The organism is Pseudomonas sp. TWP3-2 (assembly GCF_049897765.1).
GTDB lineage: Bacteria > Pseudomonadota > Gammaproteobacteria > Pseudomonadales > Pseudomonadaceae > Aquipseudomonas.
Genome location: NZ_JAFCWW010000012.1, coordinates 1 through 54,674, shown reverse-complemented (window position 1 = coordinate 54,674; position 54,674 = coordinate 1). Strand labels below are relative to the sequence as shown.

At 59.8% G+C, this 54,674-nt stretch carries 58 protein-coding genes and 2 tRNA genes (1 of these 60 running past the window's edge); 29 read left to right on the top strand and 31 right to left on the bottom strand.

Going from position 1 to position 54,674, the window contains the following annotated elements; translation table 11 throughout:
- From ACP7EE_RS18355 to recX, 14 genes are all read left to right on the top strand, one after another.
- Positions 1–6: the end of a hypothetical protein gene (locus tag ACP7EE_RS18355; protein WP_426206218.1), read on the top strand. 396 nt of this gene lie to the left of the window's left edge; the window shows 6 of its 402 coding nt (coding positions 397–402); the start codon falls outside the window, past its left edge; it ends in the stop codon at positions 4–6.
- Between the two features lie 164 nt (positions 7–170).
- Entirely contained in the window at positions 171–1,262 is a 1,092-nt protein-coding gene (locus tag ACP7EE_RS18350) for a phage tail protein (protein ID WP_426205472.1), read from the top strand.
- Between the two features lie 8 nt (positions 1,263–1,270).
- The gene (locus tag ACP7EE_RS18345; protein ID WP_426235724.1) at positions 1,271–1,837 is read left to right on the top strand and encodes a tail fiber assembly protein; all 567 of its coding nucleotides are present in this window, start codon (positions 1,271–1,273) and stop codon (positions 1,835–1,837) included.
- A gap of 20 nt (positions 1,838–1,857) precedes the next feature.
- Positions 1,858–2,781, top strand: coding sequence for a hypothetical protein (locus tag ACP7EE_RS18340; RefSeq protein WP_426235722.1), 924 nt, complete (start codon positions 1,858–1,860; stop codon positions 2,779–2,781).
- Positions 2,781–3,248 carry a phage tail assembly chaperone gene (locus ACP7EE_RS18335; RefSeq protein WP_426235720.1) on the top strand — a complete coding sequence of 156 codons (468 nt, stop codon included), beginning with the start codon at positions 2,781–2,783 and terminating at the stop codon, positions 3,246–3,248. Before ACP7EE_RS18340 ends, ACP7EE_RS18335 begins: the two co-directional genes overlap by 1 nt.
- 41 nt (positions 3,249–3,289) lie before the next feature.
- Positions 3,290–4,210, top strand: a complete 921-nt coding sequence (locus ACP7EE_RS18330) for a gp53-like domain-containing protein (RefSeq protein WP_426235718.1) — start codon at positions 3,290–3,292, stop codon at positions 4,208–4,210.
- A gap of 2 nt (positions 4,211–4,212) precedes the next feature.
- Complete coding sequence (locus ACP7EE_RS18325; protein ID WP_426205477.1) at positions 4,213–4,653, top strand: phage tail assembly chaperone; 441 nt, start codon at positions 4,213–4,215, stop codon at positions 4,651–4,653.
- Positions 4,654–4,662: 9 nt separating this feature from the next.
- Entirely contained in the window at positions 4,663–5,805 is a 1,143-nt protein-coding gene (locus tag ACP7EE_RS18320) for a hypothetical protein (RefSeq protein ID WP_426235716.1), read from the top strand.
- On the top strand, positions 5,805–6,059 hold the full coding sequence (locus tag ACP7EE_RS18315) for a hypothetical protein (RefSeq protein WP_426205479.1): 255 nt from the start codon (positions 5,805–5,807) through the stop codon (positions 6,057–6,059). The genes ACP7EE_RS18320 and ACP7EE_RS18315 overlap by 1 nt, the downstream gene beginning before the upstream one ends.
- 33 nt (positions 6,060–6,092) lie before the next feature.
- Positions 6,093–6,659 carry a glycoside hydrolase family 19 protein gene (locus ACP7EE_RS18310; protein WP_426235714.1) on the top strand — a complete coding sequence of 189 codons (567 nt, stop codon included), beginning with the start codon at positions 6,093–6,095 and terminating at the stop codon, positions 6,657–6,659.
- Positions 6,638–7,156, top strand: a complete 519-nt coding sequence (locus ACP7EE_RS18305; protein ID WP_426205481.1) for a lysis system i-spanin subunit Rz — start codon at positions 6,638–6,640, stop codon at positions 7,154–7,156. Before ACP7EE_RS18310 ends, ACP7EE_RS18305 begins: the two co-directional genes overlap by 22 nt.
- A gap of 68 nt (positions 7,157–7,224) precedes the next feature.
- Positions 7,225–7,725, top strand: coding sequence for a CinA family protein (locus ACP7EE_RS18300; protein WP_426235712.1), 501 nt, complete (start codon positions 7,225–7,227; stop codon positions 7,723–7,725).
- Between the two features lie 83 nt (positions 7,726–7,808).
- On the top strand, positions 7,809–8,867 hold the full coding sequence (gene recA / locus ACP7EE_RS18295; RefSeq protein ID WP_420648265.1) for a recombinase RecA: 1,059 nt from the start codon (positions 7,809–7,811) through the stop codon (positions 8,865–8,867).
- 8 nt (positions 8,868–8,875) lie between these two features.
- Positions 8,876–9,349 (top strand): recombination regulator RecX, encoded by a 474-nt coding sequence (gene recX, locus ACP7EE_RS18290; protein WP_420648264.1) that lies wholly within the window; start codon positions 8,876–8,878, stop codon positions 9,347–9,349.
- A 53-nt stretch (positions 9,350–9,402) separates the two neighbouring features.
- Here recX and ACP7EE_RS18285 read toward each other — a convergent pair whose 3' ends face one another.
- Positions 9,403–10,521, bottom strand: coding sequence for a TIGR00730 family Rossman fold protein (locus tag ACP7EE_RS18285; protein ID WP_426235710.1), 1,119 nt, complete (start codon positions 10,519–10,521; stop codon positions 9,403–9,405).
- Between the two features lie 352 nt (positions 10,522–10,873).
- On the opposite strand from ACP7EE_RS18285, the gene ACP7EE_RS18280 reads away from it, so the two are divergent.
- Positions 10,874–11,068: a hypothetical protein gene (locus ACP7EE_RS18280; RefSeq protein WP_420648262.1), complete on the top strand. Its 195-nt coding sequence runs from the start codon at positions 10,874–10,876 to the stop codon at positions 11,066–11,068.
- Here the strand turns inward: ACP7EE_RS18280 and ACP7EE_RS18275 are convergent, their stop codons facing one another.
- The gene (locus ACP7EE_RS18275) at positions 11,069–11,494 is read right to left on the bottom strand and encodes a PA3611 family quorum-sensing-regulated virulence factor (protein ID WP_420648261.1); all 426 of its coding nucleotides are present in this window, start codon (positions 11,492–11,494) and stop codon (positions 11,069–11,071) included.
- Between the two features lie 187 nt (positions 11,495–11,681).
- Here ACP7EE_RS18275 and ACP7EE_RS18270 point away from each other — a divergent pair, with 187 nt between their 5' ends.
- The 3 genes from ACP7EE_RS18270 to ACP7EE_RS18260 all read left to right on the top strand — a co-directional run bounded on the left by ACP7EE_RS18270 (position 11,682) and on the right by ACP7EE_RS18260 (position 13,736).
- Positions 11,682–12,422 carry a tRNA-uridine aminocarboxypropyltransferase gene (locus tag ACP7EE_RS18270; protein ID WP_426235708.1) on the top strand — a complete coding sequence of 247 codons (741 nt, stop codon included), beginning with the start codon at positions 11,682–11,684 and terminating at the stop codon, positions 12,420–12,422.
- Positions 12,423–12,647: 225 nt separating this feature from the next.
- Positions 12,648–13,298 carry a response regulator transcription factor ErdR gene (gene erdR, locus ACP7EE_RS18265; RefSeq protein WP_420648259.1) on the top strand — a complete coding sequence of 217 codons (651 nt, stop codon included), beginning with the start codon at positions 12,648–12,650 and terminating at the stop codon, positions 13,296–13,298.
- A 75-nt stretch (positions 13,299–13,373) separates the two neighbouring features.
- Positions 13,374–13,736, top strand: a complete 363-nt coding sequence (locus tag ACP7EE_RS18260; RefSeq protein ID WP_420648258.1) for a diacylglycerol kinase — start codon at positions 13,374–13,376, stop codon at positions 13,734–13,736.
- Here the strand turns inward: ACP7EE_RS18260 and ACP7EE_RS18255 are convergent.
- Positions 13,733–14,659: a LysR family transcriptional regulator gene (locus ACP7EE_RS18255; protein ID WP_426205486.1), complete on the bottom strand. Its 927-nt coding sequence runs from the start codon at positions 14,657–14,659 to the stop codon at positions 13,733–13,735. The genes ACP7EE_RS18260 and ACP7EE_RS18255 overlap by 4 nt on opposite strands.
- A gap of 139 nt (positions 14,660–14,798) precedes the next feature.
- On the opposite strand from ACP7EE_RS18255, the gene fpr reads away from it, so the two are divergent.
- On the top strand, positions 14,799–15,578 hold the full coding sequence (fpr, locus tag ACP7EE_RS18250; protein ID WP_003443014.1) for a ferredoxin-NADP reductase: 780 nt from the start codon (positions 14,799–14,801) through the stop codon (positions 15,576–15,578).
- A gap of 60 nt (positions 15,579–15,638) precedes the next feature.
- Here fpr and tsaA read toward each other — a convergent pair whose 3' ends face one another.
- The 5 genes from tsaA to rimO form a co-directional block, all read right to left on the bottom strand.
- The gene (tsaA, locus tag ACP7EE_RS18245) at positions 15,639–16,337 is read right to left on the bottom strand and encodes a tRNA (N6-threonylcarbamoyladenosine(37)-N6)-methyltransferase TrmO (protein WP_426235705.1); all 699 of its coding nucleotides are present in this window, start codon (positions 16,335–16,337) and stop codon (positions 15,639–15,641) included.
- A gap of 4 nt (positions 16,338–16,341) precedes the next feature.
- Entirely contained in the window at positions 16,342–16,812 is a 471-nt protein-coding gene (locus tag ACP7EE_RS18240) for a DUF1456 family protein (RefSeq protein ID WP_420648255.1), read from the bottom strand.
- A 76-nt stretch (positions 16,813–16,888) separates the two neighbouring features.
- A complete protein-coding gene (locus tag ACP7EE_RS18235) occupies positions 16,889–17,599 on the bottom strand; it encodes an rRNA pseudouridine synthase (protein WP_426235703.1) in 711 nt (236 codons plus the stop codon).
- Between the two features lie 106 nt (positions 17,600–17,705).
- Complete coding sequence (locus ACP7EE_RS18230; RefSeq protein WP_426235811.1) at positions 17,706–18,179, bottom strand: GNAT family N-acetyltransferase; 474 nt, start codon at positions 18,177–18,179, stop codon at positions 17,706–17,708.
- Between the two features lie 109 nt (positions 18,180–18,288).
- A complete protein-coding gene (rimO, locus tag ACP7EE_RS18225; RefSeq protein WP_426205489.1) occupies positions 18,289–19,626 on the bottom strand; it encodes a 30S ribosomal protein S12 methylthiotransferase RimO in 1,338 nt (445 codons plus the stop codon).
- A 347-nt stretch (positions 19,627–19,973) separates the two neighbouring features.
- Between rimO and ACP7EE_RS18220 the strand changes: the two genes are divergently transcribed.
- Positions 19,974–21,815 carry a potassium transporter Kup gene (locus tag ACP7EE_RS18220; protein WP_420648382.1) on the top strand — a complete coding sequence of 614 codons (1,842 nt, stop codon included), beginning with the start codon at positions 19,974–19,976 and terminating at the stop codon, positions 21,813–21,815.
- Positions 21,816–22,070: 255 nt separating this feature from the next.
- On the opposite strand, the gene ACP7EE_RS18215 is transcribed toward ACP7EE_RS18220, so the two are convergent.
- The 4 genes from ACP7EE_RS18215 to ACP7EE_RS18200 all read right to left on the bottom strand — a co-directional run bounded on the left by ACP7EE_RS18215 (position 22,071) and on the right by ACP7EE_RS18200 (position 26,659).
- Entirely contained in the window at positions 22,071–23,366 is a 1,296-nt protein-coding gene (locus ACP7EE_RS18215) for a virulence factor family protein (protein ID WP_426235701.1), read from the bottom strand.
- Complete coding sequence (mprF, locus tag ACP7EE_RS18210; protein ID WP_426235699.1) at positions 23,366–26,005, bottom strand: bifunctional lysylphosphatidylglycerol flippase/synthetase MprF; 2,640 nt, start codon at positions 26,003–26,005, stop codon at positions 23,366–23,368. The genes ACP7EE_RS18215 and mprF overlap by 1 nt, the downstream gene beginning before the upstream one ends.
- A gap of 279 nt (positions 26,006–26,284) precedes the next feature.
- Positions 26,285–26,361: transfer RNA gene (locus ACP7EE_RS18205), tRNA-Met, on the bottom strand.
- A 221-nt stretch (positions 26,362–26,582) separates the two neighbouring features.
- A tRNA-Met gene (locus ACP7EE_RS18200) sits at positions 26,583–26,659 on the bottom strand.
- A 280-nt stretch (positions 26,660–26,939) separates the two neighbouring features.
- Here ACP7EE_RS18200 and dinB point away from each other — a divergent pair.
- Positions 26,940–28,001 (top strand): DNA polymerase IV, encoded by a 1,062-nt coding sequence (gene dinB, locus ACP7EE_RS18195; RefSeq protein ID WP_426235697.1) that lies wholly within the window; start codon positions 26,940–26,942, stop codon positions 27,999–28,001.
- A gap of 124 nt (positions 28,002–28,125) precedes the next feature.
- Here the strand turns inward: dinB and ACP7EE_RS18190 are convergent, their stop codons facing one another.
- The 4 genes from ACP7EE_RS18190 to ACP7EE_RS18175 all read right to left on the bottom strand — a co-directional run bounded on the left by ACP7EE_RS18190 (position 28,126) and on the right by ACP7EE_RS18175 (position 32,898).
- Positions 28,126–29,079 (bottom strand): hypothetical protein, encoded by a 954-nt coding sequence (locus tag ACP7EE_RS18190; protein WP_426235695.1) that lies wholly within the window; start codon positions 29,077–29,079, stop codon positions 28,126–28,128.
- A 17-nt stretch (positions 29,080–29,096) separates the two neighbouring features.
- On the bottom strand, positions 29,097–30,812 hold the full coding sequence (locus ACP7EE_RS18185; protein ID WP_426235693.1) for a proline--tRNA ligase: 1,716 nt from the start codon (positions 30,810–30,812) through the stop codon (positions 29,097–29,099).
- A gap of 129 nt (positions 30,813–30,941) precedes the next feature.
- The gene (locus ACP7EE_RS18180) at positions 30,942–32,501 is read right to left on the bottom strand and encodes an AmpG family muropeptide MFS transporter (protein ID WP_426235691.1); all 1,560 of its coding nucleotides are present in this window, start codon (positions 32,499–32,501) and stop codon (positions 30,942–30,944) included.
- A 43-nt stretch (positions 32,502–32,544) separates the two neighbouring features.
- Entirely contained in the window at positions 32,545–32,898 is a 354-nt protein-coding gene (locus ACP7EE_RS18175; RefSeq protein ID WP_426235689.1) for an MGMT family protein, read from the bottom strand.
- Between the two features lie 165 nt (positions 32,899–33,063).
- Here ACP7EE_RS18175 and ACP7EE_RS18170 point away from each other — a divergent pair, with 165 nt between their 5' ends.
- A complete protein-coding gene (locus ACP7EE_RS18170; RefSeq protein ID WP_426235687.1) occupies positions 33,064–34,071 on the top strand; it encodes a DUF481 domain-containing protein in 1,008 nt (335 codons plus the stop codon).
- A gap of 118 nt (positions 34,072–34,189) precedes the next feature.
- On the opposite strand, the gene ACP7EE_RS18165 is transcribed toward ACP7EE_RS18170, so the two are convergent.
- Positions 34,190–34,399, bottom strand: coding sequence for a cold-shock protein (locus tag ACP7EE_RS18165; RefSeq protein ID WP_002554837.1), 210 nt, complete (start codon positions 34,397–34,399; stop codon positions 34,190–34,192).
- A 355-nt stretch (positions 34,400–34,754) separates the two neighbouring features.
- Here ACP7EE_RS18165 and dcd point away from each other — a divergent pair, with 355 nt between their 5' ends.
- Together dcd and ACP7EE_RS18155 are read left to right on the top strand one after the other, a co-directional pair.
- Complete coding sequence (dcd, locus tag ACP7EE_RS18160) at positions 34,755–35,321, top strand: dCTP deaminase (RefSeq protein ID WP_129390062.1); 567 nt, start codon at positions 34,755–34,757, stop codon at positions 35,319–35,321.
- Between the two features lie 107 nt (positions 35,322–35,428).
- On the top strand, positions 35,429–35,638 hold the full coding sequence (locus ACP7EE_RS18155) for a hypothetical protein (protein WP_212549564.1): 210 nt from the start codon (positions 35,429–35,431) through the stop codon (positions 35,636–35,638).
- A 46-nt stretch (positions 35,639–35,684) separates the two neighbouring features.
- Here the strand turns inward: ACP7EE_RS18155 and pdeM are convergent, their stop codons facing one another.
- The 10 genes from pdeM to ACP7EE_RS18105 all read right to left on the bottom strand — a co-directional run bounded on the left by pdeM (position 35,685) and on the right by ACP7EE_RS18105 (position 48,924).
- The gene (pdeM, locus tag ACP7EE_RS18150; RefSeq protein ID WP_426235685.1) at positions 35,685–36,341 is read right to left on the bottom strand and encodes a ligase-associated DNA damage response endonuclease PdeM; all 657 of its coding nucleotides are present in this window, start codon (positions 36,339–36,341) and stop codon (positions 35,685–35,687) included.
- Complete coding sequence (locus ACP7EE_RS18145) at positions 36,341–38,827, bottom strand: ligase-associated DNA damage response DEXH box helicase (protein ID WP_426235683.1); 2,487 nt, start codon at positions 38,825–38,827, stop codon at positions 36,341–36,343. Before ACP7EE_RS18145 ends, pdeM begins: the two co-directional genes overlap by 1 nt.
- A gap of 59 nt (positions 38,828–38,886) precedes the next feature.
- On the bottom strand, positions 38,887–39,651 hold the full coding sequence (locus ACP7EE_RS18140) for an ABC transporter ATP-binding protein (protein WP_420648237.1): 765 nt from the start codon (positions 39,649–39,651) through the stop codon (positions 38,887–38,889).
- A gap of 13 nt (positions 39,652–39,664) precedes the next feature.
- Positions 39,665–40,783 carry a succinylglutamate desuccinylase/aspartoacylase family protein gene (locus tag ACP7EE_RS18135; protein WP_426235680.1) on the bottom strand — a complete coding sequence of 373 codons (1,119 nt, stop codon included), beginning with the start codon at positions 40,781–40,783 and terminating at the stop codon, positions 39,665–39,667.
- Between the two features lie 26 nt (positions 40,784–40,809).
- Positions 40,810–41,520, bottom strand: coding sequence for an ABC transporter permease (locus tag ACP7EE_RS18130; protein ID WP_426235678.1), 711 nt, complete (start codon positions 41,518–41,520; stop codon positions 40,810–40,812).
- Positions 41,517–42,245 (bottom strand): ABC transporter permease, encoded by a 729-nt coding sequence (locus ACP7EE_RS18125; protein ID WP_426205504.1) that lies wholly within the window; start codon positions 42,243–42,245, stop codon positions 41,517–41,519. Before ACP7EE_RS18125 ends, ACP7EE_RS18130 begins: the two co-directional genes overlap by 4 nt.
- Before the next feature lie 56 nt (positions 42,246–42,301).
- Positions 42,302–43,084: a transporter substrate-binding domain-containing protein gene (locus ACP7EE_RS18120; protein ID WP_426205505.1), complete on the bottom strand. Its 783-nt coding sequence runs from the start codon at positions 43,082–43,084 to the stop codon at positions 42,302–42,304.
- 369 nt (positions 43,085–43,453) lie between these two features.
- Positions 43,454–45,142 (bottom strand): ATP-dependent DNA ligase, encoded by a 1,689-nt coding sequence (locus tag ACP7EE_RS18115; protein WP_426235676.1) that lies wholly within the window; start codon positions 45,140–45,142, stop codon positions 43,454–43,456.
- Positions 45,139–46,173: a ligase-associated DNA damage response exonuclease gene (locus tag ACP7EE_RS18110; protein ID WP_426205507.1), complete on the bottom strand. Its 1,035-nt coding sequence runs from the start codon at positions 46,171–46,173 to the stop codon at positions 45,139–45,141. The genes ACP7EE_RS18115 and ACP7EE_RS18110 overlap by 4 nt, the downstream gene beginning before the upstream one ends.
- A 300-nt stretch (positions 46,174–46,473) precedes the next feature.
- Positions 46,474–48,924 carry a penicillin acylase family protein gene (locus ACP7EE_RS18105; protein WP_426235674.1) on the bottom strand — a complete coding sequence of 817 codons (2,451 nt, stop codon included), beginning with the start codon at positions 48,922–48,924 and terminating at the stop codon, positions 46,474–46,476.
- A 223-nt stretch (positions 48,925–49,147) separates the two neighbouring features.
- On the opposite strand from ACP7EE_RS18105, the gene ACP7EE_RS18100 reads away from it, so the two are divergent.
- Positions 49,148–49,705, top strand: a complete 558-nt coding sequence (locus ACP7EE_RS18100) for a cysteine hydrolase family protein (protein WP_426235808.1) — start codon at positions 49,148–49,150, stop codon at positions 49,703–49,705.
- 194 nt (positions 49,706–49,899) lie between these two features.
- On the opposite strand, the gene ACP7EE_RS18095 is transcribed toward ACP7EE_RS18100, so the two are convergent.
- Genes ACP7EE_RS18095 through ACP7EE_RS18080 form a run of 4 tightly spaced genes read right to left on the bottom strand, consistent with a single transcriptional unit; the run spans position 49,900 to position 51,641 of the window.
- On the bottom strand, positions 49,900–50,124 hold the full coding sequence (locus ACP7EE_RS18095) for an SEC-C metal-binding domain-containing protein (RefSeq protein WP_420648229.1): 225 nt from the start codon (positions 50,122–50,124) through the stop codon (positions 49,900–49,902).
- Complete coding sequence (locus ACP7EE_RS18090) at positions 50,121–50,621, bottom strand: LEA type 2 family protein (protein ID WP_426235672.1); 501 nt, start codon at positions 50,619–50,621, stop codon at positions 50,121–50,123. The genes ACP7EE_RS18095 and ACP7EE_RS18090 overlap by 4 nt, the downstream gene beginning before the upstream one ends.
- Positions 50,622–50,662: 41 nt before the next feature.
- A complete protein-coding gene (locus tag ACP7EE_RS18085; protein WP_420648227.1) occupies positions 50,663–51,139 on the bottom strand; it encodes a YchJ family protein in 477 nt (158 codons plus the stop codon).
- Positions 51,140–51,143: 4 nt separating this feature from the next.
- On the bottom strand, positions 51,144–51,641 hold the full coding sequence (locus tag ACP7EE_RS18080) for a DUF6231 family protein (protein WP_426235670.1): 498 nt from the start codon (positions 51,639–51,641) through the stop codon (positions 51,144–51,146).
- A 199-nt stretch (positions 51,642–51,840) separates the two neighbouring features.
- Between ACP7EE_RS18080 and ACP7EE_RS18075 the strand changes: the two genes are divergently transcribed.
- The 4 genes from ACP7EE_RS18075 (at position 51,841) to ACP7EE_RS18060 (ending at position 54,542) form a co-directional block, all read left to right on the top strand.
- Positions 51,841–52,536, top strand: a complete 696-nt coding sequence (locus tag ACP7EE_RS18075) for an OmpA family protein (RefSeq protein WP_426235668.1) — start codon at positions 51,841–51,843, stop codon at positions 52,534–52,536.
- A 92-nt stretch (positions 52,537–52,628) separates the two neighbouring features.
- Positions 52,629–53,351 carry an OmpA family protein gene (locus tag ACP7EE_RS18070; RefSeq protein WP_420648224.1) on the top strand — a complete coding sequence of 241 codons (723 nt, stop codon included), beginning with the start codon at positions 52,629–52,631 and terminating at the stop codon, positions 53,349–53,351.
- 161 nt (positions 53,352–53,512) lie between these two features.
- On the top strand, positions 53,513–53,791 hold the full coding sequence (locus tag ACP7EE_RS18065) for a DUF1145 domain-containing protein (RefSeq protein WP_426205512.1): 279 nt from the start codon (positions 53,513–53,515) through the stop codon (positions 53,789–53,791).
- Entirely contained in the window at positions 53,784–54,542 is a 759-nt protein-coding gene (locus ACP7EE_RS18060; protein ID WP_426235666.1) for a collagen-like protein, read from the top strand. Before ACP7EE_RS18065 ends, ACP7EE_RS18060 begins: the two co-directional genes overlap by 8 nt.
- The last annotated feature ends 132 nt before the right edge of the window (positions 54,543–54,674 follow it).

Genomic DNA, 54,674 nt, shown 5'->3' with positions numbered 1-54,674 from the left:
CCGTGAGGCGGTCTTTGGCCTGATCAACGCCTTGTACCCCAATCGCTCTCCCTTTACCCAAGCCCACTCTCGAGTGGGCTTTTTATTTTCAGAAGACGAAGCGTGACCAGGGTCGCAGTGACCTCCGTTCGCGCACGCTTCATTTGTCATTACAGAGGAATGAGAAACTTATGGACTATCCAAAAAGCATTCCCAGCGTCGGGCTGGTGGATGGCCGGTTTGTCGATGAAAACCCCGTCGCCGGCACCCCGGGTTCGCTGATCCCGGCCGTCTGGGGCAACAGCGTCAGCCAGGAAATTTTGAATGTGATTGCCGGTGGCGGGCTGATGCCTTCCGAGGCGGATACCGGACAGTTGCTCAAGGCGATTCAGGCGATTGTCGGGGCGGCGAGTCCGATGCGTTCGGTGGTGACGCGGCTCGCGGCATCGAAGACGCTAAGTGATCAGGAACTTGGGCTGGTATTGATCGACGGAAGTCCCGGATCCACAACATTGACGTTGCCTGCGGCCAACATCGGACTGGGTGTACGCGACGTAATTTTGCGGCGCGTCGACAACAGCGGCAATCGACTGGTGGTGCAGGCGTCCGGCACTGACCGGATCCGTTTTCACACGCACCTGTCCCCAAGCGGCTACCCGTTTCTAGTGCTGATGGGCGGTGGTGACTGGTGGCATTTGCGCAGTGACGGTGCTGGTAGCTGGTGGCCGATCGGTCGCTTCGACAATACCGCGTTGGGCCGACCCTTTTTCGAGACCACCACGTTGCTCAGCCCGGGTGGTTACGGCGCGCTTAACGGTACGCTGATGAACCGTGCCGAGTGGCCGTGGTTGTGGGATCACGCACAGCGCTCGGGGATGCTCAATACCGAAGCCACCCGGGCCGGTAATGAAGGCAACTGGACGCCGGGCGACGGCGCGCTGACCTTCCGTGGGCCAGAACTGCGCGGCGACTTTCTGCGAGTGCTCGATGAAGGGCGCAACGCCGATCCGGCGCGTGTAATGGGTTCCAATCAGGCGGGTACGGTGCACTCCTACGTAATGGGTGCCCAAGGCGCCGGCGCCGTAGGCTCGCGCTGGTCCGACAGTCTTTCGGCTGTAGGCGCCCAGACCCACGAAACAAAAGTGTTCACCACTCCCTCCAACGGTGGCCCGATTTTCCCCGCTGGCACCAGTTACCAGATGGATCCCGCCAATACGCTTTTGTATTCCTTCTCTTCCCGCCCGCGCAACGTTGCCTACCCCGGCCGCATGAAAGTCATTTGAGGTGCTCCATGTTTAATTATCTAGTGGACGACGTCGGCGCTCTGGTCGGGCCGGTCGAGTTTTTCGTTACGCCCGGGATCGGTATTCAGTTGCCCGCCAATGCGGTGCAACTGGCTTACGAGCTGCCGACACCTGAGACCGGCCGTAGCTGGGCGCTGGTCAATGGCATCCCACGCGAGCTGATCGATCAGCGCGGCACTGTGTATCGCAAAGACAACGGTGCCCTGCAAACCTGGAGCGAGTTGGGGGCACTACCGCAAGAGTTCACGGCTGAGCCTTGTCCCGACCAATTCCATGTCTGGCAGGACAACACGTGGGCCGTGGATGAACCCCAGCGTCAGGCGCAGATCAGCGCCGAAGTTCTTACCCGGCGCGACGCACTGCTGCGCGACGCCGTCCTGCGCATCGCCCCCTTGCAATATGCCGAAGACATCGGCGATGCGAGCCACGAAGAACAACTGCAATTGCTTGAGTGGAAGCTCTACAGCGTGGAGTTGAACCGGGTCGAAAAACAGCCAGGTTTTCCCGGTGAACTGAACTGGCCTGTCGTGCCAGGCGCCAGCGTCAGCAACTGAACTACACAGGGAACAGTGCAGTGGACTATCCAAAAAGCATTCCCGGTGTGGGCTTGGTCAACGGTGGGTTTATCGATGAAAACCCGATTGCCGGCACGCCTGGCTCGTTGATCCCCGCTGTCTGGGGCAACAGTGTGACGCAAGAAATCCTCAACGCTATCAAAGCTGCCGGGCTGACTCCGGACGAGGCGAAAACCGACCAGTTGGCTACCGCGATTGGTGCTTTGGTCGATTTCAACAAACTGAAGAACACACCGACCACTTTGAGTGGATACGGCATCACTGATGCCGGTGGCCGGTTGTTGGCGATCAGACAGATCGACGCGGTCGGGATCACGGTTTACAAGCCCAACCCGAAAGCCAAACGCATCCGGGTGCGCTTGGTCGGGGCTGGTGGCTCTGGTGGCGGGTGCATACCAGTGCCGGCGGACCATCAAATCCTGGGTGGCGGTGGTGGGTCCGGCGCCTATGCCGAAAGCTTGTTTGATGTGACACCGCAAATGCTTGGCGGTGTACCTGTTTCTTTGGGCGCCGGTGGCGCTGTCAGTAACACCACGGGTTTGTCCGGCGGCGGTGCATCTTTCGGCGCTTACATGAGCGTTTCAGGAGGTGGCGGCGGGCAGAAACTGGCGATCGTGGCCACGGGTACTTGGTCCGGGTTTATCCAGGGCGGCGCTGGCGGAGCGGTGACCGGCGGCAATCTGTGCAGCGCTCGGGGTATCTGTGGCGGGTTTGGAATGAGCAATTCCAATTGGGGAGTGCTTTCCGGTTGCGGAGCTGCGAGTCCGTTCGATGGCGGAGGCCCATTCACCGGATCGAACTCAGTTGGCAACGCCGGCATTCGCGGTTCGGGTGGCAGCGGCTCGTGCTCGGTCAACCCTTCTGCCTCTGTCGTCAGCGGCGCTGGCGGCAACGCCTTTTGTGAAATCTGGGAGTACGAGTAATGGCGCTATACGCACGGATCGAGAACGGTGTCGCGGTCGAGCTGATCGACAGTGGTGACTACGCGATCACTGAACTGTATGCACCTTCTTTTGTAGCCTCCATCGTGCGGGTGCCGGACGGGGTGAATGTCGAAATCGGCGCGCCATTGGCCGCAGCCGCGCTGGCCGTTGAGCCAGCGATTGCAGAGCCACCTGCGGTTGTTATTCAGACAGCGGTTGCCGAGGACAAGGAACCCGCTGATGCAGGGCGCACCTGGCGCCAGTCTGCGTTTGCAGCTACTGAATGGCTGATCACGCGCCATCGCGATGAGCAGGACCTGGGGCGCGGCACAACGCTCAAGGCCCAGCAATACCTGCAACTGCTGGAGTATCGCCAGGCACTGCGTGACTGGCCTGATTCCAGCGGATATCCGACCGCTGTATCTCGGCCCTCAGCGCCGCAATGGTTGCCCGGCACGCTCGGCTGATGCCATCGCGCCGCTTACGTTTTCAGATAAGGAGATGAACCTTGGACTATCCCAAGAGTGTGCCTGGCGTCGGCCTGGTGAATGGACAGTTTGTCGATGAAGATCCGATTGCCGGCAAACCCGGTTCGCTGATCCCGGCGACGTGGGGCAATAGTGTCACGCAGGAAGTACTCAGCGTGGTTCAGGCGGCGGGCATGACGCCGAACGAGGCATCCAGCAACCAGTTGCTGGGTGCTTTGCGCAGTTCTCGGTTGTTTTCCACTGCGCCGCAGTTTGATACCGGGAAAGCGGTGGCCACGGCTGAATTTGTGCAACGGGCGTTGGGTAACCATGCCAATGCTAAAAGCTTGATCGACACGGCCCAGCTGACTGCTGCAGATGTGGGATGTGCGTTCGGGCTGGGTGGCACCACGGCTTACACCGTGACGCTGCCTGAGGTCTCCAGCGTCCCCGATGGCGCCACCCTGAGTTTTCATTGCCTGAGCAATTCGGTCATCACGATCGCCAGTAAAGCCGGAGCACAAATCTGCCCGCAGGGTGCTTATCTGACCTCGATCACCATCAACGGTGGTGAAAGCGCGCAGCTCGTTAAGGGCTACGGCGTCTGGACGGTCCACGGCACCGCCAGCCTGAAATATGCAAACGCCTTTGGCTTGCAACTCGCTACTGCCGGTTATCAAAAACTGCCCAGCGGTCTGGTTTTTCAATGGGCCGTGGGGGGATCCGACGCCAGCGGCATCATGACCATTTCATTGCCGATCAGATTTCAGACGGCGATCGTCGGCGGAGTTGCCGATGAGGGCAATCCGGCTGGCTGGAGCACGGGCAACACGACCGTTTGGGCATTTGATCTGGCCGCTTCAACGACATCGGTGGCTGTGGCGCGCGTCAGGAACGTCGCTGCCTCAAGCGTCCGACCGGATCCGGGAATCATGGGCCGCATACTGGTTTGGGGGAAATGACCATGAAGATTCATTTTTACGCACAAACACTCGGATTTGATCGAGTCGAAAGCCCTTATCCCGAGTTACCCGAAGGCGCAGTAGAAATTACTTACGCTCAATATGCCGACCTGTTTGCCGGACAGGCACTCGGTAAAGTCATCAGCGCCAGTGTCAGTGGGCAACCCGTACTGACTGATCCGGTGATCTCTCCTGCGGCGCGCATCACTCATGAGCGCGCATGGCGCAACTCAGTGCTTCGCGACACTCAATGGTTGGTATTTCGTGACGCTGAGGAAATGGAATCCGGTGGGGGCACGACATTGCGTGCCGAAGAGTTCAAGCAACTGCTGGCGTATCGGCAAGCATTGCGCGACTGGCCCAATGCCCCGGACTTTCCTGATGCTCAATCGCGTCCGGTCGAGCCTGACTGGCTGGAAAGTTTTCTGCGCGTCAGCGCCTGAGGAATTGAAATGGATTATCCAAAAAGCGTTCCCAGTGCAGGGCTGGTGAACGGCAAATTCGTCAATGAGGACGTCGTCGGCGGTTCGCCGGGGTCATTGATCCCGGCAGCTTGGGGCAATGGCGTCACCGATGAGCTGTTGAATGTCGTCAAATCCGTTGGCCTCGCACCGAGTGAAGCGGATGCCACGCAACTGCTGCAAGCGATCAAAAAGCTCAGTCAGGCTGGAGAGGACAAGCATGCGGCCGATGTCGGTGCTGCCAACCTTTATATGGCTAATTACCTGCCAGTCATTACGACTTTGAAGGATGGCTTGGCGCTGCGCTTTACTGCCGCAAACGCCAATACAGCGGCGAGTACATTCGCGCCGAATGGGCTTGTGCCCAAGCCGCTAGTGAGTCTCGCGCTGAGTGCTTTGCGGCCTGCCGAGATAGTCGCTGGCAGCGTGTGTTCTGTAGTTTTCAGCGCGGCACTGGACAGCTGGGTGTTGGTGTATGCCAGTGGTGGCAATGCCAACGGCGGGCGGTTGTTGGGTGTGAAGACGTTTACTGCATCGGGCGTTTATGTGCCGACCGCGGGCATGAAGAATGTGCTGGTCAAGGTTGTGGGCGGTGGGGGCGGGAGTGCGGGCGCCGTATCGACCGGCGCCAGCCAGTATTCCCTTTCCGGAGGCGGAGGTTCGGGCAGTTACGCCGAGGCTTGGCTGTCGAGCGACATCGTCGGAGCCAGCCAAGTAATCACTGTCGGCCTCGGCGGTACTGCTGGATCACCCACGAGTGGCGGTGGAGTGGGCGGAACCAGTTCTCTTGGTTCTCTGGTTTCGACGCCAGGTGGTCAAAGCTCTCCATGGTTCACTTGGCTGCCTGCAAATGCGACGGTACTTTGTGTGGGGGGGCAAGGCGGTGACGTTGCGAGCGGTGGAAACATCGTTAGTACCGCTGGCGCCGCCGGGGCGCCGGGCATATCGGTCAATGGCTCGACGCTCGCCGGAAACGGCGCCAGTTCGCCTTTAGGAAGTGGCGGCAAGGGGTATGCGATGCCAGGCTCGGGATACGGCTCGGGTGGAGGCGGAATAGCCATAGGCCCCAATATGGTCGGTAGATTCGGAGCGGCAGGTGCACTTGGCGTTGTGATCATTTACGAGTACGCCTGATGAAAACCTACGCACGCATTCATGAAAACACCGTGGTCGAACTGTTCTCGACCGAGGGCAACATGGTCGAGATGTTTCACCCGGATCTGCTCTGGGCAGACATCACTGAAGTCACTCCAGCGCCACAAGTCGACTGGACCGCGAACTTCGGCACACTCGGCTGGGTTTTTTCTTCGCCCGAAGTGGCAGCAGCAGATGGCACCCTGAAAACCCTGGCAATGAAATGGCTGACGGGGCGGGGGCGTCAATCGTGATTCAATCGAAGCATCCAGGGAGGATCGAGCATTATGCAAATTACTGAAAATGACCTTATCAACATCATGCCCAACGCCCGCAGCCAAGCGGGCGTTTTTGTTTCTGCACTCAACACCGCTATGGCCGGCCATCGCATCGACACGCCCAAACGCATCGCTGCGTTTCTTGCGCAAGTCGGGCATGAGTCCGGGCAACTGCAATACGTGCGCGAATTTGGCAACAACCAATATCTGAGCAAGTACGACACCGGTACGCTGGCATTACGTCTGGGCAACACGCCGGAGGCCGACGGCGACGGACAGAAGTATCGCGGTCGCGGGCTGATTCAGATCACCGGGCGCAGCAATTATCGCCAGTGCAGCCTGGGACTGTTCGGCGATGAACGGCTGCTGAGCTTGCCCGAGCTGCTCGAACAGCCGCAATGGGCGGCCGAGTCGGCTGCGTGGTTCTGGGCGGTCAACGGGTTGAACGAACTGGCTGATCGCGATCAATTCAACAGCATCACCCGGCGAATCAACGGCGGGTTGAACGGCCTGCAGGATCGTCTGGATCTCTGGGCGCGGGCGAGGGCGGTGTTATGCCTGTCTCCTGGCGATTGATCGGCATTGGCCTGCTTGCTTTAGCTGCTGCCGCGCTGGCCTGGCAATTCCAGGACTGGCGCTACGGCCGGCAGCTGGCCGACCAGGCGCGGCTGCACGCTGAAATGTTGAATCAGTTGAATCTCGCGGCTGCGACCGCGCAACAGGCCGAACAAGACAAGCGTCTTCTGGTTGAACAGCGGCTCGCGGCCAGTGAACAAACCCATTATCGAGTGCTCAGCGATGCCCAACGTGATCAGGATCGCCTGCGCGATCGTCTTGCCACTGCTGATCTGCGCCTGTCAGTCCTCATCGACGCAGGCGATGCTGCCTCAGGCTGCGGGGTGTCAGCCACCTCCAGCGCCGGCAGCGTGGATCATGCAGCCGTACGCGCCCGACTTGACCCGGCGCATGCTCAACGAATTGTCGCCATCACCGGCGAAGGCGACCGTGGATTGATCGCCTTGCAAGCGTGTCAGGCTTATATCAGAGCGCTGGCACCCGAACATTTTGAATAAGCTTGTGTATTGAAAGCGCAACCGGCTCGTGTACGGTGGTACGCATTCCACTCGATCCGGAGAGCACCTTGAAAGAGATCACCCAGCTGGCTGCCGAGCTCGGCCGACGTCTGCAATTGCTCAATGCGCACGTCACCACCGCCGAGTCCTGTACCGGAGGCGGGATTGCCGAGGCGATCACGCGCATTCCCGGCAGTTCGGCGTGGTTCGAGGCCGGTTATGTGACCTACTCCAACCGGCAGAAAACCCAGCAATTGAATGTGCCGGCAGAGCTTTTTCCCACGGTGGGTGCGGTCAGCCGCGAGGTGGTCGAAGCCATGGTGCGTGGCGCTCAGGAGAAAAGCCTGGCGCGGTTTGCCGTGGCAGTCAGCGGTGTCGCCGGGCCGGACGGTGGCTCGCCGAGCAAACCGGTGGGTACGGTGTGGCTGGCCTGGGGCGTGGGCGACGTGGTTTCCAGCGAGGTGCAGCACTTTCCCGGCAACCGCGACGAAGTCCGCCGACAAACGGTGAAGGCCGCGCTAGACGGGCTGCTGCGACTAGCGGCACGAGAAATCGAAAATCAGGGGTAGGCGATCCGCGAACGCTGTGGAATAATACTGGCTACTTATACAGGTGTTGGCCGTCAGGCCTTATTGATTACGTGAGGACTTTAATGGACGACAACAAGAAGAAAGCCTTGGCTGCGGCCCTGGGTCAGATCGAACGTCAATTCGGCAAGGGTGCCGTAATGCGTATGGGCGATCAGGACCGTCAGGCGATCCCGGCTATCTCCACTGGCTCTCTGGGTCTGGACATCGCGCTCGGCATTGGCGGTCTGCCAAAAGGTCGGATCGTCGAGATCTACGGTCCTGAATCTTCCGGTAAAACCACGCTGACACTGTCCGTGATCGCCCAGGCGCAAAAAGCCGGCGCGACCTGCGCATTCGTCGACGCCGAACACGCCCTCGACCCTGAGTACGCCGGCAAGCTCGGCGTCAACGTCGACGACCTGCTGGTTTCCCAGCCGGACACCGGCGAACAGGCTCTGGAAATCACCGACATGCTGGTGCGCTCCAACGCAGTTGACGTGATCATCGTCGACTCCGTGGCAGCACTGGTGCCGAAGGCTGAAATCGAAGGCGAAATGGGCGACATGCACGTGGGCCTGCAAGCCCGTCTGATGTCCCAGGCGCTGCGTAAAATCACCGGTAACATCAAGAACGCCAACTGCCTGGTAATCTTCATCAACCAGATCCGCATGAAGATCGGCGTGATGTTCGGTAGCCCGGAAACCACCACCGGTGGTAACGCGTTGAAGTTCTATGCTTCGGTTCGTCTCGACATCCGCCGTACCGGCGCGGTGAAGGAAGGCGACGAAGTAGTTGGTAGCGAAACCCGCGTCAAGGTTGTGAAGAACAAGGTTGCTTCGCCGTTCCGTCAGGCCGAGTTCCAGATTCTTTACGGCAAAGGCATCTACCTCAACGGCGAGATGATCGACCTGGGCGTGCTGCATGGTTTCGTCGAGAAGTCCGGGGCCTGGTATGCCTACGAAGGCACCAAGATCGGTCAGGGCAAGGCCAACTCGGCCAAGTTCTTGGCAGACAACCCGGAAATCGCCAAGAAGCTCGAGAAGCAACTGCGTGACAAGCTGCTGACGCCGACCGTCATCGACTCCAAGGCTGCTGCTGCGGTGAAAGAGACCGAAGACGATCTGGCTGACGCTGACATCTGATTGCAGCGATGAAATCCGTCGTTGTACTCGATACCCTCGTCGCGGTGCGGCGATGCGCCATGGACCTGCTCGCACGTCGCGAGCATGGTCGAGTCGAGCTGACACGTAAGCTCAGTCAGCGCGGCGCTTCACCCGAGATGATCGAAACAGCCCTCGACCGTTTGACGGAAGAGGGTCTGCTCTCCGAAGCCCGATACCTCGAAAGCTATGTTTCCTACCGCGCCCGCTCTGGCTATGGTCCGTTGCGCATACGCGAGGAACTTAGTCAGCGTGGTTTGCAACGCCCTGATATCGAACTCGCCCTGCGCGAGAGCGGGATCAGTTGGCAGGCGCAGCTTGAGGACACTTGGCGACGCAAGTTCTCGGGGCATTTACCCATTGATGCCAGAGAGCGAGCCAAGCAAGGCCGGTTTCTGGCGTACCGCGGGTTCTCGATGGAGTTGATCAACCGCTTGTTCAGCGGCAGAAGCATGGACGATTAAACGATTCAAAAAAACGGCCCGCTATTTCGATAGCGGGCCGTTTTTTTTTGCCTCTAAGTTACCTTCAATGGTTCACGGGCGCGTTGTGAGGTCGGTGGTTTGGAAGATGCCCAGTTTTCCGACTGATTGATGTAATCCACCAGTTCTCGCAAACGTCCGTGATCTCGGGCATTGAACGCAAACGCCAGTCGTGCCAAGTGGCTGAACTGCGCGTCGTCGTGTTCCTCGCCGTTGTAGGCGTGTTGATGAAACTGGTCGCTGAGGCACAGATCGGCAAACGCTTCCTGCATATGCTCCAGCGCTTGGTCACTGAGCTTGTGGTGCATACGAATCACGAACTGGCGCTTGAGCCAGCGGCTGGAGTGGAAGTTGCTGTAAAACTCGTTGATCTGCTGCACCGCCTCTTCGACGCTGTAGACCAGACGCACCAACTTCAAATCATTCGGCAGGATGTAGCGGTTTTCTTCCAGCTGCTGGCGAATGAAATCCAGCGCGCCTTGCCAGAATTTACCGCCCGGCGTGTCCAGCAACACCACAGGCACCAGCGGACTCTTGCCGGTCTGGATCAGGGTCAGCACTTCCAGTGCCTCATCCAGCGTGCCGAAACCGCCTGGGCATAGCACCAGTGCGTCGGCTTCCTTGACGAAGAACAGTTTGCGCGTGAAGAAGAAGTGGAATGGCAGCAAGTTGTTGGTGCCGTCCACCGTCGGGTTGGCATGTTGTTCGAAGGGCAGGGTGATGTTGAACCCCAGACTGTGATCGCGGCCCGCACCTTCATGGGCGGCGGCCATGATGCCGCCGCCAGCACCGGTGATCACCATCATGTCGGATCGGGCCAGTTCGGCGCCCAGTTCTCGAGCCATCGCGTACAGCGGATGTTCGACGGGGGTGCGCGCCGAGCCGAATACCGTGACCTTGCGCCGACCCTTGAATTGTTCGAGCGTGCGAAATGCCTGCTCGAGTTCACGCAGGGCTTGCAGGGTGATCTTGGCGTTCCAGCGGTTGTGATCTTCCTGGGCCATGCGCAGCACGGTCAGAATCATGTCGCGATAGATCGGAATGTTCGGGCTGTTGGGGGAAACCAGGTTGAGTTGTTCTTCGACCTTGCTGATGAGGTCGTGGCCGCTTTCCTGAAAATGACGGCTGAGGAGGTCATTCGGTTGGTAAGGCATTCAACTTCTCCTTCTGCACAGTGCCTTGGGCGCTGACGGGCAGCGTCAGTGCCGTGCTGCAAAAAATCCTCTACTCGGCAGCTCCTTTCCTGCCGCGAAACGGTGAGCGGGAATACGTTGAATCTAGACCCTCGGGTGATTTTTCGCTGACTTGATGATTACGCCGCAATGTCTTTGCTGGCAACTGCTTATTGTGGTTTTGCAAAGTGCTTTCGCCACTCGTCCGAAGCTGCTCCGGGTGAGCAACCCTCTGATTTACTAAAGTACAGACGTGATACCACAGCTTTGCGTCAGCGATCGTACGCAAGGTGCAGGCTATTAAGGATTTGCGGGTGGCATGGAGGCAGGGCTTATGACCAGAGTGATTCTGGACATCGATACGCAGCTGTATCGATTATTGAAAGCAGCAGCCGAGACCAATCATTTGAGTCTCGAAGAGGAGTGTTGCCGACGTCTTTCAGGCGGAGAGCGCCGCTCGCGCTATTTGCAGGCCTTGCTGGCCGAGCTGCGCGCCGAGGATGAACAGCGGCGCGCCAATTCTCGCTGATTACTTCTTCTTCGCCGGGCCGGCTTTCGGGCAATCCGATTCCTGATAGCTGGCAGAGCCAACTGCACGGTTGGTTTTCACTTCGGTGAAGTCGTAACGCATGATCGCGCCCTTGGCCATCAGTTTGCGGTACGACGGGTTGTTGCAAACAGAGGCGCCCAACTGGAAATACACGGCTTTGGGGTCGGCACGCATTTTTTCCGCGTGGCTGCTTTGCACGCTCAGGTGGTTGATCAGCGTGGTGCCTTCAACGGTGTAGCCCTGATCAAGGATGTCCTCGCTGATCGCCCGCGGCGTGCCGACACTGCTTTGTGCGGCAACGTTGCGCAGCTCTCGGTTGAGATTCTGCTCACTCAGGGACGCGGCTTGAGCGGCGAAGGACGACGCTAGCAGAATGGCAGCGGTGGGAACGATAAGGCGCAGCATGAAACTCTCCTGGTTCAGTGACTGGTGGTTCGACCCGTCACGTGACTGTGCGTTCAGTGGCGGCGAATTATAGGGGAGCCGGTCGGGAGGGTACAGGCTTGTGGCCGTCGCTCTGGTAAACTGCCGGCCTTTATTGCCCCTGAGTGCTGTTCGTGTCGAGTTCCCCTGTCTGCTGGCACCGTCCGCAATGAATCATCCCAACGCTGTAGCCCGCTTGCGGGATCAACGCGAGGACGAAGGCATCAAGCCGATTCAGGCCCGTGGCTTTCGCTCGGAACGCTGTCGCGATTGCCGGGTGATCATCAGTCATTGCCTGTGTGCCTGGCGACCAACCGTCGATACGCGCTCCGGCGTGTGTCTGATCATGACCGGCAAGGAAGTGTTCAAGCCGAGCAATACCGGGTGGCTGATCGCCGACATCGTACGCGACAACCATGCATTCATCTGGTCGCGCACTGAGCCTGATCAACAGTTGCTCGCGCTGCTGAGCGATCCGCAATGGCAACCGTATCTGGTGTTCCCCGGTGAATACGTCGAGCCATCGCGGGTGACCAACACGGTCGATGTGGATAGCTGCAAGCGTCCGCTGTTCATTCTGCTGGACGCGACCTGGACCGAAGCGCGCAAGATTTTCCGCAAGAGCCCGTATTTCGACCGCTTGCCGATCCTCAGCCTGCTGCCCGACAAACTTTCGCGCTACCGCCTGCGCCGCTCAACGCGCAGCGAGCATCTGTGCACCGCCGAAGTGGCGGCGCTGTGTCTGGAACTGGCAGGTGACAGCGACGCCGCCTCGGCCCTGGATGCCTATTTTGACGTGTTCAGCCAGCATTACCTGGGCGCCAAACAGCAACTCGACGTCAATCTGTCGACCCCGGCTCACGCAGAACTGCTGCCGTTTGTACGAAACGCGCAACCTGTACCGGCCTGATACTGGCCATACTGCTAAAGCACTGACCGCGCTGCTTGACCACCCAGGCTTCGCTGGTCATGCTTGGCGCCGATTGGGGTGCGGCCAGGCTTTGAAACGCCGTTTTGTCTGTGATTGGCGTTGAACGTGCCCCTGTGGATGCCACTGCAAAAGTGCTGGCATCTTGATTCGCCTTGGCGATCCGAATGCATCGGATCCGCCATCAAAAACAGGATCATTTGAAAAATGGCCACATACGACATCCTGATTGCCGATGATCACCCACTTTTTCGTAGCGCACTGCATCAAGCGGTGACGCTGGGCCTTGGCCCGGATGTGCGACTGGTGGAAGTGGCGAGCATCGCCGAACTGGAAGCGCGCCTGACCGAGAAGGCCGATTGGGATCTGGTGCTGCTGGATCTGAACATGCCCGGCGCTTACGGATTCTCCGGGCTGGTGTTGCTGCGCGGGCAATACCCGCAGATTCCGGTGGTGATGGTTTCGGCGCAGGAAGAAGCTTCGGTGATGGTCAAATCCCGGGAATTCGGCGCCAGTGGCTTCATTCCCAAGTCCAGCCCACTGGATGTGATCCAGCAAGCGGTCAAAGCGGTACTTGATGGTGATGTGTTCTGGCCGCCGCAGGCGTTCGAAGCGGTCAGCGTGTCCGCCGAGGCCAAAGCTGCCAGCGATGGTCTTGCAAGCCTGACACCGCAGCAGTTCCGCGTCCTGACCATGGTTTGTGAAGGTCTGCTGAACAAGCAGATTGCTTACGAGCTGAGCGTCTCCGAAGCGACCATCAAGGCCCACGTCACGGCTATTTTTCGCAAGCTGAATGTGCGCACGCGCACGCAAGCGGCTTTACTGCTGCAACAACTTGAGTCAATTCCGAGTCAGTAAAGGTTGGCGTCTTCACGCTTTTTTGACTTTTGTTGCTCTAGCTTCCCCACTTCTCTTCGGTCGGTTATCTACTTTATGTCACCTTTCAAAGGCCAGACGGGCCTGAAACGCATCCTCAATGCGTCCGGTTATTCGCTGGATGGCTTGCGCGCAGCTTTCACCGGCGAAGCGGCGTTCCGCCAGCTGGTGCTACTGAATGCCGTGCTGATTCCGTTGTCGTTCTTCTTGAATGTCAGCCGGGTCGAGCAGGCGCTGCTGATCGCCGTGTGCCTGCTGGCGCTGATCGTCGAGTTGCTGAACTCGGCAGTCGAGGCGGCCATCGACCGCATCTCACTGGAATTGCACCCGCTGTCGAAGAACGCCAAGGACATGGGCAGCGCCGCACAGTTTGTGGCGTTGACCATGATCGCGCTGGTGTGGGCGGTGATTCTGCTTTAAGCGATGCTCGGCAGCACGATCTCGTCGCTGCGCTGCACCCCGGCGGTGAAGGCGCGGCACAGCTCGAGGAATTCGCGCATGGCCGAAGTCTGGTACTTGCGCTTGTGCCAGATGAAATAGAACTGCCGCGCCAGATCCAGATCCGGCGTTTCCACCGGCACCAGACTGCCACGCCGGAACGCGTCGCGCAGGGCCAGGCGCGAGATGCAGCCAATCCCCAGTCCTGACTCCACCGCGCGTTTGATCGCTTCGGTGTGCTCAAGCTCAAGGCGGATATTCAGCGCACTGCGATGATGACGCATCGCCTGATCGAACGTCAGGCGCGTGCCTGAACCTTGCTCGCGCAAAATCCAGGCTTCGTGAGTGAGTTCTTCCATGGTCGCGCTACCGCGTTGGGCCAGCGGATGCTGGGGAGCGCAGAACACCACCAGTTCATCCTCGACCCAGCTCTGCACTTCGATGTCCGGATGGCTGCAGTCGCCTTCGATCAGACCCAGATCAATTTCATAGTGGGCTACTTGTTGCACAATGTTGGCAGTGTTCTGCACGTGCAGCTTTATCTGGCTCTCGGGATGGCGCTGCATGAAGCTGCCGATCAGCAGGGTCGCGAGGTAATTGCCGATGGTCAGGGTCGCGCCGACCGACAGTGATCCGAAACCGGATTTGCCGTTGAGCAGGTCTTCGATTTCTTTGGCCTGGTCGAGCATGGCTACCGCTTGTGGCAACAGCTGCTTGCCGAGGGCGTTTAGGCTCAGTCGTTTCCCAGCGCGGTCGAACAGCTGGCAGCTGGACTGGCGCTCCAGTTCGGTAATCGAGGTGCTCGCCGCCGACTGCGAGAGGTTCAGCAGGCCCGCAGCACGGGACACGCTTTCCTGCTGGGCGACGGCGACAAAGACTTGCAGTTGACGAAGAGTAAATCGCATATCGATATAACCGATAACCCTTATCTTAATAATTCAGTTAACAGATATTGTCGTCGCTATTAGAATGCGATGCAATTGCGCACTATCGGCATTCGCTCAGAAGAGTCCGCGCTGACTAATTCCCAGGAGTCCCACGTACATGAGCAACATGAACCACGAGCGTGTCCTCAGTGTTCATCACTGGAACGATACCCTGTTCAGCTTCAAGTGCACCCGCGATCCGGGCCTGCGCTTCGAGAACGGGCAGTTCGTGATGATCGGCCTGCAGCAGCCAAACGGCCGCCCGCTGATGCGCGCTTACTCGATTGCCAGCCCGAACTGGGAAGAGCATCTGGAGTTCTTCAGCATCAAGGTGCCGGATGGCCCGCTGACCTCGCAGTTGCAGCATCTGAAGGAAGGCGACGAGATCATCATCAGCAAGAAGCCTACGGGCACGCTGGTGCTGGACGACCTGAAGCCAGGCAAACACCTTTACCTGCTGAGCACCGGCACTGGTCTGGCGCCGTTCATGAGCGTGATTCAGGACCCGGAAACCTACGAGCGTTTCGAAAAAGTCATCCTGTGCCACGGCGTTCGTTACGTGAATGAAGTCGCCTACCGCGAATTCATCACCGAGCACCTGCCGCAGAACGAGTTCTTCGGCGAAGCACTGCGCGACAAGCTGATCTACTACCCGACCGTGACCCGCGAGCCGTTCGAGAACGAAGGTCGCCTGACCGATCTGATGCGCAGCGGCAAGCTGTTCAGCGACATCGGCCTGCCGCCGATCAACCCGCAGGACGACCGCGCCATGCTGTGCGGCAGCCCGAGCATGCTCGACGAAACCAGCGAAGTGTTGAACAGCTTCGGTCTGAAGGTTTCGCCACGTATGCGCGAGCCGGGTGATTACCTGATCGAGCGCGCGTTCGTCGAGAAGTAAGCACCAACAGAAAGCCCCGATTGCCTGCTCAGGCAATCGGGGCTTTTTCGTTTGCGGGGTTTATGCTTCGGCGGGAATGACTTCGAGGACGCGGATCTGCTCCGGCGTCGGATAATGCCAGCGCACATCCAGATCCCAGAACTGCGCGCCATATTCACGCTCTGGAGCGGGCGTCTGATACGCCGGGCGCGGATCCTGCGCCAGGCATTGCTCGATCAGCTCGACCAATGGCTCAGCAAGCCGCAGAGCATGCCCATGCGCCTGGTGCAGCGCCGCATCCGTCCACTGCACGTCGATCAACTGCGGCGCCGCGCTGGCGATGCTGTTGGAGGCGCTTTCGATGATGTCGGCGTAAGGCACGTAGGGTTTGATGTCTAGAACCGGCGTGCCGTCGAGCAGGTCGATGCCGGAAATGAACAGTCGATTGGCTTCAACCTTGTCCAGCTTCACTACCGATTGACCGATGCCGTTCGGCCGATGCGTCGCGCGGGTAGCAAATACACCCATGGACTTGTTACCTCCAAGACGAGGAGGGCGCACCTTCAGTCGTGGCTTGTCTTCCAGCGCCTGATGGAACAGGAACAGCAGCCACACATGGCTGACCTGTTCCAGACCCTGCACCGCATCGCCCTGATCGAAAGGCGCCACCAGTTCCAGCACGCCACGGGCAGCAGGCGCCAGTTGTGGCTGGCGCGGGATGGCGAACTTCTCCTTGAAGCAGGAGCGGACGAAGCCGATGGGGGACACGCTGTAGGTCATTGGCTTACTGCGGACGAACGCGCAGGGTCAGGCCTTTGAGGAAGTTGCGCAGCAACTGGTCGCCGCACGCACGATAGTTGGTGTGGCCGACCTTGCGGAACAGTGCGCTCAGCTCAGGCTTGGATACCGGGAACTCGGCAGCCTTGAGGATTGCGTGCATGTCGTCTTCTTTCAGCTCGAAGGCCACGCGCAGTTTTTTCAGAATGATGTTGTTGGTCACCGGCAGTTCGATTGGCTGCGGCGGACGGCTTTCGTCCTTGCCACGCTTGAAGATCACCAGACCGTCGAGGAAGTGCGCGAGGACTTCGTCCGGGCAGCGCACGAAGCCTTCTTCGTCTTGTTCTTTCTTGTCGAGGTATTTCACCAGGTCTTCCAGCGCGATTTCCATGCCGCCGGACTTGGTGATCTCGATGACTTTCTTGTCGCTGATGTCGAGCATGTAGCGCACGCTGCGCAAAACGTCGTTATGAATCATGTGGGCAATCCTGATCGTTCGCTGTGGGCATCGCGCGGGGGCAATGCCAAAAATGTGTGGCGGCAAATAAGAGTTGTCAGAACTTCTCTTTGCCGGACAGGTAGCGCCATTGGCCGACCGGCACCTTGCCGATGGACACGCCGCCAATGCGGATGCGGCGCACGCTGATCACCTTCAGGCCTACCGCCTGGCAGAGCTGGCCGATGATTCCTGGCTGCGGGTTTTTCATGGCGAAGCGCAGACGGTTTTCGTTCTGCCAGCTGGCCTTGACCGCCGGCAGCTCCTTGCCCTTGTAGCTCAGGCCGTGGGTCAGGCGGTTGAGGCCATGGGCAACCATGTCGCCTTCAACCTCGACTACGTATTCCTGCTCGATCTTGGCGGAGTCGGCAGTGAGCTTGCGCAGGATCTTCCAGTCCTGAGTGAACACCAACAGACCGCTGGCATTCGCCTGCAGGTCGGCACTGGCAGTCAGACGCAGGAAGTGCCCACGCAACGGGCGTTTGCCGTAGCGGTGTTCTTCGCTGAGGGTTTCAGCGCTGATCAACTGCATGGCGCTCTCGACGTCGATACCGGCCGGGGCGTTGAGCAGGATGGTCACCGGCTCTGGCGCGGTGGCCTTGGCGTCTTTGTCGAGTTCGACTTTCTGGCCTTCGACCTTGAATTGCGGCTCGTCGATGACTTCGCCGTCCACGGTGACCCAGCCGCCCTCGATGAACAGCTCGGCCTCCCGGCGGGAGCAACCGACCAGTTCGATGAGGCGTTTGGAGAGGCGAATCGGGTCAGTCATTTCAGCGGCCGTAACAAAAAAGGGGTGGGCATTGTACCTGCCTGGCGCCGGTTAAGCCCGGTTCCATTTGTAGGGTGTTCGTATTTCTTGTGGGATCCAAGTATGTTCAGCCGTTGCCTGAGCGTTGTTGATTCTGGCGCAGGCGCATATGCAACAACGGATACGGCTGACCCATGCCATCGACCTCCGAACGGCCGATCACTTCGAATCCTTGCTTGAAGTAGAACCCCAGCGCTTGCGGATTCTGCTCGTTGACGTCCAGTTCATCGGCGTTCAGATGCTGCATCGCGTAATTGAGCAGCTTCTTGCCCAACCCTTGGCCGCGACTGGCCGGATCGATGAACAGCATTTCGATCTTGCCGGCCGCCACGCCGGCGAACCCGGTGATGCGCTGGTGGCTGTCCTTGGTGCAGATCAGCATGACCGCGTCGAGATAGCGCGTCAGCACCAGATTACGCAGCAACTCGATATAGCTGTCCGGCAGAAAATCATGGGTGGCACGAACCGAGGCCTCCCAGACCCGGGTCAGTTCCTGGTAATCGCTGAGCTTCGGTGTGTGGATGACCGAATGGTGGCGCATGCCCGTTAGCCTCTTTGTCATGTGTGAGGGAGTCCTTCCCCTCACAAACGATAGCCGTAAAAAAGCCCCGCATCTCGTCAAGAGAGCAGGGCTTTTTGGATTTTTGCGTTTAGATCTGCTCAGCCCACAGGTCGTATTCGTCGGCGTCAGTCACCTTGCACCAAACCTTGTCGCCCGGCTTGAGGTTGCTGCCGTTATCGATAAATACGTTGCCATCGATTTCCGGTGCATCAAAGAAGCAACGGCCAACCGCGCCTTGCTCGTCGACTTCATCCACCAGCACTTCGATTTCGCGGCCGATGCGCAGTTGCAGGCGCGCCGAGCTGATTTCCTGCTGGTGCGCCATGAAGCGATCCCAGCGATCCTGCTTGACGTCGTCCGGCACGATCTCCAAATCCAGATCATTGGCCGGTGCGCCTTCCACCGGCGAGTACTGGAAGCAACCCACGCGGTCGAGCTGGGCTTCGGTCAGCCATTCCAGCAGGTACTGGAAATCTTCCTCGGTTTCGCCGGGGAAGCCGACGATGAAGGTCGAACGGATGATCAGATCCGGGCAGATCACACGCCAGTTCTTGATTCGCGCCAGGGTCTTGTCTTCGAACGCCGGGCGTTTCATCGACTTGAGAACCTTCGGGCTGGCGTGCTGGAACGGGATGTCCAGGTACGGCAGGATCTTGCCGGCAGCCATCAACGGGATCAGCTCGTCAACGTGTGGGTACGGGTAAACGTAATGCAGACGCACCCACACCCCCAACGTGCTCAGCGCTTCGCAGAGTTCGGTCATGCGGGTTTTTACCGGCATGCCATTCCAGAAGCCGGTGCGGTATTTGACGTCGACGCCGTAGGCGCTGGTGTCCTGGGAGATTACCAGCAGCTCTTTAACCCCGGATTTGACCAGGCGCTGAGCTTCGTCGAGTACGTCGCCGACCGGACGGCTGACCAGTTTGCCGCGCATCGACGGGATGATGCAGAAGCTGCAGCTGTGGTTGCAGCCTTCAGAAATCTTCAGGTACGCGTAGTGACGCGGGGTCAGCTTGATGCCTTGCGGCGGCACCAGATCGATCAGCGGGTTGTGATCTTTGCGCGGCGGCACGACTTGGTGCACGGCGTTGACCACTTGCTCGTACTGCTGCGGGCCGGTCACGGCCAGCACGCTCGGGTGCACGTTGCGGATGTTGCCTTCTTCCACACCCATGCAGCCGGTGACGATCACCTTGCCGTTTTCCTTGATCGCTTCACCGATCACTTCCAGCGATTCAGCCTTGGCCGAGTCGATAAAGCCGCAGGTGTTGACCACCACGACATCGGCGTCCTGATAAGTGGACACCACGTCATAGCCTTCCATGCGCAGCTGGGTCAGGATCCGTTCGGAGTCGACCAGAGCTTTCGGGCAACCCAGGGATACGAAGCCAACCTTGGGATTGGCTGGCGCAGGAGTGGTGGACATGTCTAACCTCGGTATTTGTGACATCGATCACCTGACTCGGGAATCGACGGATGGGCGCTTGAACTGCGCCTCTGATCAAAAAGTGCGCAATTCTATCGGCGGACAGCGCACTTGACCAGCTTTATGCAGGGAAATACGACGAGTGCTGCGCTATGCTTCGCGCCTTTGCGCTTTACTGAATTTTTACAGTCAAGAAAACGTCTGTTACAGGGCGTAAAAACGCGCATGCTGCACACAAAGCATAGTGCTTCGCTCAACGAAGCCGGTCTGGAATCAGGAGTTGTTGGATGGGTCAGGCAAGTAGTCACGCGGCAGGCGCCGAGGGTTCGGCCTCCAAGCCGCTGAGCATGCTGGTCGCGGCGGTCGGGGTGGTTTACGGCGATATCGGCACGAGCCCGCTGTACACCCTTAAAGAAGTGTTTTCCGGCGGCTATGGCGTGGCCGTTAATCACGACGGGGTGCTGGGCATTTTGTCGTTGATCTTCTGGTCGCTGATCTGGGTCGTTTCGATCAAGTACATGATGTTCGTGCTGCGCGCCGACAACCAAGGCGAGGGCGGGATCATGGCGCTTACGGCACTGGCGCGGCGGGCAGCGGGTGAACGCAAGAAATTGCGCTCGCTATTGGTGGTCTGCGGGCTGATCGGCGCGGCGCTGTTTTACGGCGACAGCATGATCACCCCGGCGATTTCCGTACTGTCGGCGATTGAAGGTCTGGGCCTCGCGTTCGATGGTATCGATCACTGGGTGGTGCCGCTGTCGCTGGTGGTGCTGGTCGCATTGTTTCTGATCCAGAAGCACGGCACGGCGCGGATCGGCATTCTCTTCGGGCCAATCATGGTCACTTGGTTCCTTGTGCTCGGTGCCCTCGGTGTCTATGGCATCAGCCACTCGCCTGAAGTGCTGCATGCGATGAACCCCATGTGGGCGGTGAATTTCTTCGTCGTGCACCCGGGCATGGGCGTGGCGATCCTCGGCGCTGTGGTGCTGGCACTGACCGGTGCCGAAGCGCTGTACGCCGACATGGGCCACTTCGGCCGCAAGCCGATTGCCCGCGCCTGGTTCATCCTCGTGCTCCCGGCGTTGGTGCTGAACTACTTCGGCCAGGGCGCATTGCTGCTGGAAAACCCGGAAGCGGCGCGCAACCCGTTCTACCTGCTGGCGCCGAGTTGGGCGTTGATTCCACTGGTCGGCCTGTCGACCATGGCCACGGTGATCGCCTCGCAAGCGGTGATTTCCGGTGCGTTCTCGCTGACCCGTCAGGCGATTCAGCTCGGTTACATTCCGCGCATGTACATTCAGCACACTTCCAGCGACGAGCAGGGCCAGATCTACATCGGCGCGGTGAACTGGGCGCTGATGGTCGGCGTGGTGTTGCTGGTGCTCGGTTTCGAATCCTCCGGCGCCTTGGCTTCGGCTTACGGCGTGGCGGTGACCGGCACCATGCTCATGACCACGATCCTGGTGTCGGCAGTCATGCTGCTGCTGTGGAAATGGCCACCGATTTTCGCGGTTCCGGTATTGCTCGGCTTTTTGCTGGTGGACGGTCTGTACTTCGCCGCCAACGTGCCGAAAATCGTTCAGGGCGGTGCCTTTCCGGTGATCGCCGGTATCGCGCTGTTCGTGCTGATGACCACCTGGAAGCGCGGCAAGCAGTTGCTGGTCGAGCGCCTCGACGAAGGCGCGCTGCCGCTGCCAATCTTCATCAGCAGCATCCGCGTGCAACCGCCGCACCGCGTGCAGGGCACCGCCGTGTTCCTCACCGCGCGCTCCGACGCCGTGCCGCACGCGCTGTTGCATAACCTGCTGCATAACCAGGTGCTGCACGAGCAGGTGGTATTGCTGACCGTGGTCTACGAAGACATCCCGCGCGTGCCGCCATCACGGCGTTTCGAAGTGGATGCTTACGGTGACGGCTTCTTCCGGGTGATCCTGCACTTCGGCTTCACCGACGAGCCGGACGTGCCGCAGGCGCTGAAGCTGTGTCATCTGGATGACCTCGACTTCAGCCCGATGCGTACGACGTACTTTCTCAGCCGCGAAACAGTGATCGCCTCGAAACTCGAAGGCATGGCCCGCTGGCGTGAAGCGTTGTTCGCGTTCATGTTGAAGAATGCCAATGGCAATCTGCGTTTCTTCAATCTGCCGCTGAACCGGGTGATTGAGTTGGGGACGCAGGTCGAGATGTAAGCCTGCCTCAACCAAACGCCCCCGTCAGTCTTGCGACTGGCGGGGGCTTTTTTGTGGCTGTTAACTATCCAAACCCCGCCAAGAACCCTGTGGGAGCCGGCTTGCCCGCGATGACGGTGTGTCAGTGCATGAATTTGTGACTGATCCACCGCTATCGCGGGCAAGCCCGCTCCGACAGGGATATGCGGTGCTACGAACAATAAAAAGCCCCCGCAACTGCGAAGTGGCGGGGGCTTTTTGTGGGTGCGCTTCAGATCACTCTTCGGCGACCGAGTCCTTGCTCTGGCGCTTCTCGATCAATTCCACCAGACGCTTGGCCAGCGCCGGATAATTCTCGTCGAAGTGGTGCCCGCCAGGCAGCTTCACCGCTTCGCCAACCGCAGTCTTGTCGGTGCAGCCGCTTTCATCGGCCTCTTCTTCACCGTAGATGCACACCACTTTGGCCGCTGGCAGTTTGGCCATTTCCGGGCCGGTGGCGGCTTCTTTGCCGGCGTTGCCGAGCCAGCCTTCGACTTCGATTTCGAAGCTGCCGGTGCGGGCGAAGGCCAGCAGGATGATTGCGTCGACGCGTTGCTGTTCCGTTTCAGGCAGGCGGTTGTAGATTGCCGGCAAGACGTCAGCGCCGAACGAGTAACCGGTGAGGACGAAGCGCTTGGTGCCCCATTTCTGCCGGGAGTGCTGCATCAGTTCGGTGAGATCCAGCGCGCTTTGCTCCGGGCTCTTGTGCTGCCAGTAGTAGCGCAGGGTGTCGATGCCGACCACCGGGTAGCCAATCTTGGCCATTTCGCCGGCCACGTCGCGGTCGAGGTCGCGCCAGCCGCCGTCACCGGAAAGAAACAGGGTCACGGTGTCTTTGGCCTGACCGGCCGGGACTTCTACCACTGGAATCTGCAGACCACCGGCAGCTTTGTCGCCGCCGACGAGGATTTTGCGCAGTTCGTTGTTCAGCACTTGCGGCAGATTGATGTCGTAGTCGCTGATGCTGGTTTCGGCGTTCGGTTGATCACGCACGAACCCTGCGCTGGCGTCGTCCGGGTTGTCGTTCCACGCCACCAGCCAATGGCCGTGGGCAGCGGCTTTCGGCAGCAAGTGAGTGCAGCCGGGTTTCTCCAGTGCGAGGTCGACGGAAATGGCCTGGGCCTTGTCGTCTTTCTGCTCGGACAACCAGCGCCAGGCCAGTACGGCGCCAGGGCCGATGCCGCTGACCAGTGTGGCCGGGCCGTTCAGTTCACGCAGGCCGGTTTGCAGGGCGCGGCTTTGCAGCAGGCAGTCCTTGGGCAGAATCACCTGAACGATCTGCGCCGAGGCGCTGCGGCTCAGGGTGCTCAGTTGCTTGTCGCTGAGTTTCTGTTCGTCGGTGACGGCCACCAGCACCTGAGCCTTGGGCTTGGTGCCGGGGATGACGCGGATCATGGCCGTGCCATCGGCCGCTTTCAGCTGTTCGAGGGTCGGTTCCGGTGCCGGGCGTTTGAGGTACCAGAAACCGCCGCCGGCAATCACCGCCAGCACGATCAGTGCGGCCAGGATGTACTTCAGGGAGCGTTGAATCATCAGCGTTTCACCAATCCAGTCAAGCCGCCCGCGATCAGGGCAGCAGTGTCGGCCAGCGCCACCAGCGGATCGAGTCCGGCGGGCACGGCCATATAACGGGGTTCCCAGTCAGGCTGGAACTTGTCTTTGAAGCGGCGCAAGCCTTGGAAGTTGTACAGCTGCTCACCACGGCGGAAAACCATCGAGCCCAGACGCTGGGTCAGCGGTGCACCACGGCGGGGTTGCAACCCCGACAACGGCACCATGCCCAGGCTGAAGCGCGCGTATCCGTGACTCTTATAGTGTTGAATCAGGCCGACCATCATGAATTCCATGGTCAGCTTCGGCGCGTCCGGGTGTGCGCGCATCAGGTCGAGACTGGCCAGGTCATGGCTGTAAGTCTCGAGCAGATTGGCGAACGCCACCGGGCGGCCTTCGAAGCGAATCACCGCGATGCGGAAATGCTTCAGGTAATCGTCGCTGAAGCGGCCGAGGGAGAAGCCTTTCTCGCGCACGTTCTTGCCGGTCAGCCAGGCATCGGAAATCACCTTGAGCTCATCCATCGGTGCATGCCCCGGCTCGTGGATTTCCAGCGACAGGCCATCGCGGGTGCCACGGTTCCAGGTGTAACGCAGGTCTTTCATCTCTTTGCCCTTGGCTTCCAGGTCAAAGCGAATCAGATCGACCCGGGCTTCTTCGCCGAGTTTGATCGCGGTCAGGCCGATGTCCATGTAGTACGGCAGGTTCTCGGCGCGCACTTGGTAGAACACCGGGCGGGCGTGATAGATGTCGCACAGGTCACGGAACTGCCAGATCATTTCCGCCCGTTGCTGGCCGGGGCCGATCGGGTCGTACAGCGCCACCAGACTGCGCCCACGGCGGGCGTACATCAGGAAGGCTTCGTCGTTGGGGTGGAACAGCAGCGCCTTGTCACCGGTCAGGGCGAGGCCGCCATCCGGCTGTGCCGAGGACATCAGAATCTTCGAGGCGCGTTCCAGCTCCTCTGGTGTCGGCAGGTGGATCACCGGGCGCGCAGTACGCAGCAGCCAGGTCAGGGCGATCACGATCAACAACACCGCAGCGCCGAGCAACGAACGCAGACCACGCGGTGCGTCAGCATCGAGGGTGAACTGCCACCACAGTTGATGGCTGTACGGCACGTCTTGATAGGCGAACAGCAGCAGCCAGGTCGAGGCACCGAGCACGCACAGGCTGGCGACCAGATACAGCGGCGAGAACGGCAACTCGGTCAAACGGCTCGGGCGATAGAACGAGCGGCGGAACACCCCCAGCAGACTCGCGGTGAGCGTCATCAACAGCGCTTCTTCCCAATCGAAACCCTTGAGCAGCGAAAGCAGGGCGCCGACCAGCAGCAGAATGGTGGTGAGCATCCACGCTGCGGACAAGCGGCGACGCAAGCCTTGAGCCAGCAGCAGGCACAGCACGCCGATCAGACTGGCGCCAAAGTGCGAAGCGTCAACCAAGCGGTGCGGGATCAGAAAACCGATGTGCTCCAGACGAGTGTCGATTTCCGGAGTCGCGCCGGAAAACAGCAGCACCACGCCGGACAGGAATACCAGCACCGCGAGAATCGGCGCTGCCAGACCGGAAGCCGCACGCATCGTCTGCGACTGAAACAGGCGCTGGCCTTCGTTGATCAGCAGCAGTACGCAGGCCACTAGCAGCGGCAGCACCACATAGATCAGGCGATACAGCAGCAGCGCAGCGGCCAGCGGCGCGGCACCCAGTTTGTCGGCAAAGGCAGCCAGCAGAATCGCTTCGAACACACCAACGCCGCCCGGCACATGGCTGAGCACACCGGCGGCCAGTGCCAACAGATACACCAGCAGGAACGCGCCAAATGGCGGCGCTTCCGGCAGTAGCAGATACAACACGGTGGCGGCAGCGGCGACGTCGAGGGCGGTGATGATCAGTTGCAGGAAGGTCAGGCGCCGACCCGGCAGGCGCAGGGTGCGGCGGCCGGCCTTGACCAGCAGGTTGTCACGGTAAGGCTGTTCCGGCAGGCGCCGGCGATAGATGCCGACAGCCAAAGCTGCGCCGAGAAGCAGCACCACCGAGGCGACGCTGCCCAGCAACATCTCGGACAGTCCCAAGGCCTGGGAAGCGGCAGGCAAGTCGCTCAGTGTGGCGAGGGCCGCCAGCGGGGGCAGGGCGCAGCCAAGAGACAGGCTGGCGAACAGGGTCATGTGCGCGACTTCCGACGCCCCCAGCCCATGCCTTGCATATAAACGGTAGCGCACCGAGCCGCCGGACAGCAGCGACAGCCCGATCGCGTTGCCAATGGCGAAGGCTGTAAAGCCGCCCATGGCCAGGGTTTGCGGCGGCAGCGTCACGCCCGCGTAACGACTGGCCGACCATTCATAGCCCAGCAGAATAATGAAGCCGATCGCAGTCGCGCCCAGAGCACCGAGCAATGCCGGTCGCGGAACGTCGAGAATAGAGTCGTGGAGCGCATCGAGATCCAGCTCGCTGAGCAGATGACGACAGGCAATCAGCGCGATGGCGAACAGCAGCAGAGTGACGGCCAGACCAATTGGCTGCCGGTATTTGCTGATTCGATCCAGCAGGCGTAAACGCTCGGGCTTGATCGGTTGGGTCGCTGTGACGGAGTCTTGTGGATCAGACGAGTTGGCGCGCATCAATCACCTCTTGGATTGTGCGCGACAGGATGGAGGTATCCAGCCAAGTTACCAATCCCTGTAGGAAAAAATAATCACAAAATATTACGCCTCCCACCGAGGATCGGCGAGGGCATCTCATGGATAGCAGACCCGTTGCCCGCGACTCAAGCATAGTCGCAGCACAGCAGGTTTGATGATCCTGAGCGGTTCACTGCACAGTGACAGATCATTGTTGCGAAAGGACTTTTTCGACAGATACAAAAAAGGCCACTCTTTCGAGTAGCCTTTTTTGATGTTTGGTTGCGGGAGCCGGATTTGAACCGACGACCTTCGGGTTATGAGCCCGACGAGCTACCAGACTGCTCCATCCCGCGTCTGTGTGGCGGCATTCTACAGAGGAACGGCGGGGTGTCAACCGCTAATCTCGAGAAGATTCAAATAAATGCCAAATCGCGTCATTCTGTCGCAGGGCGGCGCTAAGTTCCGGAATCTTAAAGAATTCCTTTGCAACGCAGACGCATAAGCAGCTCTCTATAAAGGAAGAAACTGACGCGCACAAAAAAGGCCACTCTTTCGAGTAGCCTTTTTTGATGTTTGGTTGCGGGAGCCGGATTTGAACCGACGACCTTCGGGTTATGAGCCCGACGAGCTACCAGACTGCTCCATCCCGCGTCTGTGTGTCGGCATTCTACAGAGGATCGCCGGGGTGTCAACCCGCAATCTGGATAAAAAGCTTAAGGTTCAATCAGTTAGCCGTTTGACTGAGACGGCTTGCGGGGCTGAGGCGCAGGCGGGGCAAGGGCTGTAGCTCTATTGGATCCCGCTTTTCGATTAATAAAATAAATTCATCCGGGTTTTCCTACAGGTGCAAAAGAACCTTCTTACCACTGGTGCTATATACAGGTGTCAGTGAGATACTGCCGATCCGGCTCGCCACGTTGCCTTTTCTGTCATGACTCAGCGAAAAATCATCCACGTCGACTGCGACTGTTTCTACGCCGCCATTGAGATGCGTGATGACCCGAACCTGGCCGGCAAGCCGCTGGCGGTGGGCGGGTCGGCGGATCGGCGCGGGGTGATTGCCACCTGCAACTATGAAGCGCGCGCCTACGGTGTGCGTTCGGCGATGTCTTCCGGGCATGCCTTGAAGCTGTGCCCGGACCTGACCATCGTCAAGCCAAGGATGGATGCCTACCGCGAAGCGTCCAGAGAAATCCATACGATCTTCAGCGATTACACCGACCTGATCGAGCCGTTGTCCCTGGACGAAGCCTATCTCGACGTCTCCGACAGTGCGCATTTCGGCGGCAGTGCTACGCGGATCGCTCAGGATATCCGTCGCCGCGTGTCCAATCAGTTGCACATCACCGTTTCCGCCGGAGTGGCGCCGAACAAGTTTTTGGCGAAGATCGCCAGCGACTGGAAGAAGCCCAACGGCTTGTTCGTGATAACCCCGGATCAAGTCGAAGAGTTTGTCAGTGGACTGCCGGTGAGCAAGTTGCACGGTGTGGGTAAAGTCACCGCCGACAAGCTTGGCCGGTTGGGCATTGTTGACTGTCAACACCTGCGCGAGTGGGACAAGCTGACGCTGGTGCGCGAATTCGGCAGTTTCGGCGAGCGATTGTGGAGCTTGGCGCGTGGGATTGATGAGCGTGCGGTGCACAACGACAGTCGCCGTCAGTCGATCAGCGTGGAAAACACCTACGACGTGGATCTGCCGGATCTGCGCAGCTGTCTCGACAAACTGCCGGAATTGCTGGAGACCCTGAAAAACCGCATGGAACGCATCGACAGCAGCTACCGGCCGGGCAAGCCGTTCGTCAAAGTGAAGTTTCACGATTTCACCCAGACCACGCTGGAGCAGGCTGGGGCAGGGCGGGACTTGGGCAGTTATCAGTTGATGCTGACGCAGGCGTTCAATCGGGGTGGCAAACCGGTGCGGTTGCTTGGGGTCGGCGTGAGGCTGGAGGATTTGCGCGGCGGGTTTGAGCAGATGGAGTTGTTTGAGCGGTAGTTTTTCGGTGAGTTCGAGATTGCCATCGCGGGCAAGCCCGCTCCCACAGTGTTCTGTGTGAAACACAAATTATGTGAACACCCAAAACCTTGTGGGAGCGGGCTTGCCCGCGATGCTTTCAGCCTTAATTCGGTCCCGGATCCGCCACCAGTCGCCCGGCATCCTTGGTCAAAGACTTGAGAAACTCGGCCTGCAACTCAGGATCGTTGCGGGTCAGTTCGATCAGGCTCTGTTCCAGCTCGCTGGCTTCTTCTTCCAGACCCAGTTCCGACAAGCGTTTGACCCGGTGTACCCACTGGCTCACTTCGTCGTCTTCCAGATCTTCATAAATCAGTCCGTGAGCCTCCAGCAATTTGCCGCGCAGACCCGGGCTGATTGCCAGCGTCGAGTCGGTGTGCACGTCATCCTTGCCGTCTTCGACAGTGATCTGCAATTTGCCCAGATGATTCAAGTCATGTTCGGCGAACGGACTGTCCAGCAGATTCAGGCGCAACACACCATTGCGATCGGTGGTCATGTCGAAAGTCTGCTTGCCGGCCTTGACCTGCACCGGGCGCTCGCTCCACGGCAGGCTCGAATACTCGGTGCGTTTGTCGCGCTGCACTTCGTCGATGCCGGCCAGGTTCTGCTGCGCGCGTCCGTTGGATTGCACGTTCATGAACGGGTTGAGCCCGGCGAAACCGTAGCTGAACCAGTCACGCGTGACGCTATCCGGCAAATTGCCGAGTGCGAACACGTTGACTATGTTTGCGCCGACACCGCCGACCACCGCGACCACCCCCAGCGGGATCTCGTAGACCTCTCGCCAGGGCTGGTACGGCGTGTAGCGGTCGTAATGCCGACTGACTTCGAACTCGGTGACTTCGAAAGTCTTCTGTTCGTGAATCTTCACGCGGCGTTGCGGCAGCTCAAGCACCTTGGGCTCGCCGACATCAATTTGCAGGCTGTGATCGAGCAATTTGCGCTCGATACGTTCCTCGTGCTCGCTGCGCTGTGACATGTGATTGGCACAGCCGCTGACCAGCAGGGCGCCACACAGGGTGGCGCCTCCGAGGCCTAAGGTGTTTCGCTTGAACATGACGTCTCTATCTGGTTTCAGCGGCGGATACGGGCCTGAAGGAACGACAGCACGTCGGCGACTGGCAGGGCTTGCGCCTCGCTTTCGGTACGGCTCTTGTATTCCAGGTTGCCTTCGGCGAGGCCACGGTCGCTGACCACGATCCGGTGCGGGATGCCGATCAGTTCCATGTCCGCGAACTTGATGCCCGGGCTGGTTTTCTTGTCGCGGTCGTCCAGCAGCACTTCGAAGCCGGCAGCGGTCAGTTCCGCATACAGCTTGTCGGTGGCTTCGCGTACCTGCTCGGTTTCATAGCGCAGCGGTACCAGAGCGATCTGGAATGGCGCCAGAGTGTCGCTCCAGATGATGCCGTTGGCGTCGTTGTTCTGCTCGATGGCCGCAGCCACCACGCGCGAAACGCCGATGCCGTAGCAGCCCATTTCCAGGGTTACAGGCTTGCCGTTGTCACCCAGCACTTCGCACTTCATCGCCTTGCTGTACTTGTTGCCCAGCTGGAAGATGTGCCCGACTTCGATACCGCGCGCGATGGCCAGCGTGCCTTTGCCATCCGGGCTTGGATCGCCAGCAACCACGTTACGCAGGTCGGCAACGGTTGGAACCGGCAGATCGCGCTCCCAGTTGACGCCGAAGTAATGCTTGTCGTCGATGTTCGCGCCGATACCGAAGTCGCTCATCAGCTCGACCGAACGGTCGATGATGATCGGCAGTGGCAGGTTCAGCGGGCCGAGCGAACCAGCACCGGCGCCGATGGCGTCACGCAGTTCGGCGTCGGTGGCCATGACCAGCGGGCTGGCGACGCCAGGTTGCTGGGCAGCCTTGATTTCGTTGAGTTCGTGGTCGCCACGGATCACCAGGGCGATCAACTTGCCTTCTTCTTCGGCGCGCACGATCAGGGTCTTGATGGTCTTTTCAATCGGCAGATTGAATTTTTCCACCAGCGCGGCAATGGTCTTGGTATCTGGCGTGTCGACCAGGCGCAGCTCTTCAGTCGCAGCAGCACGCGCGGTTTCACGCGGTACGGCTTCGGCTTTCTCGATGTTAGCCGCGTAGTCGGAGCCGTTGCTGAAGGCGATATCGTCTTCGCCGGACTCGGCCAATACGTGGAACTCGTGGGAGCCGGCGCCGCCGATCGAGCCGTTGTCAGCTTCAACCGGGCGGAATTTCAGACCCAGACGCGTGAAGATGTTGCAGTACGCCTGATGCATGCGGTCATAGGTGACCTGCAGCGACGGTTGGTCGGCGTGGAACGAGTACGCGTCCTTCATGATGAATTCGCGACCGCGCATCAACCCGAAGCGTGGGCGGATTTCGTCACGGAATTTGGTCTGGATCTGGTACAGGTTGATCGGCAACTGCTTATAGCTGCTCAACTCGTTGCGCATCAGATCGGTGATGACTTCTTCGTGGGTCGGGCCCGCACAGAAATCACGACCGTGGCGATCTTTAAAGCGCAGCAGCTCAGGGCCGTATTCTTCCCAGCGTCCCGATTCCTGCCACAGCTCGGCCGGTTGGGTGCTCGGCATCAACACTTCCAGAGAGCCGGCGGCGTTCATTTCTTCACGAACGATGGCTTCAACCTTGCGCATTACCCGCAAACCCATGGGCAGCCAGGTGTACAGGCCCGAGGCAAGTTTGCGGATCATGCCGGCGCGCAGCATCAGCTGATGGCTGATCACTACCGCATCGGAAGGCGTTTCTTTCTGTGTGGCGAGCAAAAATTGACTGGTGCGCATGGTTGGCCGTTGTCGGTTGCTGAGACTGGAAATGACGGAGCAGTGTACCGGCGAGATTTGCTGACGTACAGAAGTGTGGCCGGCGGCAAGGCTGGACGGCGGCAATCCTCCCGCCGCCGCTGACTTTTCCTACGATTCTTCCGCGACTGGAGTCGGCACAGGCTCGGGCGTCGGCGTCGGGCCTTCGCGGCGGCTCTCCTGGAACCAGTGCAGTGCGATCAGCAGCAGGGTCGGCACGCCGAGCATCGCGGTGATCAGGAAGAAACTGTGGTAGCCGAATTTTTCCACCATCACCCCGGAGTAGCCGCCGATCAGGCGAGGCAACAGCAGCATGATCGAGCTGAGCAGGGCGTACTGGGTTGCGGAGAATTTCAGGTTGGTCAGGCTCGACAGGTAGGCGACGAATGCCGAAGTGGCGAGGCCGGAACTGAAATTGTCGAGGGAAATGGTCACCACCAGCATCTGCAGGTTCGGGCCCATGTCCGTGAGCATCACGAACAACAGATTGGTGCCGGCGGACGCTATGCCGCCGATGAACAGAATCGGCAGAATGCCGAAGCGCACGATCAGCAAACCGCCCATGCCGGCGCCGACCAGCGTCATGATCAGGCCGAAGATCTTGCTGACGCTGGCGATCTGATCCTTGGTGAAACCCTGGTCGATATAGAAGACGTTGGCCATCACACCCATCACCGTATCCGACATCCGATAGGTGGCGATCAGGCCGAGCAGCAGCAGCGCTTGCCAGCGGTAACGCATGATGAAGTCGTTGACCGGGGTCAGCACCGGCGCCAAGCCGCGACGCCCCATGGCCGACAGGCACAGGAAGGTCAGCGTGGTGTAGAGAATCGCCCGCAGGAACGCGCGGTCTTCGAGCAGCAAGTCGAGCGGGCTGACGCCTTCGAACAGCACGCTGGCGAAATCGGTGTTGTACAACTGGGTGAACATTGCCGGGACGGACACCAGCAGGACGATTAGCACGAATACCGACATCAGTTGGTGCATGAAGGTGTAGCGGCCGGCCTGCAACTGCGTGCGCAGCGGCACCGGGGGTTCGCGCATGAACAGGGTGGTCAGCAGGGCTGGGATCATCAGCGCGCCGAACAGCACGTAAGTGCCGGCCCAGGCTGAATGCTGATAGTTGAAACCGGTCGAGCCGAAGCCTTCGGCGAAGAACAGTGCGCCGGCAGTCGCCAGCAGCGCAGCGATCCGGTAGCCGGACATGTAGCTGGCAGCCAGCGCAGCCTGGCGGCTGTCGTCGGCGATTTCCAGTCGATAGGCGTCGACCGCAATATCTTGAGTCGCGGAAGCGAAGGCGACGATCACGGCAATCGCGATCAGCCAGGACAAGTGCTTTTGCGGGTCGCAGAAACCCATGCCGATCAGGCCGAGGATCACCAGACTTTGCGATAGCACCAGCCACGAGCGACGACGGCCGAGCTTGCCCAGCAACGGCAGGCGCCACTGGTCGAGCAGCGGCGACCAGACCCATTTGAACGCATAAGCGAGGCCGATCAGGCTGGCATAGCCGATCGTTTCACGGGCCACGCCGGCTTCACGCAGCCAGACCGATAGCGTTGAGAACACCAGCATGTACGGCAGGCCGGCGGCGAAACCCAGCAACAACAGCACGAGCGTCGAAGGACTGGCATAGGCGGCGAGCGCGGCGCGCCAGGTTTTACGGGGCATGGGCTGGAGTCTGCCTCAAGATTGCGAAAACAAAGCGCGCACTCTAACCGCTGTGCTCTACCGGGCGCCAGCCATGGCGCCGAATATCCACACGATTGTTCTGGACGGTAATCCCTTCCGTGCGCAAACGCGCGCGTTGTTCGTCCCCGGACGGGCTGCCAACCGGCAGGCTAATCTTGCCTCCGGCGCCGAGAACACGGTGCCAGGGCAGCTTGGTATCGCCGGGTAACTGGCTCAGGGTACGGCCGACCCAGCGGGCGGCGCGCCCCAATCCGGCCAGTTCGGCCAACTGACCGTAGCTGACGACTTTGCCTTCGGGCACTTGGGTCAGCGTCGAGTAGAGCGCCGTGCGTCGGATTTGCGCTTCGTCTGGTGGGTCTTGGCGTGGCTCGGTCACGGGCGCGGTTCCTGAATTTGATCGCGTTTACAGGCTTTAGCGTAAACGGTGGCTGCGCAATTGAGAAATGAACTCAATAGAAATAGTTGGGTCAGTCCTTGTCAGGGTCTTATTCCTACGGATAATGCCGAACTTTTTCCGCAATCTTGAGCCTTCGATCCGCTTATGTTGTCCAGAACCTTGATGTGCCTTGCTGTGTTCAGTGCGTCCACGCCCCTGCTTGCCGATACTGTCTGGTTGAAGAACGGTGACAAGCTGAGCGGTAAAATTACCGTTTTCGACGGCGGCAAACTATTGGTCCAGACCAAGTACGCTGGCGCCGTCTCGATTGACTGGAAAGAGGTCAAGACCCTGGAAAGCGATCAGGAGTTATTGGTCAAGCAGGACGCCTATAGCGGCGAGAAAGCCAAATCGCTGAGCGCCGCCGAAGAAGGCAAGGTCACCCTGGCCAACGGCGAAGCGCCGAAGACTGTGGAGCTGGCGAGCATTCAGCAGATCCTCAAGCCTAAACCTGTCGTCGAAGATCTGGTGTGGAAGGGCAATGTGGATCTGGCGCTGGATTATCAGCGTGCCGAAAAAGACACCGATGACTATGACGTCGGCTTCAAGACTACTGCGCGTCACGGCCGCTGGCGTCACATCGCTGAAGGCGAGTACAACCGCGAAGTACAGGATGACGTGACCACCACTGACAATTGGCGCGCCGAGTATTCCCTCGATCGCTTCCTGACGGATCAGTGGTTCTGGCAGGGTCGTGTGAATTACAAGCGCGATCACATCGAAGAACTGGCCCGTCAGCGTGTGGTGGGTACCGGTCCGGGCTACCAGTTCTGGGATGATGAGTTGGGCGCGTTCTCTCTTGGCTCGCTGTTCAACCGCACCGACTATCAATATCGCGACGGCGCCAAAGACAACTTCTATTCGATCGCTATGAAATGGGATTACAACCGTTACCTGATCGGCAAGAAAGTCGAATTCTTCACCAACGGCGAAGTGGGCAAGCCGCTTTCAGGTGTAGCCGATTACGCACTGGATGCCGAGATGGGCCTGCGCTACAAGGTCACCGACTGGGCGTCGCTGAATCTCAAGGCTGAGCGTGACATCATCAGTGGTACCAACGATGCGGATTTGAACAAGACCCGTTACACCGCAGGGTTTGGCGTCGCCTGGTAACACCGCCTACGAAAAATCGCAGCCATTGCGGCTGCGATTTTTTTTGCGCGCACAAAACACACGCCCACAAAAAAGCCCCGCTTTTGAGGGCGGGGCTTTTTACTAAAGAAGCTACAAGTTAGATAACTTGTACTTCCTCAGCTTGCATGCCTTTCTGACCGCGGGTAGCGATGAAAGAAACCTGTTGGCCTTCTTTCAGGCTTTTGAAGCCGTCGGATTGGATAGCTTTGAAGTGAACGAACAGGTCGTCACCGGATTGTGGAGTGATGAAGCCGAAGCCTTTTTCATCGTTGAACCACTTAACGGTACCGGTTTGGCGATTAGACATGGTGTAACTCCTTGAACAAAGATAACTGCGACGCAGGAAGTGCCCTGGCCGAGACTGAGTGCAAAGAGCAGGAAAAATTCTTGTAGATGGTTGGATCGAAATTCAACATATCGTGTAGAGATTCTCAGTGACACAAGCAACACAGTGACGCCACCTTAACCGGTTTTTCGTAACGTGCCAATGTTTCTTGCAAAGGTTTCTTGAATTTAAGGATCAGCGGTTCCGCGGATCGTCGCCACGCCCCGTATTTCCGGGGAGTTCGGCGAGAATTGCTCGACGGACTTTGAACGCGGCGGCGCGCCCGGTAAGATGCCGGACAGATTTTTTCTCCACCTCGTTATTCAGGACACCCGCCATGAGCATCAAATCGGACAAGTGGATTCGCCGCATGGCGCAGGAACACGGCATGATCGAACCGTTCGTTGAGCGCCAGGTGCGTGGCAACGACGACAACCGCGTGATCTCCTACGGTGTGTCGAGCTACGGCTACGATGTGCGTTGCACTAACCACTTCAAGGTGTTCACCAACATCAACTCGTCCATCGTCGACCCGAAAAATTTCGACCCGGGCAGCTTCGTCGACGTCCACAGTGACGTCTGCATCATCCCGCCGAATTCCTTTGCGCTGGCCAGCACCGTCGAATACTTCCGTATTCCACGGAACGTTCTGACCATCTGCCTGGGTAAAAGCACCTACGCGCGCTGCGGCATTATCGTCAACGTGACGCCGCTCGAGCCTGAGTGGGAAGGTCATGTGACGCTGGAATTCTCCAACACCACCAACCTGCCAGCGAAGATCTACGCCAACGAAGGTGTGGCGCAGATGCTTTTCCTCGAATCCGATGAGGAATGCGAAGTTTCCTACAAGGACCGTGGCGGCAAGTACCAGGGCCAGCGTGGCGTAACACTGCCGCGTACCTGAGTCGTCCATCCGGCGGATGTCGGGAATTCTTTGGCGGGCAGACACTCTATGGGGTGTACTGCCCGTTTTTGTTTCTGGCAAAACGGGCCTTCGCCGAGGAGTGCTTCATGAAGATCGATCCGCATATCACTGCCGAACTCGCAAGGCTTGAGCCCAATCAGATTGGCGTTTTGGCCTGGTCCCTGTTGGCGCACCCGCCCATCAGCATGGCCGGCGGTATTCCTGGTCAGCCTGATCCCGATACCCCAAACGAGCAGCCGACCGAACCTGGCGAACCGACGTTGCCGGACGAGCCGCCACCCGCGCCTGTCGCCTGATCCGCACATTCATGCATGGCCCGTGAGTTGAAGTCTGAACAACATTTCAACTCACGGGCCATATTTCGTTATCACCGATGACGAAAATCCTGCAATTGTCATCCCGATCAACCTGATAGCCGCCAGTAAACGCACCGAACGCCGGTAGCAAGCTGATCCGCTCACCCAATCTGAAACACGCCAGGCGCAGACTTTGCCGACCTTTGCCGTGTAGGCGATAGACCGGATGCACATGGCCCGCCAACACATGCCGCTCAGGATGCGGGTCCGGTTCGTGCTGCAGGGCGAACGGCCCAAGCAGCAGCGGCTCGGGCACAACGCGGATATTCAGCGATGCCGGTGGATCACCCGCACGTTTGTCGTGGTTGCCGCGAATCAGCGTCATCGGCAGATCCGCATGGCGAGCGCGCCACTGCGCCAGCGTCTGCAAGGTCCCGGCGGCATGCGAACCCGGGCCGTGCAGGAAATCGCCAAGGAAAATCAGTTGCCGACACGGTAGTTTCGCCAGCATCCGCTCGATCACTTCAACGTTACTGGCCGTGGTGCCATGCGGCACCGGTTGACCGAGGCTGCGATAGGCCGCGGCTTTGCCAAAATGCACATCGGCAATCAGCAACGCTTGCTGTGCCGGCCAATACAGGGCTTTTTCCGGCAACAACCAGAGTTCTTCTCCCGCGAGACGCACCGGATAGGCCGCATCCATCAGGATTTACCGCTGTCGGCAGTTTTTTCCAGATCGCCAACCATGCGCCTGATGCGGTCAGCAAGTTTTTCCGAACTCATGCTTTCGCGCATGCGCTCCACCAGCAACGGAAAGCCGAGCGGTGTAGGACGTTTGATCAGGTGCAGGTCGAGTTTCATCCGGTTGATGCGCTCCAATGTCTGTTCCAGTCGACGAATATCCAGTTCTTCGCGCAGGACTTCTTCCCCGGCCTGCGCCAGCAACAGGTTGTCGGCGTCGTATTGTTTGAATACTTCGAAAAACAGACCGCTGGAGGCCTGCACTTGTCGGGTGCTTTTCGGCGCACCGGGATAGCCGGCGAACACCAGCCCGGCGATCCGTGCGATTTCCCGAAAGCGCCGCAATGCGAGTTCACCAGCATTGAGGCTGGCCAGCACGTCGCGCAATAAATCCTCAGGACTGAGCAGCGCGGCATCAAGTTGCTGCGACCAGTCAACCGGCGTGGCGCTGAGTAATTCGAGTCCGTAATCGTTGACCGCAATCGAGAACGTAACGGGCTGTCGTTGACTGACGCGCCACGCCAGCAGGCTGGCCAGCCCCAGATGCACTTGGCGACCGGCAAACGGGTAGATAAAAAGATGCCAGCCTTCGCGGGATTTCAGCACCTCGGCCAGCAAGTTCTCCCGAGTTGGCAGACCCGACCAGCGCGACTGGGTTTCCAGTAGCGGTCGCAGTGCCTGCATCTCCGGGCCAATAAACTGGCCCTGCTCAGCGGCACTGAAACGCTCGACCACCGCCTCGGCGAGTTCATTCGAGAGCGGCATGCGCCCGCCATTCCAGCGCGGCACCGCAGCTTTTTTCGCAGTGCTGCGTTTGACGTAAGCGGTCATGTTTTCTACCCGCACCAGTTCCAGCAAGCGCCCGGCGAACAGGAAGCCGTCGCCGGGCTTGAGCCGGGCGATAAAACCCTCCTCGACGCTGCCCAACTGCTTGCCGCCACCGCCCTTGCTCCAGAATTTCAGCTGAATGCTCGCATCGCTGACGATGGTGCCGATGCCCATGCGATGGCGCCGCGCCAAGCGTGCGTCGGGTACGCGCCAGACGCCATGCTCATCCGGCTCGACCCTTCGGTAATCCGGATACGCCGTCAGAGACATCCCGCCGTGACGTACGAAAGCCAGCGCCCACGCCCAATCGGCAAGGCTCAGTTCGCGATATGCCCAAGCGCCACGGACTTCTTCGTACAGCTCATCGGGCAGAAACCCACCGCCAAGCGCCATGCTCACCAGATGCTGCACCAGCACATCCAGTGGTTTGTGCGGCGACTGGCGCGGTTCGATCCGTCGCTGGGCTACGGCGTCCTTGGCTGCTGCGGCTTCGATCAATTCCAGGCTGTGCGTCGGCACCAATGTCACCCGCGACGTGCGTCCGGGAGCGTGGCCAGAACGGCCGGCACGCTGCATCAAACGGGCGACGCCTTTGGCCGAGCCGATTTGCAGCACGCGTTCGACCGGCAGGAAATCCACCCCCAGATCCAGACTCGACGTGCACACCACGGCTTTCAATTGGCCATTCTTCAGTGCCTGCTCAACCCAGTCGCGGGTGTCGCGCGCCAGCGAGCTGTGATGCAAGGCAATCAATCCGGCCCAGTCCGGCCGTGCCTCTAGCAAGGCCTGATACCAGATCTCCGATTGCGCCCGCGTGTTGGTGAACACCAGGCTGCTGGCGCAGGCGTCAAGTTCGGCGACCACTTGCGGCAACATCTTCAGGCCGATGTGTCCGGCCCAGGGAAAACGCTCGGTAGCGGGTGGGAGCAGCGTATCGACCGCGAGCGTTTTTTCGCTTTGGCCCTGAATACTCACGCCGCCACCCTGTGGGATCAGCACTTCTTCGGCGTGGGATTGATTTCCGAGGGTGGCGGATACGCCCCAGACGATCAGTTCGGGATTCCAGCGCCGCAGCCGTGCGAGTGCGAGTTGCAGTTGCACGCCGCGTTTGTTGCCGAGCAGTTCATGCCATTCATCGACCACGACCATGCGCAGGGTCGCCAGCGCAGTTTGCGCGTCGGCGCGGGCGAGCATCAGGGTCAGGCTTTCCGGGGTGGTGATCAGCGTGGTCGGCGGCCGGCGGTTTTGCCGCGCGCGTTCGCTGCTGCCGGTGTCACCAGTGCGCAAGCCGACGCTCCAGGGGATTTGCAGATCGTCCAGCGGCGCCTGCAACGCACGCGCAGTGTCGGCAGCGAGGGCGCGCATCGGCGTAATCCACAGCACTGTCAGCGGTTCAGCAAGCGGTTTGCGCTTGCGCGTGGTTTCTACTGGCGCGCGTAGACGGGCAAAGCGATTCAGCGCGGCAAACCATACCGCATAGGTTTTACCGGCGCCGGTGCTGGCGTGCAGCAATCCGGATTCGCCGCGTTTAACCGCCGCCCACACCTGTTTCTGAAAGGCGAATGGTTTCCAGCCGCGGGCGTTGAACCAGAGTCTGGCGAAGTCGGTGGAGGTTCCCATGCCGGCGGTATGCGCTCTGAACGTGTTCCTTCAGTGACCGCGCGGGCATGGGTTTAGTTTTACTTGAGATTGCCGCTGAGAAATTGCTTGAGGCGTTCGCTCTGCGGATTGCCCAGCACGTCTTCCGGCGCACCTTCCTCTTCCACCAGCCCTTGATGGAGAAACAGCACTTGGCTGGAAACCTTGCGCGCAAAACTCATCTCGTGGGTCACCATGATCATCGTCCGGCCTTCCTCGGCCAGGCCCTGAATCACTTTCAGCACTTCGCCCACCAACTCCGGGTCGAGCGCTGAAGTCGGTTCGTCGAACAGCATCACCTCAGGCTCCATCGCCAATGCTCGTGCGATGGCAACCCGTTGCTGCTGGCCGCCAGACAGAAACGCCGGATACTGATCCGCCACGCGCGCCGGCAACCCTACTTTGTCCAGATAACGCCGCGCACGGTCATCAGCTTCCTGCTTGCTGCAACCCAGCACCCGGCGCGGGGCCATGGTGATGTTTTCCAGCACGGTCATGTGGCTCCACAGATTGAAATGCTGGAACACCATCGCCAGCCGCGTGCGCAGGCGTTGCAATTCATCGGCGTCGGCGACATGCATGCCGTGGCGGTCGTTGACCATGCGGATTGCCTTGCCATCGAGGCTCATGGCGCCGTCGTTGGGTTGTTCGAGAAAGTTGATGCAGCGCAAAAATGTGCTTTTGCCCGAGCCGCTGGCGCCGATCAGGCTGATCACGTCGCCGGTCCTGGCCTTGAGCGAGACGCCTTTGAGCACTTGATGGTCGCCATAGCTTTTGTGCAGGCCTTCAACGGTCAGTTTGTACATGGGACAGACATCCTCAAGGCGAAAGTAGGTAGCCGCTGCGATAGGCTTCAGCGCCCGCGACGTGGGCGATCACCATGCCGGCGGTGGCCATGCGCCGCAGTGAGCGGGCGTAGAGCAGACCGGCAGTGGTGCAATGGATGGGCGTGATCCGATCACTGATCGGATCGATGACCTCGGCAATCTGCTGCCCGGCCTTCAGGTATTCGCCGGGGGTGACGCTGTACACCAGCAGCCCGCCGACCGGTGTAACCACCGGTTCGACCCCGGCCAGCGGCGTGGCGGGGAAGGGTAGCGGCGGCTGCGGTTTGGTTTCGCCCACGATCGCGTCGAACTGGATCAGGTAGTCGATCAGCGCCTGACAGTCGCGGCTGGCCAGCGGATGGCTGACGTCACCCTGACCGCGCAACTCGACGGTGACGGAGAAACTGCCAAGCGGAATCTCGAACTGTTCGCCAAAGCGCTCCCTCAATTGCCACCAGAGCAGCGTGAAGCATTCATCAAACGACTGACCACCGGAATCAGTGGCCAACAGGCTCGCCTGCGATCCGATATAACGCGCCAGCGGCTCGACCTGCGGCCACGCTTCGGGCGTGGTGTACAGGTGAACGATGGATTCAAAATCGCAGTGCAAGTCCAGCACCATGTCCGCGTCGCAGGCCAGCCGTTGCAGGGTCAGGCGCTGAGATTGCAACTGCGTGGCGGGCGATTGCCGGGCGAGGGCGTCGCGCAGGCTGGCGCGGATCAGTTCGAGGTTGTGCTGCGGGTCATCGCCGAGCCGGCCTTCGATCTGGTTGCCGATTTCTTCGCTGAGATCGACGAACCAGCGATTGAAATTCTGCCCGCTCTCCAGTTCATAGCGACCCAGCGGCACGTCCATCAGCACTTGTTCGAGGCCGATCGGGTTGGCCACCGGCACCAGCACGATTTCGCTGCGCAGACGGCCGGCGGCTTCCAGCTCCGCCAGCCGTTGCTTGAGGTGCCAGGCCACAAGCATGCCCGGCAGTTCGTCGGCGTGCAGCGAGGACTGGATGTAGATCTTGCCCTTGGCCTTGTCCGGGCCGAAGTGGAAGCTGTGGATCTGGCGCGCGGTCCCCGGCAGCGGGGCCAGCAGGTCATGTATCTGGTGGCGCATTTGTTGTTTCCCGAAACGGAAAAGTCTTAGTGGGTCGGCCCGAGGAAGGCCAGCCAGCGGCGTTCGGCGAGGCGGAACAGGCCGACCAGCGCAAAGGTAATGCTCAGGTAGATCAGCGCAGCGATACCGAACGACTGAAAGGTCAGGAAGGTCGCCGAGTTGGCATCCCGCGCGACTTTCAGAATGTCCGGAACGGTCGCGGTGAAGGCCACAGTGGTCGAGTGCAGCATCAGAATCACTTCGTTGCTGTAATACGGCAGCGAACGGCGCAGGGCCGAGGGCATGATCACGTAGGCATATAGTTTCCAGCCAGTCAGACCGTAGGCCTTGGCCGCTTCGACTTCGCCGTGGTTCATGCTGCGAATCGCCCCGGCGAAAATCTCCGTGGTGTAGGCGCAAGTGTTGAGGGCGAAGGCGAGGATCGTGCAGTTCATCGCATCGCGAAAGAAACTGTCGAGCAGCGGTTGCGCGCGTACGGCGGCGAGGCTGTAGATCCCGGTGTAGCAAATCAGCAGCTGGATATACAGCGGCGTGCCACGGAACAGGTAGGTGTAGAACTGCACTGGCCAGCGAATGTAGAAATTCGGCGAGACGCGAGCAATCGATAGCGGGATCGACACGAGGAAACCGATGAAAATCGAGGCGCTGAGCAGCCACATCGTCATCGCCAGCCCGGTGATGTTCTGGCCGTCGGTATAAAGGAAGGCTTTCCAGTATTCCTGCAGAAGTTCGATCATCGTACGGCCTCCCGCGCGCCGGCAGCGTAGCGGCGTTCGAGCCAGCGCAGGATGAAGTTGGAAGCGCTGGTGATCAACAGGTAGATCAACGCGGCGATCACCAGAAAGTAGAACAGTTGATAGGTGCTCTTACCGGCGTCCTGCGCGGCTTTGACCAGATCAGCCAGGCCGATGATCGACACCAGCGCGGTGGCTTTGAGCATCACCATCCAGTTATTGCCGATGCCCGGCAGGGCGAAGCGCATCATTTGCGGGAACACCACATAGCGAAAACGCTGACCGCGCTTGAGGCCGTAAGCCGTGGCGGCTTCGACCTGACCGCGTGGCACCGCGAGGATCGCGCCGCGAAACGTCTCGGTGAAGTACGCACCATAGATGAAGCCCAGGGTCAGTACCCCGGCGCTGAACGGGTCAATCTCGATGTATTCCCATTCCATGTAGTCGGTGAGCGTCGTCAGCCAGGTTTGCAGGCTGTAGAAGATCAGCAGCATTAGCACCAGATCCGGCACGCCGCGAATCAGCGTGGTGTACAGCTGCGCCGGCAGACGTACGAGTTTGACTTTTGACAGCTTGGCACTGGCGCCGATCAGGCCGAGCAGCACGGCCACCAGCAGCGACAACGCCGATAATTTGATAGTCATCCAGGTGCCCTGCAACAGCAGCGGGCCGAAGCCCTGAAGACTGAACGCGGAGAGCCCCAGATTTTGTAAGAGGTTTTCGAACATAAATCAGCAACCTGACCGAATGAAAAAGGCGCCCATCAAGGATGGGCGCCGGCGCATTATTTGCCGCTGTACAGATTCAGATCGCCAAAGTGTTTCTTTTGAATCTCGGCGTATTTGCCGTCGTCGTGTAACGCTTTGATACCTTTATCCAAAAGCGCTTTCAGCTCGGTGTTACCTTTCTTGATACCGATAGCCGTTTTGGCTGGCAGCAGTTCGCTGTCGACCGGTTTGCTGACTTCGTAGCCTTCGCCTTTAGGCGACTTCAAGAACCCCAGTTCAGCTTGCAGCATGTCCTGGATCGCGGCATCGAGCCGCCCGGAAGTCAGGTCGGAATACACCTGATCCTGGTTCTGATAGGCCTGGGTTTTCACACCGGCCTTGTCCAGTACGGCTTTGGCGTAGGCTTCCTGAATGGTGCCTTGCTCGTAACCGACGGTTTTGCCTTTGAGGGACGCGACGTCTTCGCTCAGTCCGGAGCCCTTCTTGAACACGTAAGCGGTCGGGCCGGAGAACAGCTCAGCAGAGAAGTCGATGACTTTCTCGCGGGCCGGAGTCACGGTCATCGACGAGATCACGCCGTCGAATTTGTTGGCCTTGAGGCCCGGAATCATGCCGTCGAAGTCACTTTCGACCCACTTGCACTTGACCTTCAGCTCGGCGCAGATCGCGTTGCCCAGATCAATGTCGAAGCCCACCAGGCTGCCATCCGCCGCTTTTGATTCGAACGGTGCGTAGGAAGGGTCAACGCCGAAACGCAACTCTTTATATTCCTTGGCCAGCGCGGAACCGGCGGCCATGCACAACGCCAGTGCAGAAAGAGTCAGCAATGCTTTTTTCATTATTCAATCCCTAAGAACCAATATGAGCGCTTGTGGCGCAGAATTATTGTTACTGGAACGCTTACGACTTATAGAAAGTAGCAATTTCCGAACCATAGTCCCGAACAAGTGTTTTAAAAGGCGTGGGAAGAGGACGGTGGGGAGGGGAATGCACGGAATCGGGCGCACGCAAAACGCTGCACCAGGTTGGTTCGACGTAGATGAATTTATGGCACTTGAAGCTCTTGTGGCGAGGGGATTTATCCCCGTTCGGCTGCGCAGCAGTCGTAAATCCCGAGTTATTGGATCTTCTGAAAATAGCAGGGGCCGCTTCGCAGCCCAGCGGGGATAAATCCCCTCGCCACAGGGGTGGTGGGCATTCCAGGAAGGTCAGGCGAGCAGGTCTTGCAGGGTTGCCAAACTGTCGGCCTCTTCCACGGTCTTGTCCTGACGCCAGCGCAGCATCCGTGGGAAGCGCACGGCAATCCCGCTTTTGTGTCGGCGTGACAGCGCGATGCCCTCGAAGCCCAGCTCAAACACCAGACTCGGTTTCACACTGCTGACCGGGCCGAATTTTTCCACCGTGGTCTTGCGCACGATGCTGTCGACCTGACGCATTTCCGCATCGGTCAGCCCCGAATAAGCCTTGGCAAACGGCACCAGCGCCCGTTGGCTGGAATCCGGCGGCCCATCCCACACCGCGAAGGTGTAATCGCTGTACAAACTGGCGCGCCGACCATGACCGCGCTGGGCGTAGATCAACACCGCATCGACGCTGAACGGATCGACCTTCCATTTCCACCACACGCCCATGTCCTTGGTGCGGCCCACGCCGTACATCGCGTCGCGGGCCTTGAGCATCATGCCTTCAACGCCCAGACGCCGAGAGGCTTCACGTTGTTTGGCCAGATCGAGCCAATCGCTGCCGGTCAGGATCGGCGAGGGCATCAGCACCGGGCTGTTGCACTGCGCAATCACCTGCTCGAGTTGCGCGCGGCGTTTGACCTGCGGCTGATTGCGCCAGTCTTCGCCCTGCCATTCCAGCAAGTCGTAGGCGAGGACAACGACTGGCACTTCTTCGAGGATTTTCTTGTCGAGGGTTTTGCGGCCGATGCGCTGTTGCAGCAAGGCGAACGGCTGCACCGCTGGCGGTTCCGTCGATTGCGGGTCGAAGGCATCTTCGGTGGTTGGATGAGTGCTTTTCCACACCACAATTTCGCCGTCGATCACCGTGCCATCGGGCAAGCCGTGCACCAGCGTTTCGAGTTCGGGGAAGCGTTCGGTGACCAGTTCTTCACCACGCGACCAGATCCACAGCCGCCCCTCACGCTTGACCACCTGCGCGCGAATGCCGTCCCATTTCCATTCAATCTGCCAGTTGCCGGGAGGTCCGAGCAGCGCGTCGAACTGTTCAACAGGCTGCGACAATCCATGGGCGAGGAAGAACGGGTAGGGCTGACCGCCGCGCTGGGCGTGTTCATCACTGGATTCGGGGGCGACCAGCTTCAGATAACTGTCGGCGCTTGGCCGGTTCGACAAGTCGGTATAACCCACAAGCCGCTGCGCCACGCGCTTGCTGTCGAGTCCGGCCATTGCCGCCAGTGCACGGGTCACCAGCAGTTTCGACACGCCAACCCGGAAGCTGCCAGTGATCAGTTTGATGCACAGCATCAGGCTCGGCCGATCCAGTTGCGCCCATAGCGCTGGCAACTGGCGGGCAAGGTACTCTGGGGTTTCACCGCGCAGTGGCAGGAGTTTGTGTTCGATCCATTCGGCGAGGCCGGCCTCGGAGCTGTGCGGATTTTCCGGTAGCACCAGCGAGATGGTTTCCGCCAGATCGCCGACGGCTTGATAACTCTCCTCGAACAGCCACGGCGTCAGCCCCGACACCTCAACCGCCAGCTCACGCAGAATGCGCACTGGCACCAGTTGTCGAGGTCGCCCACCGGACAAAAAGTACACCGCCCACGCCGCATCTTCCGGCGCAGCCTTGGCGAAAAAATCCTGCATGGCCGCCAGTTTGGCGTTGCTGGACGTGGTGGCGTCGAGTTCGGCGTACAGCCCGGCGAAATCTTTCATGGCTGCACCTCGGCGACGGCGGGTTCGGCGCTGATGTTGTCCTCTTCATCGTCGCCGTATTCGGTGTTGAAACCTTGCGCGTCCAGGCCTTGTTCGCGCAGATGGCGTACCAGCACGCCGATTGAACCGTGGGTGACCATCACCCGTTCAGCTCCAGTCTGTTCGATGGCCCACAGGAGGCCGGGCCAGTCGGCGTGATCGGACAGTACGAAACCTCGATCCACCCCACGCCGACGCCGCGTGCCGCGCAGACGCATCCAGCCGCTGGCAAAACTGTCGCTGTACTCGCCGAAACGGCGCATCCAGCTACTGCCACCAGCGGAGGGTGGGGCGATGACCAAGGCCTGGCGCAGCATCGGGTCGTTCTTCTGCACATCACCGGCATAAATAGTCGGCGGCAGATAGACGCCGGCCTCTCTGTAGACGCGGTTCAGCGGTTCGACCGCGCCATGGCTGAGGATCGGTCCAAGGGTTTCGTCGATGCCGTGCAGAATCCGCTGGGCCTTGCCGAAGGAATAGCAGAACAGCACGCTGGCCTTGCCGGCCGCGATGTTCTCCGCCCACCACTGATTAATCTCGGCAAACACTTGGGCTTGCGGCTGCCAGCGGTAGATCGGCAGGCCGAAAGTCGATTCGGTGATGAAGGTGTGGCAGCGCACCGGTTCAAACGGGGCGCAGGTCCCGTCGGGTTCGATTTTGTAATCACCGGATGCGACCCAGACTTCGCCGCCGTACTCCAGACGCACCTGTGCTGAACCCAGCACGTGTCCTGCCGGGTGAAAACTCAGGGTGACGCCATGGTGGGTCAGGCGCTGGCCGTAATCGAGGGTTTGCAGGCTGATGTCCTGGCCCAATCGCGCGCGCAGAATCCCTTCGCCGGGGCTGGCGGCCAGATAGTGCTCGTTACCGGTGCGGGCGTGATCGCCGTGGGCATGGGTAATCACCGAGCGTTCGACCGGTCGCCACGGATCAATGTAGAAATCCCCTGCGGGACAATACAAACCTTCGGGGCGCGCGATAACAAGGTCCATGTCCTTACCAGGTGGGGGGGCTTGTTAGCTATGAGGTTTTGGCGGGCTCAGAAGTTCTATGGATTTCGCGGGAGGATCTAAGATTTTTGTTGGCGGGAAAATTGTTGCCCTCACCCCAGCCCTCTCCCGGAGGGAGAGGGGGCCGACGGAGGTGTCTGGCGGGGTACATCGACCTGAAAAACCGAGTCGATTATGGATTCGGTAAATCTCTTTCAAGTCGGTGTAAGTCTCAAGCAACCCCCAATCAGTCCCCTCTCCCTCCGGGAGAGGGCTAGGGTGAGGGGCTCTTGATCTTTAAGGCTATTTGCTCGGGGTCAATGTGAGACGGTTTTTACCGTAAACCCGATCAAAGTTCTGCGGTTGCATCGGCAACCCGATGTATTGCCCCTTGAGCCACGCATCAACCCCGTTCAGGTAATTCGGACTGAGCGGATTACCCGACTGCCCGGTCCCGTTCTGCCCCATCAGCGGTTCACTCTGGCCAAAATCGACGATAAAGCGCATCGATGGCGCGCGAGTGGTGGCGAAGTCCTGCCCCCAGGCAAATGCTGCCGTATTCAACGTCGTGTGGTCGCCGCCCGCTGCAAGTGGCCCGCGCACGGTCTGGCCGTTTGCATTTCTCCATGCGTAGCTGTGCAATTTGCCCCACTGCCAGGCCTTGTGATCGCCACCCAGTTGACTGTCGCCGGCGCTGATCGCGGCGGCCAGACTGCGGGCGAGGATCGCCGGTTTTTCTTCTTTCTGCGCGGTGCGCGCGTCGTCCCAGAACGGGCTGTCCTCACGCCCCAACAAATGATCGGCCTGGGCTGCGTAGGACAAATCGCCATTGGCAATAAACGCTTTCCACGCCGCACTGGTTTGCGGGCCGAGTTCGTCGAGGAAGATCTGCTGCATGCTTTCTTGCAGGAATAGCTCATAAATCGCCGCATCGGCCGAGGTCGGGCTGAGTTTGCCGTCGAACGCCATCAACCGCGTGAACGCCTCGCGAGCTTTGCCGCGATCAGCCTCGGGCAGTGCTTCGATGGCTTTCTTCAGCGGCTGGGCCATGCCCGGTGCTTCGAACATTTTCTTCAGTTTGGCGGCGAAAGTGGTGGTCTGGTCGTATTGCATGGCGATCACGCTGCGACCGTCATGCTTGCCGCTGCCGGCCAGTTCGGCCAGACGCTCGCCACGCTCTGGCGCCGCCCACGAGTTGGACAATTGCATGCCGTAGCCGTGAGGAATCACCCGTTGGTTGGCAGTGCCGAGCCAGCCTTGCGCCGGGTCTTGATCGTACGGGTGCAGCATCGGGTCGGCGTAACCGTCCCAGTCGTAGCGACCTTCCCAGCCCGGCGATGGCAGCAGGCCTTCGCCTTCACGGCGGTTGGGGAAACGGCCGGTGACTTGCCAGCCGATGTTGCTGGCGTCGGCGAATACCAGATTCAGCGCGATGGCGCGGATTTCGCGGCTGGCGTCCGAGGCACGTTCGACGGTCTGCGCGCGGCTCAGATCGAAAAATGCGTCGAGGGATTTGTCATCGGTGAAGCTCGGCGTCTGCAACGCCAGACCAAAACCTGCGCCTTGCGCCGCAGCCTGAGCACTGTTGAGCAGCGCACCGTGACGGGTTTCATACACCGCTTCGCGAATCGGCCGCTGGCCTTTGACGAAGTAGGTTTCGTTGCGCACGGTCACTGGCTGCCATTTGCCGTTGACCTCGTAGGACAGCGAGTTGCCCGAGCGACGAATTTTTTCCAGGAACAGATCCTGATTGTCGCCGAGCACGCTGGTCAGGCTCCACGCGACTTTGCCGTTGAAACCACCAAGCACCATCGGCAAACCGGCGACGGTCACCCCGGCAGCCTGATATTTCGGGGCGCGGATCTGCACGAAGCTCCACAGCGACGGCGCGGCCAACGGGCCATGGCTGTCGCTGGCCAGCAGGCTTTTGCCACTGCGGCTGCGTTGCGGGGCGATCGCCCAGTTGTTCGACGTCGTGTTGCCGAGCAGGTTGAACGCGGCAAGTTGTTCGCTGGCGTTGCTCAGCTCAGTCAGGCCCGGGATCTGCCCGGTGAGCTTGATGCCTTGCAGCTTGTCAGCCTCGCCCACCGGCAGTTTTTCGTCCGGCGCCGAGGGCGACAGCCAGGCGAGTTTGTCGGTGGTGACGGTTTGCGCCAGCACCAAAGATGCGATTTCTTCAGGCAGGTTGGCCGACTGGCTGAAGTTCAACAGACAGAAAATCAGCGCCGAATCTTCCGGCTTCCAATATTCCGGCTTGTAACCGCTGGCGGCGAGGTCGGCCGGCAGTTTTTCGGCGTAGCGGAACAGGTAAGCGTTGACGCCCCGCGCGTAGACTTCGAAGAAGCGCTTGAGGCGTGGCGACGAAGCTTTGTACAGCTCGCCGGCACTCTTCTTCAGATTGACTGCGCGCATGTAGCGGTCGGCGTCGAGCATCGATGCACCGGACATTTCCGCCAAACGGCCCTGAGCCAACAGGCGCAAAGTCACCATCTGATTGATGCGGTCGCTGGCGTGCACATAGCCAAGGGCGAACAGCGCATCGTGGAAGCTGTTGCTTTCGATCAACGGCATGCCCATCGCATTGCGCCGTACCGAAACGTTTTGCGCCAGACCCTTGAGCGGCTGCACGCCGGAGGTGGGCGGGAGGGTGTCCTGAGCGTTCCAGGTCTGACAACCGGTCAGGCTCAAAACACCAGCCACTGCTGCGGCAACGCCGAACCGGGGAAGAAAATGTGTAAGGGCTGGCGAGGCCATGGCAAAGCTCCTGCGGGGGTGTAAAGGCTGGGGGCGCAATAAAGGCGCTACGTTAGTGAGCAGGAGGTGGCCGCGCAAGCGGGGCGAGGGGTTTATTTCTCTCCACTGATCGTTCGCCTGGATGGCCGTCGCAGTCCTGCCGCTGGAGTTGATCACTTGCCTGGAGGTCGCGACTGATGCTCAAGTGCGCAGAATTCAATTTTCGTGCACGAGAATAATCGCCATGGAACTCAAGGCCAACGCCGCACTGATCATCATCGACCAGCAACAAGGCATCCTGCATCCGAAGCTCGGGCGGCGGAATAATCCGCTGGCCGAAGAACGAATCCTCGATTTGCTGAGGCTGTGGCGGCGCAGCGCGCGGCCAGTGATTCATGTGCAGCATCTGTCGCATTCGCCGGATTCGGTGTTCTGGCCGGAGCAGTCAGGCGTGGAGTTTCAGCAGAGATTTACGCCGCAGGGTAATGAATGGCTAGTCCAGAAGCGCGTGCCGGACGCATTCTGCGCGACCGGGTTGGAAGCGCGATTGCGCGAGGCTGGGATCGATCAGTTGGTGATTGTCGGCGTAGCCACCAATAATTCCGTGGAATCGACGGCGCGCACGGCGGGCAATTTGGGGTTTGAGGCGTGGGTGGCGGAGGATGGGTGTTTCACGTTCGACAAGGCCGATTACTTCGGCACGTTGCGCTCAGCCGAGGAGGTGCACGCGATGTCGCTGGGGAATTTGCATGGGGAGTATGCGACGGTGGTCAGCAGCGCTGACATTCTCAAGGCGGATTGAAAACCTTGTGGGAGCTGCGGTGCGACGATTCGACTTGCCAGCGATGGGGGCGACACATTCAGGATTGATGTTGCCTGACACTCAGCCATCGCTGGCAAGCCAGCTCCCACATAGTTTGATTGTGCGATCTACTGTGGGAGCGAGCCTGCTGGCGATAGCGATGTTTCAGGCGAAAAACATATCGGCCAGAAGCATCAAGCGCCGTGGCACTTCTTGAATTTCTTGCCGTTGCCGCATGGGCAAGGATCATTGCGGCCGACATCTTTCAGGGCGTTGCGCACCGGTTCCTGGTGGGCGTGGCCGCAGTTCGGGCCGTGTACATGGCCGTGGTCATGCTGATGGTCATGGCCGTGATCATGGGGTTGATGGTCATGATCGTGGTTGCAATCAGGGCCATGGACATGAGGTTGCTGGGTCATCGGGTTCGCTCCGGAATTAAATCGGCGGGGATTATCACGCCATTGCGCGCCAGGTGCACGTAGTGAGCGATGAATAAACCGGTTTCCATCTCGCCTTCCAGTCGATAGGGAATGCTTTGCCCGGGTTTTTTCAGCAGCTTCACTACCTCTTTGACCTTCGGCCAGAGATTGGTGCGGATCGGTACCTTGAAGTACGCGCTGCGTTTCGGCCCCACGGTGAACCAGTGTTCGTGCTCGCCCTCAGCCAGCAGCATGTCGCCCAAATGAATCCGGTATTCCAGACCGCGCACGGTCAGGTCTTCGTCGTTGGGATTGTCGATACGAAAATGCAGGATGAATTTCTGGTCCATGAGCCGGGCGCGCACCACCTCGACTTTGACCAGATGCACGGCCGGGTCTACGGGTTCATCAGTGAACCAGGATGCGCAGCCTCCCAGCCCCACGGACAGAAGCAGAAGCAGCGAGAAGGCTTTGAATGTGCGCCATTGACCGAGCATCGTGTGACTCCCTTTGCTGCCCAGTCTAGTCGCCGCTCATCTCAAGCGCCGAAATACCCCGCGCAGCACTTCTTGAACTTCTGCCCGCTGGCGCATGGACAGCTGTCATTGCGCCCCAGCTTCAACTGCACGGTCGGGTCGATGAAGTACCAGTGGCCGCTGTTCTGCACGAACGAAGAACGCTCACGATGGCTGTGTTCACCCTGACCATCGTGCCAGCGTGCGGTGAAAGTGACGAAGGCGTGTTCCGGCTGGCCACCGAACACTTCCGAGCTTTCAACTTCCAGCCCGAGCCAGGTGCTCTGCGCGCTCCAGTTGCTGATCGACTGGCGATCCAGCCCGGATTGCTGCGCGGGCAGGGTGGTCGCCACCAGATAATCGATCAGCCCCAGCACGTAGGCGCTGTAGCGCGAGCGCATCAGCGCTTCGGCGCACGGGGCCGGCAGGCCGGCGTGATAATGGCCGCAGCAGGCATCCAGCAGATTGCCGCTGCCGCACGGGCAAATGGCTGTACTCATCGCATTACCACCAGTATTTCCCGAAGTTTTCCGGATTGGCCCAGAACCTTGAGTTGAGCCAGTCGGGGACTTGTTTGTAGTCAAGCAGATCGTAGGTGAACAGCGTCAACACTTGTTCTTCGCGCTGAAAGCGTTCGCTGGCTTGCAGCGCCAGCGAATAGAAATCGGTTTCCTGCCAGCCACTGGCCGACAAATCCGCCAGCACCGCAATGCGACTGGCGTTGAGGTTGCGGATCCCGCCCAACAGATTCAAGCCGTCACGCTTGGGCAGATGTTCCAGGCAATCGACTACCAGCGCCAGATCGAAACGCCGCTCAGCCAGTTCGGCGGGCAGGGCACCGGGTGCGGCGTGCGCCACGCAAGTGTCCGGGTGCGCTTGTTTAAAAGCTGCCAGCGCCGGAAATTCACTGGCGCCGATCAACAGCAGGCGCGCCGGGGCGTAGCGATCGAGCAAAGCGGCCAGCGCCTGCTGCGGCGTGCGGGGAGAAATGGCAACGGTCATCGAAGATCCTCAATCAGACCGCCAAGACTAGCCTGCCTGACCGCGTCGGCAAAGTGCGCTGTCAAGCCGGTTTGCAACAAATGCGTCGAAGTCCTGTGAACACGCGCGCAAACCGCGGTGGCCTATTGCTGGCGGAGATTAAAACTCCGGTCTTTACTCCCTGAATCGGTTTTAAGCCGATCCCTCAGGAGAAAACTAGATGAGCATAGTTCGGACAGCATTACCCTTGGTTCTGCTAACCAGTGTGTTGACTGGTTGCGCAGGTTTGCAGAAAACCGACTGGCCGACCTGTGCGGCAGTCGGTGGTGTTATCGGCGCGGGCCTCGGTGCGACGGAGAGCGCCGCGTGGGCCGGTTACGGCGCGTTGGTTGTCGGCGGTACAGCGGCGGCTTACTGCTGGGTACACGGTGATGGCGACGAAGACGGTGATGGCGTGCCGGACAGCCGCGACAAGTGCCCGGGCACTCCGAAAGGCGTGCAGGTCGATGCCGATGGCTGCCCACCACCAGTGCCTGCGCCAGTGGTCGAAGAAGCTGTGGTGGTCAAGGAAGAAACCATCGTCATCCGCGATGTTCATTTCCAGTTCGACAAAGCCACGCTGACCGGCGCCGACAAGCAAGTGCTCGATAAAGTCGCCACGCGCCTGAAACAGGAATCCTCGACTGCGCGGTTGACCGTGACCGGTCACACCGACAGCGTCGGCAGCGATGCCTACAACCAGAAGCTGTCTGATCGCCGCGCGCACTCGGTAGTGGAATACCTGATCCAGAGTGGCGTGCCGCGCAGCAGCTTCGTTTCGGTGGCCGGTGCCGGTGAGAGCCAGCCAGTCGCTGATAACAAAACTGCCGACGGTCGCGCACTCAACCGTCGCACGGAGATCAAAATCGACCGCTAAGCCTCCCTCGCATCCGCGCCTTGTGCAGTCGCGGATGCGGGTCTTTACTCCTGTGTAACCGGTATGGGCCGGTGACACAGGAGCTTTCCCAAATGAGTGTTCTCTCAAGGTCCGTCTTGCCGGTGGTGCTGCTGAGCAGCCTGTTGACCGGTTGCGCCACCCACAGCGATGGTTCTGCCCCCCTCAATCAACGTACCTGGCCGATCTGCAGCGTCATTGGCGGACTGGTCGGTGGCGGTCTCGGCGCGATCGAAAGTGCCGGATGGGCCGGCGGCGGTGCAGCGCTGGGGATCCTCACCGGCGGACTGATCTGCTACGCCCAGGATGGCGATGAAGATGACGATGGCGTATTTGACCGCCGCGATCGTTGCCCCGACACCCCGGAAAACACCCCGGTCGACCACCGTGGCTGTCCGCTGCCGCAATACCCGGTTGTCGAGAAAAAGGTCGAACCCGTGCAGCAAACCGAAGTCATCACCTTGAGCGATGCAGGCAACGTGCTGTTCGATTTCGACAAGTCCGACCTCACACCTTCGGCCAAGGCGCAGCTGGATACGCTGATGGACAAACTGCGTAACGCCGATGTGGTGAGTATCAAGGTCGTCGGTCACACCGACAGCAAAGGCTCGGATGCTTATAACCAGGCATTGTCCGAACGTCGCGCGAGCAGCGTGGCTGAATATTTGCTGAGCCAGGGGCTGTCGCCGAGCAAGCTGACCAGTGAAGGGCGCGGTGAAAGCGAACCGGTTGCTGATAACGCCACTGACGAGGGGCGTTCGCAAAACCGTCGGGTAGAGTTGCACATCAATCGTTAGGATTTGTCTGTAGTACGCAGGCTAGAGCTGTCGGGCGCCGATCATCGGCGTGCCGGCAGCCTTCTGGCGATCGTAAGGGATTTTTATTTTTGCCTCTGGCTTATCGCCCGCAGAAGCGTTTACTGTGCGCCCAAAGAATAATTCGCAACACGGGGGCGCGTATGAAGGTTTTCTGGGGACTGGGGCGGTTGTTGACCCTGCTGTTCTGTTGTGTGGTGCTGGTCAATCAACTGGTGCCATTTGTCCATCCGCTGCACCTGCTGGTCAATCTGGCTGGCGGTCTGTTGTTGCTGATCCATGTATTCGAAGTGCTGCTGTGCAATCGCAGCCTCAAAGGTCGTCCGCATCCGTGGCGCGATCGTGGCCGAATTCTGCTGTTCGGCGTTTTCCACTTGCAAACCATCCCGGCCCCGGCCGCTCCGGAGGCTTCCCATGCGTAAACTTTGCCTGCTCGCTGCATTCATCAGTCCCTTGGCCTGTGCTCAAGTGGTCAGTGTTGAAACCAACTCGCTGATGCGTCTGCCCAATACCGCCAGCACCTTGCAGCTGGAAAAACTCGAAGTCGCCGATTACGGCACGCTGCTGGTTCCGTCGAATGTCACTGAGCTGAATGTGGGTGAATTGCGTCTGGGCCATGAGGCGCGGATTGCCATTGTGCCGAGTGAACAGGCGCTGGACATGAAGGTTGTGCGTGCCGAGTTGAGCGAAGGCAGCCAGATCACCGCGCGCGGTGCGCCGGGGACTTATCTGAAGGCCGCGCGCTCGGGGCGCAATCTGAACCTGCAATTCAAGGCGTTGAAAGCGCCGCTGTTGTTGGTGGATGCCCGAGGCGGCACCGGGGCGCCGGGTTTTGTCGGACTCGACGGCGCGAATGGCCAGGAGCCGGGTTGCACTTGGGGCCAGGCAGGTCGCGGGTTCGATGGTAGCAACGGCAGCGATGGCCAGCCGGGTGCTGCGGGCGCGTTGGTGCGACTGGAAGTGCCGCGTGATTTCCCGGCGGAATTGATCAAGGTTGACGTCGCTGGCGGTGCCGGTGGCGCGGCGGGTCCGGGTGGTAAGCCGGGGGCGGGGGGCAAGTCCAAGGGGTGTGTGGTTTATCGGGCCGATGGTGGCAAGAGTGGCAAGCCTGGGGTGGATGGGCAGCCGGGGCCTGCTGGAGCGGCTGGCTCAGTAACAGTTCAACGTCTCTAAAAGCCGACCCTCACTGTAGAGACCGGCACATCCTTTACACATTAGACCGGGGACATCGTTTACACCTTTACAGGCTTGATACGCGTTTGGCATCGCGTTCAAGCCTGCCTAAACAGAAGTTGCAAAGGTACA

Excerpts from the sequence above, each read along its gene's own strand:
- ACP7EE_RS18350 (WP_426205472.1), top strand. The coding sequence starts at position 171 with ATGGACTATCCAAAAAGCATTCCCAGCGTCGGGCTGGTGGATGGCCGG.
- ACP7EE_RS18345 (WP_426235724.1), top strand. The coding sequence starts at position 1,271 with ATGTTTAATTATCTAGTGGACGACGTCGGCGCTCTGGTCGGGCCGGTC.
- ACP7EE_RS18335 (WP_426235720.1), top strand. The coding sequence starts at position 2,781 with ATGGCGCTATACGCACGGATCGAGAACGGTGTCGCGGTCGAGCTGATC.
- ACP7EE_RS18325 (WP_426205477.1), top strand. The coding sequence starts at position 4,213 with ATGAAGATTCATTTTTACGCACAAACACTCGGATTTGATCGAGTCGAA.
- ACP7EE_RS18320 (WP_426235716.1), top strand. The coding sequence starts at position 4,663 with ATGGATTATCCAAAAAGCGTTCCCAGTGCAGGGCTGGTGAACGGCAAA.
- ACP7EE_RS18315 (WP_426205479.1), top strand. The coding sequence starts at position 5,805 with ATGAAAACCTACGCACGCATTCATGAAAACACCGTGGTCGAACTGTTC.
- ACP7EE_RS18310 (WP_426235714.1), top strand. The coding sequence starts at position 6,093 with ATGCAAATTACTGAAAATGACCTTATCAACATCATGCCCAACGCCCGC.
- ACP7EE_RS18305 (WP_426205481.1), top strand. The coding sequence starts at position 6,638 with ATGCCTGTCTCCTGGCGATTGATCGGCATTGGCCTGCTTGCTTTAGCT.
- recA (WP_420648265.1), top strand. The coding sequence starts at position 7,809 with ATGGACGACAACAAGAAGAAAGCCTTGGCTGCGGCCCTGGGTCAGATC.
- recX (WP_420648264.1), top strand. The coding sequence starts at position 8,876 with ATGAAATCCGTCGTTGTACTCGATACCCTCGTCGCGGTGCGGCGATGC.
- ACP7EE_RS18285 (WP_426235710.1), bottom strand. The coding sequence starts at position 10,521 with ATGCCTTACCAACCGAATGACCTCCTCAGCCGTCATTTTCAGGAAAGC.
- ACP7EE_RS18280 (WP_420648262.1), top strand. The coding sequence starts at position 10,874 with ATGACCAGAGTGATTCTGGACATCGATACGCAGCTGTATCGATTATTG.
- ACP7EE_RS18275 (WP_420648261.1), bottom strand. The coding sequence starts at position 11,494 with ATGCTGCGCCTTATCGTTCCCACCGCTGCCATTCTGCTAGCGTCGTCC.
- ACP7EE_RS18270 (WP_426235708.1), top strand. The coding sequence starts at position 11,682 with ATGAATCATCCCAACGCTGTAGCCCGCTTGCGGGATCAACGCGAGGAC.
- erdR (WP_420648259.1), top strand. The coding sequence starts at position 12,648 with ATGGCCACATACGACATCCTGATTGCCGATGATCACCCACTTTTTCGT.
- ACP7EE_RS18260 (WP_420648258.1), top strand. The coding sequence starts at position 13,374 with ATGTCACCTTTCAAAGGCCAGACGGGCCTGAAACGCATCCTCAATGCG.
- ACP7EE_RS18255 (WP_426205486.1), bottom strand. The coding sequence starts at position 14,659 with ATGCGATTTACTCTTCGTCAACTGCAAGTCTTTGTCGCCGTCGCCCAG.
- fpr (WP_003443014.1), top strand. The coding sequence starts at position 14,799 with ATGAGCAACATGAACCACGAGCGTGTCCTCAGTGTTCATCACTGGAAC.
- tsaA (WP_426235705.1), bottom strand. The coding sequence starts at position 16,337 with ATGACCTACAGCGTGTCCCCCATCGGCTTCGTCCGCTCCTGCTTCAAG.
- ACP7EE_RS18240 (WP_420648255.1), bottom strand. The coding sequence starts at position 16,812 with ATGATTCATAACGACGTTTTGCGCAGCGTGCGCTACATGCTCGACATC.
- ACP7EE_RS18235 (WP_426235703.1), bottom strand. The coding sequence starts at position 17,599 with ATGACTGACCCGATTCGCCTCTCCAAACGCCTCATCGAACTGGTCGGT.
- ACP7EE_RS18230 (WP_426235811.1), bottom strand. The coding sequence starts at position 18,179 with ATGCGCCACCATTCGGTCATCCACACACCGAAGCTCAGCGATTACCAG.
- rimO (WP_426205489.1), bottom strand. The coding sequence starts at position 19,626 with ATGTCCACCACTCCTGCGCCAGCCAATCCCAAGGTTGGCTTCGTATCC.
- ACP7EE_RS18220 (WP_420648382.1), top strand. The coding sequence starts at position 19,974 with ATGCTGGTCGCGGCGGTCGGGGTGGTTTACGGCGATATCGGCACGAGC.
- ACP7EE_RS18215 (WP_426235701.1), bottom strand. The coding sequence starts at position 23,366 with ATGATTCAACGCTCCCTGAAGTACATCCTGGCCGCACTGATCGTGCTG.
- mprF (WP_426235699.1), bottom strand. The coding sequence starts at position 26,005 with ATGCGCGCCAACTCGTCTGATCCACAAGACTCCGTCACAGCGACCCAA.
- dinB (WP_426235697.1), top strand. The coding sequence starts at position 26,940 with ATGACTCAGCGAAAAATCATCCACGTCGACTGCGACTGTTTCTACGCC.
- ACP7EE_RS18190 (WP_426235695.1), bottom strand. The coding sequence starts at position 29,079 with ATGTTCAAGCGAAACACCTTAGGCCTCGGAGGCGCCACCCTGTGTGGC.
- ACP7EE_RS18185 (WP_426235693.1), bottom strand. The coding sequence starts at position 30,812 with ATGCGCACCAGTCAATTTTTGCTCGCCACACAGAAAGAAACGCCTTCC.
- ACP7EE_RS18180 (WP_426235691.1), bottom strand. The coding sequence starts at position 32,501 with ATGCCCCGTAAAACCTGGCGCGCCGCGCTCGCCGCCTATGCCAGTCCT.
- ACP7EE_RS18170 (WP_426235687.1), top strand. The coding sequence starts at position 33,064 with ATGTTGTCCAGAACCTTGATGTGCCTTGCTGTGTTCAGTGCGTCCACG.
- ACP7EE_RS18165 (WP_002554837.1), bottom strand. The coding sequence starts at position 34,399 with ATGTCTAATCGCCAAACCGGTACCGTTAAGTGGTTCAACGATGAAAAA.
- dcd (WP_129390062.1), top strand. The coding sequence starts at position 34,755 with ATGAGCATCAAATCGGACAAGTGGATTCGCCGCATGGCGCAGGAACAC.
- ACP7EE_RS18155 (WP_212549564.1), top strand. The coding sequence starts at position 35,429 with ATGAAGATCGATCCGCATATCACTGCCGAACTCGCAAGGCTTGAGCCC.
- pdeM (WP_426235685.1), bottom strand. The coding sequence starts at position 36,341 with ATGGATGCGGCCTATCCGGTGCGTCTCGCGGGAGAAGAACTCTGGTTG.
- ACP7EE_RS18145 (WP_426235683.1), bottom strand. The coding sequence starts at position 38,827 with ATGGGAACCTCCACCGACTTCGCCAGACTCTGGTTCAACGCCCGCGGC.
- ACP7EE_RS18140 (WP_420648237.1), bottom strand. The coding sequence starts at position 39,651 with ATGTACAAACTGACCGTTGAAGGCCTGCACAAAAGCTATGGCGACCAT.
- ACP7EE_RS18135 (WP_426235680.1), bottom strand. The coding sequence starts at position 40,783 with ATGCGCCACCAGATACATGACCTGCTGGCCCCGCTGCCGGGGACCGCG.
- ACP7EE_RS18130 (WP_426235678.1), bottom strand. The coding sequence starts at position 41,520 with ATGATCGAACTTCTGCAGGAATACTGGAAAGCCTTCCTTTATACCGAC.
- ACP7EE_RS18125 (WP_426205504.1), bottom strand. The coding sequence starts at position 42,245 with ATGTTCGAAAACCTCTTACAAAATCTGGGGCTCTCCGCGTTCAGTCTT.
- ACP7EE_RS18120 (WP_426205505.1), bottom strand. The coding sequence starts at position 43,084 with ATGAAAAAAGCATTGCTGACTCTTTCTGCACTGGCGTTGTGCATGGCC.
- ACP7EE_RS18115 (WP_426235676.1), bottom strand. The coding sequence starts at position 45,142 with ATGAAAGATTTCGCCGGGCTGTACGCCGAACTCGACGCCACCACGTCC.
- ACP7EE_RS18110 (WP_426205507.1), bottom strand. The coding sequence starts at position 46,173 with ATGGACCTTGTTATCGCGCGCCCCGAAGGTTTGTATTGTCCCGCAGGG.
- ACP7EE_RS18105 (WP_426235674.1), bottom strand. The coding sequence starts at position 48,924 with ATGGCCTCGCCAGCCCTTACACATTTTCTTCCCCGGTTCGGCGTTGCC.
- ACP7EE_RS18100 (WP_426235808.1), top strand. The coding sequence starts at position 49,148 with ATGGAACTCAAGGCCAACGCCGCACTGATCATCATCGACCAGCAACAA.
- ACP7EE_RS18095 (WP_420648229.1), bottom strand. The coding sequence starts at position 50,124 with ATGACCCAGCAACCTCATGTCCATGGCCCTGATTGCAACCACGATCAT.
- ACP7EE_RS18090 (WP_426235672.1), bottom strand. The coding sequence starts at position 50,621 with ATGCTCGGTCAATGGCGCACATTCAAAGCCTTCTCGCTGCTTCTGCTT.
- ACP7EE_RS18085 (WP_420648227.1), bottom strand. The coding sequence starts at position 51,139 with ATGAGTACAGCCATTTGCCCGTGCGGCAGCGGCAATCTGCTGGATGCC.
- ACP7EE_RS18080 (WP_426235670.1), bottom strand. The coding sequence starts at position 51,641 with ATGACCGTTGCCATTTCTCCCCGCACGCCGCAGCAGGCGCTGGCCGCT.
- ACP7EE_RS18075 (WP_426235668.1), top strand. The coding sequence starts at position 51,841 with ATGAGCATAGTTCGGACAGCATTACCCTTGGTTCTGCTAACCAGTGTG.
- ACP7EE_RS18070 (WP_420648224.1), top strand. The coding sequence starts at position 52,629 with ATGAGTGTTCTCTCAAGGTCCGTCTTGCCGGTGGTGCTGCTGAGCAGC.
- ACP7EE_RS18065 (WP_426205512.1), top strand. The coding sequence starts at position 53,513 with ATGAAGGTTTTCTGGGGACTGGGGCGGTTGTTGACCCTGCTGTTCTGT.
- ACP7EE_RS18060 (WP_426235666.1), top strand. The coding sequence starts at position 53,784 with ATGCGTAAACTTTGCCTGCTCGCTGCATTCATCAGTCCCTTGGCCTGT.